The organism is Sphingomonas pseudosanguinis (assembly GCF_014196255.1).
Taxonomy (GTDB): Bacteria; Pseudomonadota; Alphaproteobacteria; order Sphingomonadales; family Sphingomonadaceae; genus Sphingomonas; species Sphingomonas pseudosanguinis.
In genome coordinates, this window is sequence record NZ_JACIDH010000021.1 from 1 (window position 1) to 51,364 (window position 51,364).

At 67.8% G+C, this 51,364-nt stretch carries 47 protein-coding genes and 1 tRNA gene; 19 read left to right on the top strand and 29 right to left on the bottom strand.

Annotation, left to right across the window (positions count from 1 at the left end; translation table 11 throughout):
- The first annotated feature begins 354 nt into the window (after positions 1-354).
- Positions 355-1,542: a BaiN/RdsA family NAD(P)/FAD-dependent oxidoreductase gene (locus GGR48_RS15810; protein WP_183952810.1), complete on the top strand. Its 1,188-nt coding sequence runs from the start codon at positions 355-357 to the stop codon at positions 1,540-1,542.
- A 43-nt stretch (positions 1,543-1,585) separates the two neighbouring features.
- On the opposite strand, the gene GGR48_RS15815 is transcribed toward GGR48_RS15810, so the two are convergent.
- Complete coding sequence (locus GGR48_RS15815; protein ID WP_183952811.1) at positions 1,586-2,899, bottom strand: SPOR domain-containing protein; 1,314 nt, start codon at positions 2,897-2,899, stop codon at positions 1,586-1,588.
- Between the two features lie 185 nt (positions 2,900-3,084).
- Here GGR48_RS15815 and GGR48_RS15820 point away from each other — a divergent pair, with 185 nt between their 5' ends.
- Complete coding sequence (locus tag GGR48_RS15820; protein ID WP_183952812.1) at positions 3,085-4,119, top strand: SPOR domain-containing protein; 1,035 nt, start codon at positions 3,085-3,087, stop codon at positions 4,117-4,119.
- Positions 4,120-4,153: 34 nt separating this feature from the next.
- Here the strand turns inward: GGR48_RS15820 and serB are convergent, their stop codons facing one another.
- On the bottom strand, positions 4,154-5,038 hold the full coding sequence (serB, locus tag GGR48_RS15825) for a phosphoserine phosphatase SerB (protein WP_183952813.1): 885 nt from the start codon (positions 5,036-5,038) through the stop codon (positions 4,154-4,156).
- Here serB and miaA point away from each other — a divergent pair.
- The 5 genes from miaA to GGR48_RS15850 all read left to right on the top strand — a co-directional run bounded on the left by miaA (position 5,037) and on the right by GGR48_RS15850 (position 10,461).
- A complete protein-coding gene (gene miaA, locus GGR48_RS15830; protein WP_183952814.1) occupies positions 5,037-5,969 on the top strand; it encodes a tRNA (adenosine(37)-N6)-dimethylallyltransferase MiaA in 933 nt (310 codons plus the stop codon). The genes serB and miaA overlap by 2 nt on opposite strands.
- Before the next feature lie 86 nt (positions 5,970-6,055).
- Complete coding sequence (locus GGR48_RS15835; protein WP_007405118.1) at positions 6,056-7,801, top strand: acetolactate synthase 3 large subunit; 1,746 nt, start codon at positions 6,056-6,058, stop codon at positions 7,799-7,801.
- 138 nt (positions 7,802-7,939) lie between these two features.
- Positions 7,940-8,455, top strand: coding sequence for an acetolactate synthase small subunit (gene ilvN, locus GGR48_RS15840; RefSeq protein WP_183952815.1), 516 nt, complete (start codon positions 7,940-7,942; stop codon positions 8,453-8,455).
- 67 nt (positions 8,456-8,522) lie between these two features.
- Complete coding sequence (ilvC, locus tag GGR48_RS15845; RefSeq protein WP_042489895.1) at positions 8,523-9,542, top strand: ketol-acid reductoisomerase; 1,020 nt, start codon at positions 8,523-8,525, stop codon at positions 9,540-9,542.
- Positions 9,543-9,855: 313 nt separating this feature from the next.
- Positions 9,856-10,461 carry a YceI family protein gene (locus GGR48_RS15850; protein WP_183952816.1) on the top strand — a complete coding sequence of 202 codons (606 nt, stop codon included), beginning with the start codon at positions 9,856-9,858 and terminating at the stop codon, positions 10,459-10,461.
- 45 nt (positions 10,462-10,506) lie between these two features.
- On the opposite strand, the gene GGR48_RS15855 is transcribed toward GGR48_RS15850, so the two are convergent.
- Positions 10,507-10,908, bottom strand: a complete 402-nt coding sequence (locus GGR48_RS15855; protein WP_221211555.1) for a BLUF domain-containing protein — start codon at positions 10,906-10,908, stop codon at positions 10,507-10,509.
- Positions 10,909-11,201: 293 nt separating this feature from the next.
- On the opposite strand from GGR48_RS15855, the gene leuA reads away from it, so the two are divergent.
- The gene (gene leuA / locus GGR48_RS15860; protein ID WP_183952817.1) at positions 11,202-12,860 is read left to right on the top strand and encodes a 2-isopropylmalate synthase; all 1,659 of its coding nucleotides are present in this window, start codon (positions 11,202-11,204) and stop codon (positions 12,858-12,860) included.
- A gap of 138 nt (positions 12,861-12,998) precedes the next feature.
- Positions 12,999-13,808 (top strand): hypothetical protein, encoded by an 810-nt coding sequence (locus tag GGR48_RS15865; RefSeq protein WP_183952818.1) that lies wholly within the window; start codon positions 12,999-13,001, stop codon positions 13,806-13,808.
- 3 nt (positions 13,809-13,811) lie between these two features.
- Here GGR48_RS15865 and GGR48_RS15870 read toward each other — a convergent pair whose 3' ends face one another.
- From GGR48_RS15870 to GGR48_RS15910, 9 genes are all read right to left on the bottom strand, one after another.
- On the bottom strand, positions 13,812-15,260 hold the full coding sequence (locus GGR48_RS15870; RefSeq protein WP_183952819.1) for a porin: 1,449 nt from the start codon (positions 15,258-15,260) through the stop codon (positions 13,812-13,814).
- Positions 15,261-15,525: 265 nt separating this feature from the next.
- A complete protein-coding gene (locus GGR48_RS15875; RefSeq protein ID WP_183952820.1) occupies positions 15,526-15,879 on the bottom strand; it encodes a dihydroneopterin aldolase in 354 nt (117 codons plus the stop codon).
- Positions 15,876-16,622 carry an SDR family NAD(P)-dependent oxidoreductase gene (locus GGR48_RS15880; protein WP_183952821.1) on the bottom strand — a complete coding sequence of 249 codons (747 nt, stop codon included), beginning with the start codon at positions 16,620-16,622 and terminating at the stop codon, positions 15,876-15,878. The genes GGR48_RS15875 and GGR48_RS15880 overlap by 4 nt, the downstream gene beginning before the upstream one ends.
- Positions 16,619-17,245, bottom strand: coding sequence for a GTP cyclohydrolase I FolE (gene folE / locus GGR48_RS15885; protein WP_183952822.1), 627 nt, complete (start codon positions 17,243-17,245; stop codon positions 16,619-16,621). The genes GGR48_RS15880 and folE overlap by 4 nt, the downstream gene beginning before the upstream one ends.
- Before the next feature lie 260 nt (positions 17,246-17,505).
- Positions 17,506-18,348 (bottom strand): S-formylglutathione hydrolase, encoded by an 843-nt coding sequence (fghA, locus tag GGR48_RS15890; protein ID WP_183952823.1) that lies wholly within the window; start codon positions 18,346-18,348, stop codon positions 17,506-17,508.
- Positions 18,345-19,205: a formyltetrahydrofolate deformylase gene (gene purU, locus GGR48_RS15895; RefSeq protein WP_338110482.1), complete on the bottom strand. Its 861-nt coding sequence runs from the start codon at positions 19,203-19,205 to the stop codon at positions 18,345-18,347. The genes fghA and purU overlap by 4 nt, the downstream gene beginning before the upstream one ends.
- The gene (locus GGR48_RS15900; RefSeq protein WP_183952824.1) at positions 19,202-19,585 is read right to left on the bottom strand and encodes a VOC family protein; all 384 of its coding nucleotides are present in this window, start codon (positions 19,583-19,585) and stop codon (positions 19,202-19,204) included. The genes purU and GGR48_RS15900 overlap by 4 nt, the downstream gene beginning before the upstream one ends.
- Entirely contained in the window at positions 19,585-19,971 is a 387-nt protein-coding gene (locus tag GGR48_RS15905) for a VOC family protein (protein WP_183952825.1), read from the bottom strand. The genes GGR48_RS15900 and GGR48_RS15905 overlap by 1 nt, the downstream gene beginning before the upstream one ends.
- Positions 19,971-21,083, bottom strand: a complete 1,113-nt coding sequence (locus tag GGR48_RS15910; RefSeq protein WP_183952826.1) for an S-(hydroxymethyl)glutathione dehydrogenase/class III alcohol dehydrogenase — start codon at positions 21,081-21,083, stop codon at positions 19,971-19,973. The genes GGR48_RS15905 and GGR48_RS15910 overlap by 1 nt, the downstream gene beginning before the upstream one ends.
- A gap of 107 nt (positions 21,084-21,190) precedes the next feature.
- Between GGR48_RS15910 and GGR48_RS15915 the strand changes: the two genes are divergently transcribed.
- Positions 21,191-21,394: a hypervirulence associated TUDOR domain-containing protein gene (locus GGR48_RS15915; RefSeq protein ID WP_183952827.1), complete on the top strand. Its 204-nt coding sequence runs from the start codon at positions 21,191-21,193 to the stop codon at positions 21,392-21,394.
- A 56-nt stretch (positions 21,395-21,450) separates the two neighbouring features.
- A complete protein-coding gene (locus GGR48_RS15920; protein ID WP_007405135.1) occupies positions 21,451-21,711 on the top strand; it encodes an SWIB/MDM2 domain-containing protein in 261 nt (86 codons plus the stop codon).
- A 56-nt stretch (positions 21,712-21,767) separates the two neighbouring features.
- On the opposite strand, the gene GGR48_RS15925 is transcribed toward GGR48_RS15920, so the two are convergent.
- The gene (locus tag GGR48_RS15925; RefSeq protein ID WP_183952828.1) at positions 21,768-22,193 is read right to left on the bottom strand and encodes a hypothetical protein; all 426 of its coding nucleotides are present in this window, start codon (positions 22,191-22,193) and stop codon (positions 21,768-21,770) included.
- Positions 22,194-22,367: 174 nt separating this feature from the next.
- On the opposite strand from GGR48_RS15925, the gene GGR48_RS15930 reads away from it, so the two are divergent.
- From GGR48_RS15930 to GGR48_RS15940, 3 genes are all read left to right on the top strand, one after another.
- Positions 22,368-23,717, top strand: a complete 1,350-nt coding sequence (locus GGR48_RS15930; RefSeq protein ID WP_183952829.1) for a methyl-accepting chemotaxis protein — start codon at positions 22,368-22,370, stop codon at positions 23,715-23,717.
- Between the two features lie 270 nt (positions 23,718-23,987).
- Positions 23,988-24,653: a class I SAM-dependent methyltransferase gene (locus GGR48_RS15935; RefSeq protein WP_183952830.1), complete on the top strand. Its 666-nt coding sequence runs from the start codon at positions 23,988-23,990 to the stop codon at positions 24,651-24,653.
- Positions 24,650-25,273, top strand: a complete 624-nt coding sequence (locus GGR48_RS15940; protein WP_183952831.1) for a hypothetical protein — start codon at positions 24,650-24,652, stop codon at positions 25,271-25,273. Before GGR48_RS15935 ends, GGR48_RS15940 begins: the two co-directional genes overlap by 4 nt.
- Positions 25,274-25,476: 203 nt before the next feature.
- Here the strand turns inward: GGR48_RS15940 and GGR48_RS15945 are convergent, their stop codons facing one another.
- Positions 25,477-27,153, bottom strand: a complete 1,677-nt coding sequence (locus GGR48_RS15945) for an aminotransferase class III-fold pyridoxal phosphate-dependent enzyme (protein ID WP_183952832.1) — start codon at positions 27,151-27,153, stop codon at positions 25,477-25,479.
- Positions 27,154-27,191: 38 nt separating this feature from the next.
- Here GGR48_RS15945 and asd point away from each other — a divergent pair, with 38 nt between their 5' ends.
- Positions 27,192-28,052, top strand: coding sequence for an archaetidylserine decarboxylase (asd, locus tag GGR48_RS15950; protein ID WP_240455908.1), 861 nt, complete (start codon positions 27,192-27,194; stop codon positions 28,050-28,052).
- A gap of 64 nt (positions 28,053-28,116) precedes the next feature.
- The gene (locus GGR48_RS15955) at positions 28,117-28,569 is read left to right on the top strand and encodes an SRPBCC domain-containing protein (RefSeq protein ID WP_183952833.1); all 453 of its coding nucleotides are present in this window, start codon (positions 28,117-28,119) and stop codon (positions 28,567-28,569) included.
- Positions 28,570-28,799: 230 nt separating this feature from the next.
- On the opposite strand, the gene GGR48_RS15960 is transcribed toward GGR48_RS15955, so the two are convergent.
- The 6 genes from GGR48_RS15960 to GGR48_RS15985 all read right to left on the bottom strand — a co-directional run bounded on the left by GGR48_RS15960 (position 28,800) and on the right by GGR48_RS15985 (position 33,321).
- Positions 28,800-30,671, bottom strand: coding sequence for a methyl-accepting chemotaxis protein (locus tag GGR48_RS15960; RefSeq protein ID WP_183952834.1), 1,872 nt, complete (start codon positions 30,669-30,671; stop codon positions 28,800-28,802).
- A gap of 228 nt (positions 30,672-30,899) precedes the next feature.
- Positions 30,900-30,976: transfer RNA gene (locus tag GGR48_RS15965), tRNA-Arg, on the bottom strand.
- A 57-nt stretch (positions 30,977-31,033) separates the two neighbouring features.
- The gene (locus GGR48_RS15970) at positions 31,034-31,465 is read right to left on the bottom strand and encodes a DUF1178 family protein (protein WP_183952835.1); all 432 of its coding nucleotides are present in this window, start codon (positions 31,463-31,465) and stop codon (positions 31,034-31,036) included.
- Positions 31,462-32,286 (bottom strand): carbon-nitrogen hydrolase family protein, encoded by an 825-nt coding sequence (locus GGR48_RS15975; protein ID WP_183952836.1) that lies wholly within the window; start codon positions 32,284-32,286, stop codon positions 31,462-31,464. Before GGR48_RS15975 ends, GGR48_RS15970 begins: the two co-directional genes overlap by 4 nt.
- Positions 32,283-32,540 carry a glutaredoxin 3 gene (gene grxC, locus GGR48_RS15980; RefSeq protein WP_183952837.1) on the bottom strand — a complete coding sequence of 86 codons (258 nt, stop codon included), beginning with the start codon at positions 32,538-32,540 and terminating at the stop codon, positions 32,283-32,285. Before grxC ends, GGR48_RS15975 begins: the two co-directional genes overlap by 4 nt.
- Before the next feature lie 31 nt (positions 32,541-32,571).
- Positions 32,572-33,321 (bottom strand): ComF family protein, encoded by a 750-nt coding sequence (locus tag GGR48_RS15985; RefSeq protein ID WP_183952838.1) that lies wholly within the window; start codon positions 33,319-33,321, stop codon positions 32,572-32,574.
- A gap of 57 nt (positions 33,322-33,378) precedes the next feature.
- Between GGR48_RS15985 and GGR48_RS15990 the strand changes: the two genes are divergently transcribed.
- Positions 33,379-34,224, top strand: coding sequence for a methyltransferase domain-containing protein (locus tag GGR48_RS15990; protein WP_183952839.1), 846 nt, complete (start codon positions 33,379-33,381; stop codon positions 34,222-34,224).
- Here the strand turns inward: GGR48_RS15990 and GGR48_RS15995 are convergent, their stop codons facing one another.
- The 8 genes from GGR48_RS15995 to GGR48_RS16030 all read right to left on the bottom strand — a co-directional run bounded on the left by GGR48_RS15995 (position 34,225) and on the right by GGR48_RS16030 (position 47,834).
- Positions 34,225-34,614 carry a response regulator gene (locus GGR48_RS15995; protein WP_183952840.1) on the bottom strand — a complete coding sequence of 130 codons (390 nt, stop codon included), beginning with the start codon at positions 34,612-34,614 and terminating at the stop codon, positions 34,225-34,227.
- A gap of 63 nt (positions 34,615-34,677) precedes the next feature.
- Complete coding sequence (locus GGR48_RS16000) at positions 34,678-37,089, bottom strand: tetratricopeptide repeat-containing sensor histidine kinase (protein WP_183952841.1); 2,412 nt, start codon at positions 37,087-37,089, stop codon at positions 34,678-34,680.
- Entirely contained in the window at positions 37,076-38,392 is a 1,317-nt protein-coding gene (locus GGR48_RS16005) for an EAL domain-containing protein (RefSeq protein ID WP_183952842.1), read from the bottom strand. The genes GGR48_RS16000 and GGR48_RS16005 overlap by 14 nt, the downstream gene beginning before the upstream one ends.
- A 304-nt stretch (positions 38,393-38,696) precedes the next feature.
- The gene (gene argE / locus GGR48_RS16010) at positions 38,697-39,866 is read right to left on the bottom strand and encodes an acetylornithine deacetylase (protein WP_183952843.1); all 1,170 of its coding nucleotides are present in this window, start codon (positions 39,864-39,866) and stop codon (positions 38,697-38,699) included.
- A 206-nt stretch (positions 39,867-40,072) separates the two neighbouring features.
- Entirely contained in the window at positions 40,073-44,308 is a 4,236-nt protein-coding gene (locus GGR48_RS16015) for a translocation/assembly module TamB domain-containing protein (RefSeq protein ID WP_183952844.1), read from the bottom strand.
- Positions 44,308-46,530, bottom strand: a complete 2,223-nt coding sequence (locus tag GGR48_RS16020; protein WP_338110481.1) for a BamA/TamA family outer membrane protein — start codon at positions 46,528-46,530, stop codon at positions 44,308-44,310. Before GGR48_RS16020 ends, GGR48_RS16015 begins: the two co-directional genes overlap by 1 nt.
- Positions 46,531-46,629: 99 nt before the next feature.
- Complete coding sequence (locus tag GGR48_RS16025) at positions 46,630-47,061, bottom strand: hypothetical protein (protein ID WP_183952845.1); 432 nt, start codon at positions 47,059-47,061, stop codon at positions 46,630-46,632.
- Positions 47,058-47,834, bottom strand: coding sequence for a prepilin peptidase (locus tag GGR48_RS16030; RefSeq protein ID WP_183952846.1), 777 nt, complete (start codon positions 47,832-47,834; stop codon positions 47,058-47,060). Before GGR48_RS16030 ends, GGR48_RS16025 begins: the two co-directional genes overlap by 4 nt.
- 93 nt (positions 47,835-47,927) lie before the next feature.
- Between GGR48_RS16030 and GGR48_RS16035 the strand changes: the two genes are divergently transcribed.
- A complete protein-coding gene (locus GGR48_RS16035) occupies positions 47,928-49,109 on the top strand; it encodes an acetyl-CoA C-acyltransferase (RefSeq protein ID WP_183952847.1) in 1,182 nt (393 codons plus the stop codon).
- A gap of 217 nt (positions 49,110-49,326) precedes the next feature.
- On the opposite strand, the gene GGR48_RS16040 is transcribed toward GGR48_RS16035, so the two are convergent.
- Positions 49,327-49,815 (bottom strand): SH3 domain-containing protein, encoded by a 489-nt coding sequence (locus GGR48_RS16040; protein ID WP_183952853.1) that lies wholly within the window; start codon positions 49,813-49,815, stop codon positions 49,327-49,329.
- A gap of 150 nt (positions 49,816-49,965) precedes the next feature.
- Between GGR48_RS16040 and GGR48_RS16045 the strand changes: the two genes are divergently transcribed.
- Complete coding sequence (locus tag GGR48_RS16045; RefSeq protein WP_183952848.1) at positions 49,966-50,964, top strand: 2-hydroxyacid dehydrogenase; 999 nt, start codon at positions 49,966-49,968, stop codon at positions 50,962-50,964.
- Positions 50,965-51,364: the final 400 nt, after the last annotated feature.

Here is a 51,364-nt window from a genome sequence, read left to right on the forward strand (position 1 = left end):
ACCAAAGCCAGCAGGACCCGCGAATGCCTAAAGCAGGTCTGCTTGGCCCCCATTGGCCTTCACGCAACGCCATCGCGATGTTTCGCAACGATCCCGTAAACGGGAGGGGCGTGCCAAGCGCCTACCGGAATGCACGATCGAGGCATTTGCCGGAAACACTTTGCCTGCCGCCCCTTCTTCCTCCCCTCCCGCAAGCGGGAGGGGACCGAGGGGAGGGCAAGGGGTCTCACCGAGACCATCGCTTGCGGCCCGCGCTCCCCCATCCCCTCCCGTAAACGGGAGGGGCGTGCCAAGCAGCGATGGCAAGCGCGGCTCCACCTATCGCCCCCCGCCAAATGCCCCTAAACCCCCACCATGCAACACTATGACGCGATCATCCTCGGCGCGGGCGCGGCGGGGCTTATGGCGGCGGCGACCGCCGGGCAGCGGGGGCGGCGGGTGCTGGTCGTCGATCATGCCGATGCGCCGGGCAAGAAGATCCTGATCTCGGGTGGCGGGCGGTGCAACTTCACCAATATCGGCACCGCGCCCGACCGCTTCCTGTCGGCCAACCCGCATTTCGCCAAGTCGGCGCTCGGCCGCTACACGGCGGCGGATTTCCTGGCGCTGGTCGAGGCGCATGGCATCGCCTGGCACGAAAAGACGCTGGGGCAGCTGTTCTGCGACGGATCGGCGCGGCAGATCGTCGAGATGCTGCTGGACGAATGCGACAAGGCGACACGGTCGGGCGGGCAGGTCGACATCGCACTCGGCGCGCCCTTGGACTCGGTAACGCATGACGGCACAGCCTTCCGCATCACCCGACACGGTAACCGAGCCACCGCCCCCCGCCTGATCGTCGCGACCGGCGGGCCGAGCATCCCCAAGATGGGGGCGACCGGCTATGCCTATGACCTCGCCCGCCAGTTCGGCCTGAAGGTCGTCGAGCCCCGCCCCGCGCTCGTGCCCCTGACGCTGGGCGGCGAGGAGACGCTGTTCCGCTCGCTGTCGGGCGTGGCATCGGAGGTCGTCGCACGCGCCGGCAAGACCCGGTTCCGCGAAGCCGCGCTGTTCACCCATCGCGGCCTGTCGGGCCCGGCAATCCTGCAAGTGTCGTCCTATTGGCGGCATGGCGAACCGATCGGCATCGACTTCACCCCCGACGCCGCGCCCGACTGGCTGATCGCCGCCAAGCGCGCGCAGCCCCGGCTGTCACCGCGCCGCGCGCTGGGCCAGCATCTGCCCGACCGGCTGGCCGAGACGCTGGCCGAGCGGCTGGCGCTGCCCGCCGAGCTAGGGGCGACGACCGACAAGCTGCTGGCGGCGGCGCAAGGGCGCCTCGCCGACTGGACCTTCCACCCCAATGGCAGCGAGGGCTATGCCAAGGCCGAAGTAACGGTCGGTGGCGTCTCGACCGCCGGGCTATCCTCGCGCACCATGGAGGCGAAGACGGTGCCCGGCCTGCATTTCGTCGGTGAGGCGGTGGACGTCACCGGCTGGCTGGGCGGCTATAACTTCCAATGGGCGTGGGCCAGCGGCCGCGCGGCGGGTGAGGCGGTGTAACGCCATCCGATCCTCCCCTGACCAGCGAGGCCCGCCTGACCCCTTATAGCGAGGCCAGCCCGATTCCGGGGCGCGCCCAGTGGACCACCTGATCGCCGGCGCGCTGGCGCACGAAACAGGCGCCACCCGCACCCCGGTAGCGGCGGCATAGCATATCCGCCTGCGGCCGGGTCAGCCCGCCGACCGACAGGCGGTAGAGATCACCCTCCGGCCGGCGCAGCGTCGCGCTCGACGGGGTATAGCCCGACAGGCCGGCAAATTGGCGGGTCAGCCGTCCCCACGCCTTTTGCGCCCCCTCCTCGTCCGCGAACGCCCCGATCTGCACGTTCCAGTCACCGCGTGGCAGCGCAGTGCGGCGCTCCTCGGCGCGGCGGAGCAGCGCGGGGGTGGTGACCAGGCCGGGGGGCATCCGGGCAAGGCGGGAGGCTTGCACGGCCATCATCGGCAAGGGCTGAACCACCGGCTGCCGCGCGGCGAAGACGATCGCGGGGGCCATCGGCATCGGCTTCTGGGGGACCGGCTCGGTCGCCGCGACCTCGGTCGGCGGGGGTACAGGCTCGGCCGGCAGCGCGCGGGCCATGTCGCTGACCATCGCGACCGACGGCGCGGCGTGGAGCGCGAGCGTCAGCGGCTGGCCGGTATCCGCCGCGCGCTGCACACCCAGCAGGCCGGCAATCTGATCGGCGGGGCTGGTGGCACCCGCAAAGGCCGCCCATTCCTGCATCCGCACCTCCACATCGGCCGGGGCCATATCGGCCGAGGCGGCCATGCGCGCCATCTCCCACTGGCCGGCGAGGGCGAGCACCAGCGCGAGGTTCTGCCGCGTCTTGGCGGTCGCCCCCGGCTCCCGCGCGGCGGCGTTGAGTATCTGCACCGCCTGCCCCGTATCCCCGGCCAACGCCATCGCCAGCCCCAGGTCGGCCGCCGGGATGCGATCCGCATGCCCGCCGAGTATCGCGCGCGCCGCCGCACCGTCGCCCCCCGCGATCAGCGCCAGCGACAGGTTGAGCGCCGAACGCCCGTCATCGGGATTGAGCTGCAGCGCATCGGCAAAGGCCTGTCGCGCCGAGGCGAAGCGCCCGGCCTGAAGATAACCCTGGCCCAGCAGCGCGCGATACTCCGCCCGCTGCGGATGGGCCACGACCAGCCGCTCGGCCAGCGTCACCGCGCCGGCGCCATCGCGCTGCGCCAGGATGCGCCGTGTCTGGTCGGCGAGCGCGGCGGTCGCGCGGTCCTCGCCCGCCTTGCCGGCGTCCGCGATCGAGCGCGCCGCACGGTGATCGCCGGCGGCACAGCCGGCCAGCATCGCGGTGCCGGCGCCACAGGCGATAAGGGTGCGGATCGTCGTCATGGTCATCACCGGGTTCGAGCATGGCGGGAAGGAACGCGGGCGCGCATGCCCCCTTCCCCGTTCGCCCGTCACGCTACCGAGTGCGCTCTAAGGAAGTGTTAAGCCGTCTGCGGCATAGCCGTCCGGCTTTACCGCAACGGGGCACCGGGGCATGGATGGGCCGACGACCGCCTGGAGGATGGACGAAGATGATGCGCAGCTTTCCCCGGATCGGCACGGGGCTGACCGCTCTGGCCACCTGTCTCGTCGCGGTGCCGGCGCTGGCCGATGTAAAGGCGGGGGTCGAGGCCTGGGCGCAGGGCGACTATCGCAAGGCGGTCGAGGAATGGCGGCCTGCCGCCATCGCCGGCGATGCCGATGCGCAGTTCAACCTGGGCCAGGCCTATAAGCTGGGGCGCGGCGTTCCGGTCGACCCGACGCTCGCCGAAAGCTGGTTCCGCAAGGCCGCCGCACAGGGCCATGTCCAGGCCGCCGACAATTACGGGCTCGCGCTGTTCCAGTCGGGCAAGCGCGCCGAGGCGCAGCCCTGGCTGGAAAAATCGGTCGCACGGGGCGAACCGCGCGCGCAGCTGGTGCTGGGTACGATGCTGTTCAACGGCGACGGCGTCACCCGCGACTATCCACGCGCCTATGCGCTGATGACGCTGGCCTCGCAGAACGGGCTGAAGGCCGCGTCCGAGACGCTGGCGCAGATGGACCAGTATATCACCCCCGCCGACCGGCAGAGGGGCACCCAACTCGTCCAGCAATATGCGGCACGCGCCGCCGCCATTCCCACCCCGGCCGCGCTGCCCCCCGAGGCACCGCGCCGCATCGTCGACAATCGCGGGTCCATGCCGGTGCAATCGGTGCCGATACCGCCTTCGGGGCCCGCCACGGCCGGTGCCAGCTATGCGGTGCCGGGCCAGGAACGCCCCGCCGCCGAGCCGCCCCGCCCTACCCAGCCCGCACGCGTGGCCGCCAAGCCGCAACCGCAGCCCAAAGCGCAACCCAAGCCTCCGGTCGCGACCAGCGGCCCCTGGCGGATACAGCTCGGCGCGTTTCGCGATCGCGGCAATGCCACCGCGCTATGGCAGAAGGTTCGCGGACGGCTGGGCGGCGCGCAGCCTTCCTATGTTACCGCCGGTGGCGTGACCCGGCTCCAGGCCGGCGGCTATGCCAATCGCGCACAGGCCCAGTCAGCCTGCACCCGATCGGGCCAGCCCTGCGTGGTGGTCGCACCCTAACCCCCCATATCGGGGCGGCGTTCAGATTGCCGGCTCAGGCCTGAACCCACTCGGCACGCGCGATGCCCTGCGCATAAAGGAGAGCGGTCAGGTCGTTGTGATCGACCCGCGCCGCCGCCGCGCCAGCGACGATCGGCTTGGCGCGATAGGCGATGCCCAGCCCCGCGCGGCGGATCATCGCCAGGTCATTGGCACCGTCGCCCACCGCCATGCTCTCGGCCGCATCGATGCCAAGATCGTCGAGCGCGGCGAGCAGCGTCTTTTCCTTGGTGTCCGAGCCGACGATGGGCTTGCGCACCGTGCCGGTCAGCTTGCCATGCGCGATCTCCAGATAATTGGCGATGGCGCGGTCGAAACCGATTTCCGCCGCGACCGGCTCGGCGAAGCGGGTGAAGCCGCCCGACACCAGAATGGCGTGGCCGCCCCGCGCCTTCATCGTGCGGACCAGCGTCCGCGCGCCCGCCATCAGCGTGACCCGCTCGGCCAGGCATTGTTCGATGACGGCCTCATCCAGCCCTTCGAGCAGCGCCACGCGCGCGTCGAGCGCGGCGGCGAAATCGAGTTCGCCGCGCATCGCGCGTTCGGTCACCTCGGCGACCTGTTCCTTGATCCCGGCATAGTCGGCCAGTTCGTCGATGCACTCGACGGTGATCATGGTCGAATCCATGTCGGCGACCAGCAGCCGCTTCCGACGGTGCGCCGCCGCCTGCACGATGACGTCGGTCGCGTCGAACCGCCCCTCCAGCGCCTCACGCGCCGCCAGCGGATCGCCGGTGAAGTCGAGGTCCGCCGCGACACCCGTATCGATCCAGCGCGTTGCCGAGACGGTGCAGCCCGCCGCCGCCAGTTTCGCCTGCGCGGTCGTCAAATCGGCATCGGCCAGTTGGCCCTTGGCTGCTATCAGCGTGGCGATGAACATGGCGAACTCCTCTGACCGACCCAGGGTCGCGCTCATCGCAGGGCCGACCGCCAGCGGCAAGTCCGCATTGGCGCTCGATCTGGCCAAGGCGACCGGCGGCACGATCATCAATGCCGATTCGGCGCAGGTGTACCGCGACCTGTCGATCCTCACCGCCCGGCCCGCGCCCGACGAAGAAGCGCAGGCCCCGCACCGGCTGTTCGGCCATGTCGACGGCGCGGACACCGGCTATTCGGCGGCGCGCTGGGCGGCAGAGGCACGCGCTGCGATCGAGGACAGCGTGGCGGCGGGATCGCTGCCGATCCTGGTCGGCGGCACCGGCCTTTATATGCGCACGCTGCTCGACGGCATCGCGCCAGTGCCCGACATCGATCCCGCCATCCGCGCCCAGGTCCGCGCGCTGGCCGTCACCGAGGCGCATGCCGCCCTTTCACGCGAGGACCCGGTATCGGCCGCCCGGCTGAATCCCGCCGACACCACCCGCGTCGCCCGCGCGCTGGAGGTGGTGCGCTCGACCGGCCGGCCGCTGCACGAATGGCAGGCCCGGAAGGAAGGTGGCATCGGTGACCGCATCACCCTGTCGGCCGTCATCCTGCTCCCCGACCGCGACTGGCTGAACGCGCGGATCGACCGGCGTTTCGGCGAGATGCTGGACGAGGGGCTGGACGAAGCCGCCGCCCTGCTCGCAAGGCCCGACCTGTCCGACAACGCCCCCATCCGCCGTGCGATCGGCGTGCCCGAGGCCGCTGCGCTGCTGGCGGGCACCATGACCCGCGCCGAGGCCGAGGCGGCCGGCGCACTCGCGACAAGGCGTTATGCCAAAAGGCAATATACCTGGTTCCGGCATCAGCCCGGCCCCGATTGGACGATGATTTCCGACACCCGACCGGATGTGCGCCGCAACATAATAGAAACTTTATTACGTCTTTGACGGTTGACGCGCACTTTTTAAACCTGTAGCCGCGCCATTCCCGACACGCCCCGTCAGCGGGCAACGGATGCAGAAGGACGAAGACGATGACCGAGAAAAGCGGAGCCGATATCCTGGTCGAGGCGCTGTGCGATCTCGGCGTGGAGGTCGTCTTCGGCTATCCGGGTGGTGCGGTGCTGCCGATCTATGACGCCATGTTCAGGTCGAAGCGCATCCGCCACATTCTCGTCCGCCACGAACAGGCGGCGACCCATGCGGCGGAGGGCTATGCCCGCTCGACCGGCAAGCCCGGCGTGGTGCTCGTCACCTCCGGCCCGGGCGCGACCAATGCGGTCACCGGTATCACCGACGCGCTGCTCGATTCGATCCCGATGGTGGTCATCACCGGCCAGGTGCCGACCGCGCTGATCGGCACCGACGCGTTCCAGGAAGCGGATACGGTCGGCATCACGCGCCATTGTTCCAAGCACAATTACCTCGTGAAGGACCCCGCGCGTCTGGGCGAGGTGGTGCATGAGGCGTTCCATATCGCGACCTCGGGCCGCCCCGGTCCGGTCGTGATCGACATCCCCAAGGACGTGCAGGTCGCCACCGCCCGCTATCAGAAGCCGGGTCCGATCCGTCACAAGACCTATCGCCCGCAGGTGAAGGCCGACCAAGCCCAAATCGAGCAGCTGGTCGACATGCTGGCGGCCGCCGAACGTCCGATCCTGTATACCGGCGGCGGCATCATCAATTCGGGTCCGGCCGCGTCGCAGCTGCTGCGCGAACTGGCCCGCATCACCGGCGCGCCCGTCACCTCGACCCTGATGGGTCTGGGGGCGTTCCCGGCCAGCGACCCGCAATGGCTGGGCATGCTGGGGATGCACGGCACCTACGAAGCCAATATGGCGATGAACCAGGCCGACCTGGTGGTGGCGCTGGGCAGCCGCTTCGACGACCGCGTGACCGGCCGCCTGGACGCGTTCAGCCCCAACAGCCGCAAGGTCCATGTCGATATCGACCGGTCGAGCGTGAACAAGAATGTTCGCGTCGACCTGGCCATCATCGCCGATGTCGGCCACGCGCTGGAGGATGCGGTGCGCATCTGGAAGTCGCGCCAGCATCCCAAGCCCGACACCACCGAGTGGCAGCGCCGCATCGCAGGCTGGCGCGCGGTCGGCTGCCTCTCCTTTCCGGAAGCGGGCGACGCGATCATGCCGCAGCGTGCGATCCGTGCGCTGTACGATGCGACCAAGGCGCGCCAGCCGATCATCACCACCGAGGTCGGTCAGCACCAGATGTGGGCCGCGCAGCATTTCGGCTTCGAAAAGCCCAACAAGTGGCTGACTTCGGGTGGTCTGGGCACCATGGGCTACGGCCTGCCCGCCGCGATCGGTGCGCAGCTCGGCAATCCGGGGGCGCTGGTGATCGACATCGCGGGTGAAGCCTCGATCCAGATGAACATCCAGGAGCTGGCGACGGCGACGCAATATCGACTGCCGGTCAAGATCTTCATCCTGAACAACGAATATATGGGCATGGTCCGCCAGTGGCAGGAACTGACCTATGAGAGCCGCTATGCCGAAAGCTATTCGGACTCGCTGCCCGACTTCGTGAAGCTGGGCGAGGCTTACGGGTGGAAGGGCATATTGATCGAGCATCGCGACCAACTGGAGGACGGCATCGCCGCGATGCTGGACCATGACGGGCCGGTGATCGTCGACTGCCGCGTGGCCAAGCTCGCCAACTGCTTCCCGATGATCCCGAGCGGTGCCGCGCATACCGACATGATCCTGCAGGCCAATGAGGTATCGGGCACCATGGACGACGAGGCCAAGGCGCTGGTTTGACGACCATTCCCCTCCCGCAGGCGGGAGGGGTTAGGGGAGGGCTTTTCCCTCCCTCGCCTTCCCTCCCCCGGCCCCTCCCGCCTGCGGGAGGGGAGAGGATATACGGCCCGCCATCACGGGTGCGCAGAAAGAAGACCGATGCACATCAAGACCGAACAGGTGGAACGCCACACGCTGGCGGTGATCGTCGACAACGAACCGGGCATCCTCGCCCGGATCGCGGGTCTGTTCACCGCGCGCGGCTATAATATCGAGAGCCTGACCGTGTCGGAGATCACCGCCGACAAGGCCGTCAGCCGCATCACTATCGTTACCAGCGCCTCGCCGCCGGTGATGGAGCAGATCATCGCCCAGCTCGACCGGCTGGTTCCCGTCCACAAGGTCACCGACCTGACCGTGCTGGGCGACCATGTCGAGCGCGAGCTGGCTCTGGTGAAGGTGGCGGGCACCGGCGACCGCCGGATCGAGGCGCTGCGCCTGGCCGAGGTCTACCGCGCGCGCGTGGTCGATGCGACGATCGGCAGCTTCGTGTTCGAGGTGACCGGCACCATCGCCAAGATCGACAAGTTCGTCGAGCTGATGGGCGAAGTCGGCCTGGTCGAGGTCGCCCGCACCGGCATCGCCGCCATCTCGCGCGGCGCCGAAGCGGCCTGAACCACCCGAAGTTTCCAGACTATCATGAGGCCCGACGCGGCCCGCCTATTTCGAAAGGGAAGTTGAAATGCGTGTCTATTACGATCGCGACGCCGATCTGAACCTGATCTCCGAGAAGAACATCGCCATCCTGGGTTACGGCTCGCAGGGCCATGCCCATGCGCAGAACCTGCGCGATTCGGGGGTCAAGAATGTCGCGATCGCGCTGCGCCCCGGTTCGGCCTCGGCCGCCAAGGCGGAAGCGGCGGGCTTCAAGGTCCTGTCGAACAAGGAAGCGGCCGCCTGGGCCGACATCCTGATGATCCTGGCCCCCGACGAGCATCAGGCCGCGATCTATGACGCCGATCTGAAGGGCAATATGAAGCCGGGCGCCGCGCTCGCCTTCGCGCACGGCCTGAACGTGCATTTCGGCCTGATCGAGCCGCCTGCGGACATCGACGTCATCATGATCGCGCCGAAGGGCCCCGGCCACACCGTGCGCAGCGAATATGTGCGCGGCGGCGGCGTGCCCTGCCTGATCGCGATCCATCAGGACGCCAGCGGCAATGCGCATGACGTGGCGCTCGCTTACGCCTCGGGCGTCGGCGGCGGTCGCTCGGGCATCATCGAGACCAATTTCCGTGAAGAGTGCGAAACCGACCTGTTCGGCGAGCAGGCCGTGCTGTGCGGCGGCGCGACCGCGCTGGTCCAGGCGGGCTTCGAAACGCTGGTCGAGGCGGGCTACGCCCCCGAAATGGCCTATTTCGAGTGCCTGCACGAGCTGAAGCTGATCGTCGACCTGATGTATGAGGGTGGCATCGCCAACATGCGCTACTCGATCTCGAACACCGCCGAATATGGCGACATCAAGACCGGCCCGCGCATCATCACCGAAGAGACCAAGAAGGAAATGAAGCGCGTCCTCGCCGACATTCAGTCGGGCCGCTTCGTGAAGGACTTCGTCCTCGACAACCGCGCCGGCCAGCCCGAACTGAAGGCCAGCCGCATTGCCGCCAAGCGCCACCCGATCGAACAGGTCGGCAGCGAACTGCGCGCGATGATGCCGTGGATCGGCGCGAACAAGCTGGTGGACAAGGCGAAGAACTGATTTTTCGTCTTGGGGGTTGGCTCGGTGAGACACCTTTCCCTCCCCCATCCCCTCCCGCCTGCGGGAGGGGAGCGCTGTTTGGCAGTCGTTATCCATAACCGCTACCTATCGGCGCGCTTCTAAGTCAGTCAGCGCGCTTGCCGCAGCCGCTGGCACGCCCCTCCCGCAGGCGGGAGGGGATGGGGGAGGGCAAGGGGCCTCGCAGAGACCACCCTCCCCACCCCAACGGAAACGCATCGTTGCGACCTTGGCCTTTGACGCGCGTTAACCCCGCGCCCCACAAAGGCCATCGTTCAACAGGGAGTACCCACCCATGCGTTTCGTCCTTCCCGCCGCACTGGCGCTCGCCACCATCGCCGCCCCCGCCATCGCCCAGACCCAGCCGGGCGCCGCCGTTGCCTCGCGCGTCACCGCCGGCACCTATGCTGTCGACCCCGCCCATACCCAGGTCACCTGGGCCCTCAACCATATGGGCTTCACCATCCTGGAAGGGCAGTTCGGCGCGTCGGAAGGCTCGCTGACCCTCGACCCCGCCAAGCCCCAGGCGGCCAAGGTCGACGTGACCTTCAAGATCGACGAACTGTCGGTCACCAGCGCCAAGTTCGCCGAGCATCTGAAGTCGAAGGATTTCTTCGATGCGGCCACTTATCCGACTGCGCGCTTGGTCTCGACCGGCGTCAAGGTCATGGGCAACAAGGCGGTCATCACCGGCAACCTGACCATCAAGGACCAGACCAAGCCGGTGACGCTGAACGCCACCTTCTTCGGGGCAGGCACCAACCCGATGTCGAAGAAGCTGAACATCGGCTTCCGCGCGACCGGCAAGATCAAGCGTTCGGACTTCGGCGTCGGCGCCTATGCCCCGGTCGTGGGGGACGAGGTCGACCTGACGATCAACGCCGCCTTCACCGCGCAGTAATCCGCCATTCGGTTCGCCCCTGGCCGCGATACGGCCGGGGGCGGATCAGAACAGGCGTTTCAGCCCCGCGAAACTCTCGAACGTCGCGCGCACCGCCGGCGACGCCTTCGCCGCCAGCCGCCCGATCCGGCCGATCAGGACCGCACGGTCCTCGCCATCGCGGGCATGGCCCATCGCCCAGTTGCCGAACTCGCGCGCCACGACCATCCGGTCGGACAGGATTACCAGCGCGTGATGCCGGGGATCGGTGGCGATATGGCGATAGAGCCTCTCCACCGCCTCCACCTCGCCCTCCAGCGCCTGGAGGAAGCGTCGCCCGTCATAATAAAGCAGCCCGGTCACGCCCGACCGGGCGTTGTTACGGCGGGAGACATGCAGGATCGCATCCGGGTTGATCGCCCCGGGATCGCCCTTCACGCTGCTGATATAGACGAGTTGGCGTATCATTCCGATGTTCGCGTGCCCGATGGTTGCCGGCGTCCAATCCCATCGATGCCGAGTGGCGACTTAACAAAGCGTGCACGCGCCCCCCGCCGGATATAGACAAGCCCGGCCCGACGCGGCATGAACCGCTGCATCATGATCGCCGCGCTGCTGCTCCGTTCGCTTCGACTTATCCGCCCTTAGGGGAGGATCGGCGTGGCCATGCGCGACTTCCCTAAGGGCGGAATGAACCATAAGCCTATCCCCGCCGCGCCCCTGGCCTGACGCGGCCGAGACTGCTGGAAGACCCGACGATCATGCTGCGCGATCCCTCGACCAAGTACCGCCCCTTCCCCACCATCGCCTTGCCCGACCGGCAGTGGCCGAACCGTACGATCACGAAAGCGCCGCGCTGGCTGTCGACCGATCTTCGCGACGGCAACCAGGCGCTGATCGATCCGATGGACGCCGAGAAGAAGACGCGGATGTTCGACCTGCTGGTCAAGGTCGGGCTGAAGGAGATCGAGGTCGGTTTCCCGAGCGCGGGCGCGACCGAGTTCGACTTCATCTCCGGCCTGATCCGCGAGGATCGCATCCCCGAGGACGTGACCATCCAGGTGCTGACCCAGTCGCGCCGCGACCTGATCGAGCGCAGCTTCGAAAGCCTGGAGGGCGCGCGCACCGCGATCGTCCATCTCTACAATGCGGTCAGCCCGGCGTGGCGCAAGATCGTGTTCGGCATGACCCGCGACGAGGTTCGCCAGATCGCCGTCGAAGGCGCCAAGATCCTGCGCGACGAAGCGGCCAAGCGGCCGAACACCGACTGGTTCTTCGAATATAGCCCCGAGACCTTCTCGACCGCCGAGCTGGATTTCTCGGTCGAGGTCTGCGCCGCCGTCATGGACGTGCTGAAGCCGACGCCCGACCATCCGCTGATCCTGAACCTGCCCGCCACGGTCGAATGCGCGACCCCCAATGTCTATGCCGACCAGATCGAATGGTTCGGGCGCAACATCCCGAACCGCGATTCGGTGGTCATCTCGCTCCACACGCATAACGACCGGGGCACCGGCGTCGCCGCCGCCGAACTGGGCGTGATGGCGGGCGCGGACCGGGTCGAGGGCTGTCTGCTCGGCAATGGCGAGCGCACGGGCAATTGCGACCTCGTGACCGTCGCGCTCAACATGTACACGCAAGGCGTCGACCCCAAGCTCGACCTGTCGGACATCGACGAGGTGGTGAACACGGTCAATTACTGCACCAACCTGCCCGTCCATCCGCGCACGCCCTATGCGGGTGACCTGGTCTTCACCGCCTTTTCGGGCAGCCATCAAGACGCGATCAAGAAGGGCTTTGCAGCCCAAGCGGCGCGCAACGACGATCTGTGGGAAGTGCCCTACCTCCCCATCGACCCCGCCGATCTCGGCCGTTCTTACGAAGCCGTCATCCGCGTCAATTCGCAGTCGGGCAAGGGCGGCGTCGCCTGGGTGATTGAGCAGGACAAGGGCTTGAAGCTGCCCAAGCGGCTCCAGGCCGATTTCAGCCGCCATGTCCAGGCGATGGCCGACGCGACCAGCCGCGAGCTCAACGCCGCCGATATCTGGGGCGGGTTCGAGGCGACCTATCTGCCGCGCGAGGGCGACCGGTTCGTGCTGCGCGATTATGAGGAAAGCGGCTCGACCGGCCAGCGGACCTTTATCGGCCGCGTGCAGGTGGACGGCGAGGAACGCTCGATCTCGGGTCGCGGCAACGGCCTGATCTCCAGCGTGATCGCGGCGCTGGCTGACACGACCGGCCCGAACCTGGAAGTCATCGACTATAACGAGCATGCCATCGGCCACGGCGCCGATGCGCAGGCCGCCGCCTATGTCGAGGCGCGCACCCCCGATGGCCGGGTGGTGTTCGGCGTCGGCCTCGACACCGACATCGCCACCGCCAGCGTTCGCGCGGTGCTGTCCGCCGCCAACCGGGCCTGATGCGCCCGACCTCTGCCCTTCTCGGCTAAGACGACGCGCCGTGCCGGCCATCGGAGCGTCATTTCTTCCTCCCCTGCAAGGGGCGGTGACGGACCGAGGGTCTGACGCAGGGGTGTCCCGGCTTATGGTGTTTCCATCATGAGCCTCGACACCCCTGCCTCCCCTCCGTCGTCGCTCTGGAGCCTCATACCCGAGCGATACCGCGACCGGTTGCGCGAGCGCGGTGCCTCGCTGACGCTGACGATCCTCGCGCATCTGCTGCTCGCCTGGCTGTTGCTGCACCTGGCGCCCAAGCTGATCACGCCAGACAAATCGCCTTCGCTCAGCACCTTTTCGGTCTCGCCCTCGAACGAGAATGCCGGCGCGCCGGTGCCCAAGACGCGCACCGTGACCCGCAAGCCCACCGCCGCCGGCGGGTCGAAGGCGCCCGCTACCGAGAAGCAGCCCGACACGCCGACGCCTCCGACCGAGAAGCCGGCGGAGACGACGCCGACCCCGGCCTGGCAATGGGGTGACAAGTCGCTGTTCGATGCGGGCAACATCGCCGCCCTGCCCAAGGGATCGGGCAAGGGCGTCGGGTCGAGCGAGGGCGACGATCGCGGCGAGGATACCGCCTCGGCCTATGGTCCCGGCGAAGGCCCCGGCGGCAAGCGCCTCTACAACGCGCAATGGTATCCGCGCCCGCCCAGCGATGCCGAACTGCGCGGCTATCTGCGCAACCCGCCGCCGCCGGGCAGCTGGGCGCTCATTGCATGCCGGACCATAGCCGATTACCGGGTCGAGAATTGCCAGATCCTGGGCGAGTCCCCCGCCGGTTCGGGCCTCGCCCGCTCGATGCGCGAGGCGGCGTGGCAATTCCGCGTCCGCGCGCCGCGCATCGGCGGCAAGGAAATGGTCGGCGAATGGGTACGCATCCGCATCGACTTCACCACCCGGGGCGGCGGCTGATCCTCAATAGGTGAATTGCAGCTGGGTGCGGATCAGGTCACCGGTCGCGCGGCCGGTCCGTCGCGAATCCGCCTCGCGCCGCTCCATCCGGGCATAGGCGAGCGTCAGTTCCAGCGCCTCGACCAGTTGCAGCTCGACGCCGGCCTCCCATTCGTCGGTTTCGAGCCGCGGCGCGTCGGCATTGGCCTTCCACCCGCCGCGATAGCGCTGCCAGCGGACATAGGGAATGGCGCGGCCGACCGGGGTCCGCCCCAGATTGCCCATCAGCTGGACATAGCCACCGCCCAGCGGCGACGATCGCACCATGCGCAGATCGCTGTCGAACTGCGGGCCATAGCCGCTGGTCCATTCGGTCTGGATGCCAAAGGGCTGCGGATAGAGGATGGCGTGGAAACCGACGCGTTCGTCGCGATAGCTTTGCGTGCTGACCCCGCCGCTGCGCAGTTCGGGGCGGAAACGGTTGAACAGCGCCGACCCGCCGACCTCCAGCACCTGCCCCCGGAACAAGGGACCCAGGCGATCGAGTTCGATCGGCCAGGTCGCCATCGCGACCTTCATCACCGTCGGGTTGCGCTCGGTGCGGTTGGTCCCCTGCCCGTTATAGACCGACAGTCCGAACGCGCCGTAATTGCCGAACAGCTTCTGCTTGGCCTTGGTCAGCCGGTCCCAGATCGCCTGGACGCGGTCGGGCGTGTAATAGAGGTTCATGCCGACATCGCGCTCGCCTGGCACGCCGCTGTTCATCGCATCGGACCGGTCGAACGGCACGCGGTTGGACGAGGATTGCAGATTCTCCCATCCGAACGGCACCTTGGACTGGCCGAAGCGCAGCCGCAGGCGGCGCTCGGGATCGAGGAACCAGTCGACATAGACGTCGCGCAGCTGGCCGAAATTCTCGCGCCGTTCCGCACTCGACTGGTTGTTCACCGCCGTGCCGAAGTCGTGCTGGAAATAGAGTTGCAGCCGGTCGGTGATGTCGCCCTGCAGCACCAGCCGGACGCGGCGCAGCAGGAAGCCGCCATCCTCGTTGATCGAACTGTCATGCACCGAGCGCAGACGCGATCCGGTGTCGGACGGCGGGCCGTCCTCGTCCAGCACGGCATTGTAGCGCAGCTGCGTATAGCCGCGCAGGCGGAACCGTTCATACCAGGGCGCGCGGGCGGATGGAGGCTTGGCGGCGGCGATGCGCGGTGCCGGGGCGCTGGCCGGGGGCGTGGTCGCCGCCAGTTGCGGCTGGGCTGCGGGAGCGGCCGGGGCGGCGGGCGGGATCGCCGGTGCCGCGACGGTGACGGCCCCCTTTTGCGCGTCGGTCAGCGCCTTGATCTGCGCCTTCAGCTCATCGATCTGGCGTTGTAGCTCCTGCACCGTCTGCGCGGCGGCCGGCGCCGGGCAGATCGCCAGCGCGATGGTGGCGGCCAGCCCGTAGCGGGCACGATGGGGTTTCGACTTCATCACCATGCTGGTTCCGCCCTGTTTGCGGCGGCTTAGGCCAGCCCCCGGCCGGTTCGCAACAGATTGATGACAGTCCGGTGATAATTCGATGACAGCGCTGGGCCACCGCCATGCGATGGACCCATTCCTCACCTCGGGGGACCAGCGAAGCTGGTGGAGGGGTGTCACCGGCTGCGATGACAGACTCATCTCTCAGGGGATGATACCCCTCCGTCAGGCCTTCGGCCTGCCACCTCCCCTTGCAGGGGAGGAATGCCGATTGCTGCTAGCGCGCGCGGCGTATCTCACACCCGACCCGCGCGTCGGGGTAGATGCCGGTCTTCATCGACCGGACCGTCACCATCTCCACGCGCGGATCGGTGAGGCACAGGGCCGCCACCGCTTCGCACAGGCTTTCCTGGAGCGCGAAGCCGGGTCCCTGCGCCATCGCCAATATGCCGTCGCGCAAGAAGTCGTAATCCAGCACCTCGTCGATCCGGTCGGCGCTGGGGGCAGCGGGATAGGTGACGGTCATCGCGACCGAAAGGCTGATCGGCTGTGGTTCGGCTTCGTGGGGGTGGATGCCGAGGCGCATCGCCAGACGCAGGTCCTCGAGCAATATCGTGTAGGTCGCGCTCATTCCCGCCCCTCGAACATCACATCGCCGTCACGGCGGCAGAAGCGCTGCCCGCAATCGACATAGAGCGTCTGCCCGGCAATACCCCGCGCGGTCAGCAGGAAAGACACCGCCTCCGCCACCGCGTCCGCCCCGATCGGGCGGCCGAGCAGGTTCTTGATCGAGGCGGCGGCGAACTCTTCGTCGGACTGGTCGCCGCTTTGCAAAGTGAGGCCCGGCGCGACCGCGTTCACCGCGATGCGTGGCGCCAGTCCTTGCGCCAGCATCGTGTTCGCCCCCGCCAGCGCGAACTTGGCGCAGCTATAGGCGAAGAAATCGGGGTTCGGATTGGCGAGCTTCTGGTCGAGGATGTCGACCACCGCGCCGTCCGCCACATCGTCCTGCCGCGCGAGCGCCGACGACAGCAAGGCAGGCGCGGCGGCGTTGATGGCGTAGAGCTTCGCCATCAGGCCCGCATTCGTTTGCGGCGGCCGGTCGAACGCGAACGCCGAGGCGGAGTTGACCAGCCCGTCGATAGGCCCGCCCGCCGCCACGCGGGCGCGCGTGAACAGCGCATCTATGTCGCGCAGCTCGGACAGGTCACCCTGCACCATCGGCGCATCCAGCTCCGCCGCCAGTGCCGCCGCCTCATCGACCGAGCCGTTATAATGGATCACCACCCGGTGCCCGTCCGCGACCAGCCGGCGCGCGATCGCCGCGCCGAGCCGCTTGGCCGCGCCCGTCACCAGGACGGTGCGGCGGATCATCCGGCCATGCCCATCAGCGACAGGACTTCCTTGCGGCTGCGATCATCGTCGCGGAACACGCCCATCATCCGGCTGGTCACCATGGACACGCCCGGCGTGCGCACCCCGCGCGAGGTCATGCAGCCATGCGTCGCCTCGATCACCACCGCGACGCCCAGCGGCTTCAGATTCTCCCAGATACAGTCGGCCACCTCGGCGGTCAGTCGCTCCTGCACCTGCAAGCGGCGCGCGAAACCATGCAGCACGCGCGCGAGCTTGGAGATGCCGACGACATGGTTGCGCGGCAGATAGGCGATATGCGCACGCCCGGTGATCGGGGCCATGTGATGTTCGCAATGCGATTGGAAGGGGATGTCCTTGAGCAGCACGATCTCGTCATAGCCGCCGACCTCCTCGAACACCCGCGACAGGTGCACGGCGGGATCGTCGCCATAGCCGGCGCAATATTCGCGCCAGGCCCGCGCGACGCGCTTGGGCGTGTCGATCAACCCTTCGCGCGTGGGATCGTCGCCGGCCCAGGCGATGAGCGTACGGATCGCGTCGGCGACATGATCGGGCACGGCGATCTTGCCGTCCTGACCGATCAGGTCGCCATCCTCCGGATCGCCATGCGCGCAGCTCATATCAAGTCCTTCACTACAAAGCCGGTGCGATAGCGTATCGATTGCCGGGGTGCAAAACGGGCAACACCTTAACCCACATCACGATTTCGGGTTCAGTGCGGCGTTGCATTCTGACCCACGCCCGGCCTTCGCCACCGCCCCGTTCAGCCTGAGCGCAGTCGAAGGCCATGCTATAAGGGCTGAGCCCAGGCGTATTCCCTTGGCCTTCGACTGCGCTCAGGCCGAACGGAGGGAGGGACGCTTGGCCCGGTGGGCAGAAATTACTGCCGCAACCGCTCCGCCGCCCACACCACATGGTCGGCCATGAAGGTGGAGATGAAGTTATAGCTGTGATCATACCCCGGCTGCATCCGCAGCGTCAGCGCGATCCCCGCCTTCTCGCACGCCTCGGCCAGCAATTCGGGGCGTAGCTGCTCGGTCAGGAACTGGTCGGCATCGCCCTGATCGACCAGCAGGTCGGGCACCCGCGCGCCGTCCTCGATCAGCGCGACGGCGTCCGCCTGTCGCCATGCCGCGCGGTCCGGCCCGAGATAACCGCCCAGCGCCTTTTCACCCCACGGCACTTGAGACGGCGCGACGATGGGAGCGAAGGCCGACACGCTGCGGAAGCGATCGGGGTTGCGCAGGCCGATAGTCAGCGCCCCGTGCCCGCCCATCGAATGACCGGTGATTCCTTGCGCGTCCATATCCGCCATGGGAAAATGCTCGGCGATCAGCGCGGGCAGTTCCTGCTCGATATAGCTGCGCATCTGGAAATGCTTCGCCCAGGGCTCCTCTGTCGCATCGACGTAGAAGCCCGCCCCCTGCCCCATGTCATAGGCGTCGTCATTGGCCACGCCCTCCCCGCGCGGCGAGGTGTCGGGCGCGATGAAGATCACCCGGTGCTCGGCGCAAGGCCTCCGAAACTCGCCCTTGTCGGTGACATTGGCATGGGTGCAGGTCAGGCCCGACAGATACCAGAGGACGGGCAGTTTCTCGCCCTCCTCATGCTCGGGCACGAAGACCGAGAAGGTCATACGTGTCCCCGTCGCCACGCTGTCATGCGCGTACACGCCCTGTACGCCGCCATGCGCCTTGGAAGTCGACATCGTCTCGATCGTCATCGGAACACCACCGTCCGGTTGTCATTGAGGAACACCCGCCGCTCGCCCACCCAGGCGACGGCGCGGGCCAGCACCTGCGCCTCGATGTCGCGGCCGATGCGGATCAGGTCGTCGACGCTGGCGCGGTGATCGACCCGCTCGACCGCCTGTTCGATGATCGGCCCTTCGTCGAGGTCCGCCGTCACGAAATGCGCGGTCGCGCCGATCAGCTTCACCCCGCGCGCATGGGCGCGGTGATAGGGCTGCGCGCCCTTGAAGCCGGGCAGGAAGCTGTGATGGATGTTGATGCACCGCCCCGGAAGGGCCGCCACCAGCCGCTCGCCCAGCACCTGCATGTAACGGGCGAGGACCAGATAATCGGCGCCGCTTTCGTCCATCAACGCCAGCATCGCCGCTTCCTGTTCGGCGCGGTTGCTGTTGTCGACCGGCAGGTGATGCCAGGGCAGGCCATGCCATTCGACTAACGGGCGCAAGCTGTCATGGTTGGAGACGATGCCGACGATCTCGACCGGCAGCGTGTTGGTCCGCCAGCGATGGAGCAGGTCGTTCAGGCAGTGCGAGCCCTTCGACACCGCGATCAGCATCCGGGGCCGCTCGGCAGCAGGCGCGACATGCCAGTCGAAACCGAACCGCGCCGCCGGTTCCGCCAAGGCCGCGCGCACCCCCTCGACCGAGGCGGGGAAACGATCCCCCTGCCCGGTGAAGACGATGCGCAGGAAGAAGCGCCCCGTCTCCAGATCGGCATATTGCTGGCTGTCGAGGATGAACCCGTCGATCCCCGCCAGCGCGCCGGACACGGCGGCGACGATGCCGACCCGGTCCTGGCACGCCAGCGTCAGGATATAGTCGCTGCTCACGCTTTCGGCAGGCGACAGCCGAGGCACAGCTTGTTGCCGTCCGGGTCGCGCAGATAGCCGAGATAGGCCGCGCCCATCGGCGTCTGCCGCTCGCCCACCGGCGCTTCGATCGCGGTGCCGCCATGCGCCACGCCCGCCGCATGCGCGGCGTCAAGCTGCGCCGGATCGGCCGCGCCCAGCCCGATCGTCCCGCCATTGGCGAAGGTCGCCGCCTCGCCATCGATCGGCCGGGTGACCATGAAGGCCGCGCCATTGTGCCGGTAGAGCAGGCGGTCGCCCATCTGCATCCCCGGCTCGCCGCCCAGCGCGCCGAACAGCGCGTCATAAAAGGCCTTGGACCGCGCGATGTCGTTCGATCCGACCATGACATGCGTATACATCAGTTCGCCTCCACCAGATGCCGCGCGCACAGCTTGTTGCCGGTCGGGTCGCGCAAATACGCCAGATAGACCTTGCCGACGGGCACGTTGCGGATGCCGGGCGGGTCCTCGATCGCCGTGCCGCCATGCGCCAGCCCGGCGGCGTACCAGGCATCGGCCTGCTCAGGCGAGTCCATCGCGAAACCCAGCGTGGCGCCATTGGCGTAGGTCGCGGGCTCGCCATCGATCGGCTTGGAAATCAGGAAGCGCGCGCCGTTATGGCTATAGACCAGCCGCCCGAGAGGATCGACCACGCCCTCGGGCGCGCCCAGCACGCCCAGAGTCGCATCGTAGAAGCGCTTGGCCGCATCGATGTCATCGGCCCCCAGCATGACGTGGCTGAACATCAGAAGATCACCACGCTGCGGATGCTCTCGCCCGCATGCATCAGGTCGAAGCCCTTGTTGATCTCCTCCAGCGTCAGGCGGTGGGTGATCATCGGGTCGATCTCGATCATGCCGTTCATATACCAGTCGACGATCTTGGGCGTATCGGTCCGCCCGCGCGCGCCGCCGAATGCGGTGCCGCGCCAGTTGCGGCCCGTGACCAGCTGGAACGGCCGTGTGCTGATCTCCTTGCCCGCCTCGGCCACGCCGATGATGATGCTCGTGCCCCAGCCGCGATGGCAGGATTCCAGCGCGGTGCGCATCACCTCGGTATTACCCGTCGCGTCGAAGCTGTAATCCGCGCCGCCATCGGTCAGTTCGAGGACCTTCGCGATCGTGTCCTCGCGGCTCAGCCCCTTGGAATTGAGGAAGTGGGTCATGCCGAAGCGGCGGCCCCATTCCTCGCGGTCGGGGTTGATGTCGACGCCGATGATCCGGCCCGCCCCCGCCAGCTTGGCGCCCTGGATGACGTTCAGGCCGATACCGCCCAGCCCGAAGACGACGATATTCTCACCCGGCTGGACCTTGGCGGTGTTGACCACCGCGCCCACGCCCGTCGTCACGCCGCAGCCGATATAGCAGCTGGTGTCGAACGGCGCGTCCTCGCGGATCTTGGCGACCGCGATCTCAGGGAGAACGGTGAAGTTCGAGAAGGTCGAGCACCCCATATAATGGAAGATCGGCTGCCCCTTGTAGCTGAAGCGGGTCGTGCCGTCGGGCATCAGCCCCTTGCCCTGCGTGGCGCGGATCGCGGTGCACAGGTTCGTCTTGCCCGACAGGCACGACTTACACTGGCGGCATTCCGGCGTGTAAAGCGGGATGACGTGGTCGCCCGGCACCACGGACGTCACGCCCGCGCCCACCTCGCGCACGATGCCGCAGCCTTCGTGACCCAGCACGCTGGGGAAGATCCCCTCGCTGTCCAGACCGTCGAGCGTATAGGCGTCGGTATGGCAGATGCCGGTCGCCATGATCTCGACCAGGACCTCGCCGGCCTTGGGCCCTTCCAGATCGAGTTCGACGATTTCGAGCGGCTTCTTGGCCTCGAAGGCGACGGCGGCGCGGGTCTTCATGGGTTCCTGTCTCCTTGGATGGCCGCCCTGATGCCCCGCCGGGCCGGGCGTTGCAACCAACGAACGCCCCGGCGGATTGATGGCGACCAAACCTCAGGAGAGTGACGATGACCGAGTTCAAGAAGGGCGATCACGTCGAGTGGAACAGCCATGGCGGCACGGCCGAGGGCAAGGTCGTGAAGAAGCAGACCAGCGATACCCAGATCAAGGGCCATACCGTCCGCGCGTCGAAGGACGAGCCGCAATACATTGTAGAGAGTGACAACGGCGGAAAGGCGGCGCACAAGGCGGACGCGCTGAAGAAAGCGTGATTCACGCGCGTCCCGCCGACAGGCCGGGACGCTGAAGGATTATAGGAAGGAATAACATGGCCACCGCAACCACGGGCACCGGCATCCACGCCCCGGTCCAGCCGTCCGAGGAACTGGGCGCGATCGTCGGCAACGAGAAGCTGCCGCGCAGCCAGGTCATCAGCAAGGTGTGGGACTATATCAAGGCCAACAACCTGCAGAACCCGGAAAACAAGCGGGAAATCCTGGCCGACGACAAGCTGAAGAAGGTGTTCGGCAAGGACAAGTGCACCATGTTCGAGATGAACAAGTTCATCTCGGCGCACCTGAAGAAGTAAGCCTTCCCGCCGCATCCCCGGCCCTTGGCCGGGATGCGGTCCCGCCCGCTCGCGCGCTATCGCAGGTCGAGGACCAGCGGTTTGCGCGCGGCGGGTGACGGCGACGGACGCGGCTTTGGCGAGACCGGGGCCTTGTTCGTCGATCCCGCCGGCGCGGCGGGCGATGTCGCCGGCGTCGGCACCGATGGCTCCACGCCCAGTTTCTGCGCCTCGATCTGGTTCAGCCGCTGCTCGACCAGTTTGGCATCCAGCAATTTGCGATCCCCCTGCATCATGGCGATCTGTGCCTCCAGGGCCGCCACGCGCTGCTCCAGCATCCTGACGCGGACCTGATCCTCGGTCTGCGCCACCATCTCGCGCGCCGCCTTTTCCTGGCGCGAGCGTTCCTGCTGCTCGGCCTTGGCCAACCGGTCATCGGGTGAGGAGGGCTGACATCCGGCGAGCACGCCCAGGATCAACAGCGGAACACAGAAACGACGCATCGACGATCGCCCGATCAGAGGGAAGCGGCCGGCTTATCGTCCGTCCTTGCCCGCGCAAAGCCCCGTTGGGCCGGGGTTTTCCAAAGGGCTCCCGCCTAAACCTAAATTAACCGCTCCACGCTATGGCCGGTTGTGATCGACACGCACCGCACCTCACGAGGAAGAGGCCCCGTTATGAAGTGGTTACACCGTCCGACGACCAGCCTGAACGATCAGGTGGCCTCCGCGCTTTTCGAGCGTTCGCCGGACGCCATCCTGCTTCTGTCCGAGGGGCGTTTCATCGCCTGCAACAAGGCGGCCGAAATCATCTATGCCCGCCCCCGGTCCGAAATCCTGGGCCATAATCCCCAGACCTTTTCGCCCCCGACCCAAGGAGACGGCCGGCCGACAGGTGTCCACGTCATGGAGCGGGTGCAGCAGGGCCTGCGCGACGGATCGGCGCGCTTCGAATGGATCAATCTCACCCCCAAGGGTGAGGAGCAGCGGCTGATGGTGACGCTGATCCCCGCACCCGTGACCAAGCCCGACGACCTGCTGGTCATCATCCAGAATCTCGACGAGACCGCGCAGGTGGTCGACGCGCTGCGCAGCGGCATGGCGGTCATCGCGTCGGGCGACCTGACCTATCGCATCGAGACGCCCTTCCGCAGCGATTACGAGCCGCTGCGCGCCAGCTTCAACGACACCGCCGCCATGCTGCAGAACTCGATGGGCGAGATCGACGCCGCCTCGCAGCGCGTGCGCAGCGGCGCAGACGAAATCCACCGGGCGGCCGACGACCTGTCGATGCGCACCGAGCAGCAGGCCGCCTCGATCGAGGAAACCGCCGCCGCCGTGCAGGAGATCAACGTGTCGGCGCAGCAATCGGCGGTCAGCGGCGCCAAGGCGGCGGGCGTCGCCTCCTCGGCGCAGGCCAATGCCGCCGAGAGCAGCGTGGTGGTGCAGCGCGCGATCGACGCCATGGCGGGGATCGAGCGCACCTCCGCCGAGATTTCCGAGATCATCGCGGTGATCGACGGCATCGCCTTCCAGACCAATTTGCTGGCGCTGAACGCGGGCGTCGAGGCGGCGCGTGCGGGCGATGCGGGCAAGGGCTTCGCCGTCGTCGCCTCCGAAGTCCGCGCGCTGGCGCAACGTTCGGCCGACGCGGCCAAGGACGTGAAGAGCCGCATCGGTGCCTCGGCGGATCAGGTGCGCGCGGGCGTCGAGCATGTCCATGCCGCCGGCTCGGCCCTCGACCGCATCGCCGCGCAGGTGCGCGAGATGAGCGGGCTGATCGCCGACATCGCCGGCGCTGCCCAGCAACAGGCGACCGGTTTCTCGCAGATCAACCTGGCGATCGGCGATATGGATTCGATGACGCAGCAGAACGCCGCGATGGTCGAGGAAACCACCGCCGCCGCGCGGCAGCTCGCGATGGAGGCCAGTGGCATGGCGGAGACGATCGGCCGATTCGATCATGGCGGCGGGCACCGGCCTGTCGCACCAATGCATCGGGGATCAGCGCCCCGGCTCGCCGCCTGATAGCGCTCGCTCTCATAAGACACAAAGACCGGAAAGACGAAAACCGACGTCGCCGGCCGGGCGAAACACAAGTTTCACCCGTGCCCGGCCATCGGGATAATATTCGTCACCATCTCCACTATAGGATCATTGCGACATATTCATGCCATGCGCATGACAGTTCGGTTTCTTAATTGCGAAAAATTCGCATGAGACTCGGCATTTGTCGTCAAATTGTCACCGCCCGCTGCGAACAGGGGCCGCATCGTCGTTCAACGGGATGCCCCTTCGATGGCCACGCAGATGAGTACCGCCAGCGTCACCAAGGCCTATGACCGCTGGTCGCCTGTCTATGATCTGGTCTTCGGACCCGTTTTCAAAAAAGGCCGATCCGCCGCCATCGTCGCCGCCGAGCGCATTGGCGGCCGGATCATCGAAGTGGGGGTCGGCACCGGCATCTCGCTTCCCCAATATTCTAACCGGAACCGCATCGTCGGCGTCGACCTGTCCGAGCCGATGCTCGACAAGGCGCGCGAGCGGGTGCGCAGCGGCAATCTGACCCATGTCGAGCAGATCGCGTACGGCGATGCCGAGGCGCTGCAATTCGCCGACGACAGCTTCGACGTGGTGGTCGCGCAATATGTCATCACCGCCGTGCCCAACCCCGAGCGGGCGCTCGACGAGTTCGCGCGCATCTGCCGCCCCGGTGGTGAGATCGTCATCACGACGCGCGTCGGCGCGGGCGAGGGCCTGCGCGGGCGGATCGAAAAGACGCTGATGCCGATCACCAGCCGCTTGGGGTTCCGCACCGACTTCCCGTTCGAGCGCTATACGGATTGGGCGGCGACGCGCGGTGACGTGGAACTGGTCGAAAGCCGCCCCCTGCCCCCGCTCGGTCATTTCTCGCTGGTCCGCTTCGCCAAGCGCCAGCCTTCCCTCCAAGGACAAATCCAATGACGGGTTTTCGCGCGCAACTCGCCGAACAGCGGTGGGACGATCATCGTTACTATCATCACAGCCTGGTCAACCAGAGCCTGCACTTCGTCAGCGCCTGCACCTTCCTGACCGCCTATGTGCTGCTGTTCATCGACCCGGCGGTCGCCAGCCTGCTCGCCTGGGGCGTGGCGATGACGAGCCGCCAGGCCGGGCATTTCTTCTTCGAGCCCAAGGGCTATGACCATGTGAACAAGGCGACGCATGAGCATAAGGAAGAGATCAAGGTCGGCTATAATCTGGCGCGCAAATATGTGCTGATGGGCATCTGGGTCGCGATCCCGGTCGTGCTGCTGTTCCAGCCGACGCTGTTCGGCAGCCTCGAATATCCCGATGGCTTCATGGGCTATCTGCGCCATGTCGGCATCGGCTGGCTGGGCCTGGGCGTCAGTGCGATCTTTGTGCGCGTCATGCAGCTCTGGGCGAAGCGCGATCTGGAAACGGGCCTGGTCTGGGCGACGAAGATCGTCACCGACCCGTTCAACGACTTCAAGATGTACAAGAGCGCGCCGCGCCGCCTGATGAAGGGCGAGCGGATGGATCATCACGATGTCGATGATTTCGAGGATTTGAAGGCGGCGTAACGCGTGGCCTGGGGTTGACGGACAGGGCGGCGGTTCGAAAGGACCGCCGCCCGTTTTTGTAACAAACCCTCGCCTCTTGCCGCTCCCCTCCCGCAGGCGGGAGGGGATGGAGGAGGGAAGGCCGCAAGCGACAGGCTCGGTGAGACACCCTGCCCTCCCCAAACCCCTCCCGCCTGCGGGAGGGGCTTAAGAAGAGGGAGAACCTACCCTCCCCGCCCCAACCTGACCGCCAGCGACTCCTTCAAGATCCGCCGCCGGATCGCCTTGTTCGCCAGCTTCAGCTCCTTTGGCGCCTCGGGCGAGGTCCACCACCAGCCATCGTCACGCATCTGTTGTCCCGCTGCAACGAAGCGGTCGCAAATATCGGCGAACAGGGTGTCGTCGATGTCGAGGCTGAAGATCAGCCGCCCGGTCCCGACCCAACTCAACGCCAGACCGTTCGCCCGGAGATAATATTGCAGCATCCAGTTATAGGGCGAGGCGACCGAGTAGAGGATGGTCCAGATCGTCTGGACATGCGCGACCGACAAAGGCAGCCCCGCCGCCGCCATGCGGGCGTTGAACATCGCGGCGCGCGCATCCCAGCGCGCATCCAGCCCTTCGTACAGCGCGGCCACCTCGGGCGTGTCCAGCCGTCGGAGGAAGGCGTTCATCGCCCCCATGACCATGGGATGCGAGTTGAACGTGCCGCGCGCGAAGCAGATGTCGACCGGCCGATCCTCACGCCAGCGCTTCATGAGATGCGCGGGGCCGCAGAGCACGCCGACCGGCAACCCGCCGCCCAGCGTCTTGCCATAGGTGATGAGGTCGGGCTTCACCCCGAAATATTCCGGCATGCCGCCTTTGGCCAGGCGGAAACCCATGAACACCTCGTCGAAGATCAGGGCGATGCCGTTCGCCCGGCACGTCTCGGCCAAGCGGTGCAGCCAGTCGCGATAGGCGGCCAGATCCGCCCCCGCCTTGCGCCCGCCATCGACCAGTTGCCCGTCCGAAGGCGCCGAGCCATTGGGGTGCATCGCCTGGAGCGGGTTGACCAGCACGCAGGCGATGTCCTTGCGGGTGGCGAGCACCTTCAGCGTCCGCTCGGACATGTCGGCCAATGTCAGCGTGCGGTCGGCGGGCACCGGGTTCCCGATGCCCGGCTGCACATCGCCCCACCAGCCATGATAGGCTCCCGCGAACCGCACCAGACGCGGGCGCTTGGTATGGTAACGCGCCAACCGTACGGCCTGCATCACCGCCTCGGTCCCCGACATGTGGAAGGACACCTCGTCCATCCCCGACAGCGCGTTCAGGCGACGGACATTGTCGGCGACGACCGGATGGAACGACCCCAGCACGCCGCCGAGTTCCCCGACCATCGCAGCCCCCTCGGCCATGGTCTGTTTGTAGAAGTCGTTGCCGAACAGATTGACGCCATAGGAGCCGGTCAGGTCGATCAGCCTATTGCCGTCCAGATCGATCAGGATCGGCCCCTCCGACCGCTGATAGAAAGCGCCCGTCGCCAGCGTCGTGCGCACCTTCTCGCGAAACTGGAACGGCACGCGATAGGCGCCGGTGAATTGCAGGTCGGACAGGCCGGTTCGCGTCTCGCGGGTCAGCGCCAGCGTCTGCGCGTAACGCTCGGCAAACAGCGCGCCCAGCCGCTTGAACCCGGCAAGGCGCTGGTCGGCCACGGTGTCGGGCGCATCGTCGACTCGGAAGAAGCGGTCCTCGCCGTAACTATAAAACGGGATCTGCCCGGCGATGCGCTTGGCCATGCGGACATGGCCGCCCAGCCCGGGATGCTTGGCGCGCGACAGGGTCAGTCGCCGATGCCCCTTCGTCAGGGCGACGGCACCGGCGGAAGCGGCCAGCAGGCCAGTGAGAATCGGGTTCATGCGGCCTTTGACCGCGTACCCATGACGGAGGCATGACAATGCGTGGACCCATCATGCGGTTCTTCCTGAACGAGGACATCAATTTCCTCGTCACCAACCGCCTGCCGCGCCGGTTCGCGACGAAGCTGGTCGGCCGGATCGCGCGGATCGAGCATCCGCTGATCGCCCGGCCCAGCCTGGGCTTGTGGAAATTCTTCGCCGGCGTCGATCTGTCGGATGCGCGCACGACGCGGTTCAAATCCTTGCGCGATGGGTTCGTCCGCCCGCTGCGCGACGGCGCGCGCGCGTTCGACGGCGATCCCGATACGCTGGCCAGCCCTTGCGACGCGCTGGTCGGCGCGCACGGCCGGATCGACGATGACCAGCTCTATCAGGTGAAGGGCTTTCCCTATCGGCTGCAGGACCTGATCCCCGACCCCGCGCTGGTCGAGCGGTTCCGCGACGGATCGTTCGTCACGCTGCGGCTGACGGCGGGCATGTATCACCGTTTTCATGCGCCGACCGACATCGCGGTCGAGGGTGTGACCTATATTTCGGGCGACTGCTGGAACGTGAACCCGATCGCGCTCAAGCGGGTCGAACGGCTCTTCTGCCGCAACGAACGCGCGGTGATCGAAGCGCGCACGCTGATCGGCGGCCAGCCGCTGCTGATCGTGCCGGTGGCGGCGATCCTGGTGGCGAGCATCCGGCTTCACTGTCTCGACACCGAACGCACCCTGCGCGAGCGCGGCCCAGGCCGCTCGCCCTGTGCGGCGCGGATCGGCAAGGGCGAGGAAATGGGCTGGTTCGAACATGGCTCGACCATCATCCTGTTCCTGCGCAAGGGGATGCGGCTGGCCGACACGCTGGCGGAGGGACAGGCGATCCGCGCCGGCGACGTGATCGGCCGCGTCGCCTGAAATCGCTATCACGCCGGGATCGGGGCCGTTACTCTGGCCCGCAAACCCATAGGAGAGCGACATCATGGCCGAGGCGCGCTTCGAACTCAGCGTAGAGCGACGGATCGCCGCCCCCGTCGAACGGGTCTGGCACGTCATGACCGCGCGCCTTGAGGAATGGTTCTACCCCGCCCCCTGGCGCGCCGAGGCGCGGACGCTGGAATGGCATGCGGGCGGGCGCAGCCTGATCGTGATGCACGGCCCCAATGGCGAGGAGATGCCGAACGAGGGCATCGTGCTCACCGTCGAGCCCAATCGGCGCTTCGTGGTGACCGACGCCTTTACCGGTGACTGGCAGCCCGCCGGCCCGTTCATGGTCGGACTGTTCGAGATCGAGCCGGACGGCGACGGCACGCTCTATCGCGGCACCGCCCGTCACTGGACCCGCGAGGCGATGGAACAGCATCGCGCCATGGGCTTCGAGCAAGGCTGGGGCGCGGCGGCGGATCAGTTGAAGGCGCTGGCGGAACACGCCTGATCTCGGCGGCGTCCGGCTGAGAAACGGTGCTCCGCCAGACAACCGGGATAGCGCCAGCGCCGGGATCGACGGTCACCATGTTGTGACCGTGGCGGAGAATTGTTCCGGCCCGAAAGATCAGACCGCGTCCCTTATTGGGGAAGCCGTCCACCATGTTTGGGATGGTCCCCCCTCCCCTTAGAGGCGAGGAGAGAACGGTGGCGGTCTGACCCTGAGGCCGGCTTGTACGGTCAGAACTCTGACCAGTCGCCGTCATCGACCGCGACGGCCGCGTTGGACGTGCGGGCGACGCGCGGGGTGGCGGCGATTCGCGGAGCCGCCTGCGCCACACGGGCCTGCACCTGATGCACCGGCAAGTGATGGACGGGTGCGGGTGCGCGCGCGGACACGGCGCCGTCGGTCAGGCGAAACCGCGCCACTTGCCGGGTCATATTGTCCGTTTCTTCCGACAGGCTGCGCGCGGCCGCCGTCGCCTGTTCGACCATGGCCGCATTTTGCTGGGTCACGCCGTCCATTTCCGACACGGCGGTATTCACCTGTCGAAGCCCGGTCGCCTGCTGGGCGGCGGCCGAGGCGATGTCGGAGACCAGCACATTGATCTCGCCGATGCGGCCCGTGATGCGGGTCAGCGCGGCCCCGGCCTGCCCGACCAGCTCGACCCCGGCCTCGACCTGATCGGTCGAGGCGTTGATCTTGGCCTTCACGTCCTTGGCCGCATCGGCCGAACGCTGCGCCAGCGCGCGAACTTCGGAAGCGACGACGGCGAAACCCTTGCCCGCATCGCCCGCACGCGCCGCCTCGACACCTGCGTTCAATGCCAGCAAATTGGTCTGGAAGGCGATGCCGTCGATCACCGCGATGATCTCAGAAATCTCGCTCGACGACCGTTCGATGCCGTTCATCGCCTCGACCGCGCGGCGCACCACGTCCGAGGATTGCTCGGCGTCGCCGCGCGTGGTGGTAACGACCTCATTGGCCCGGCGCGCGTTGCTGGCGGTCTCGTTCACCGTCTCGGTGATTTCGTGCATCGCGGCCGCGGTTTCCTCCAAGCTGGCGGCCTGTTGCTCGGTACGGCGGGACAGATCGTCGGACGCCTGGCGAATATCGCTGGCGCCATTGCCGATGCCATGGGCACTGGCGGTGACGGCGGACAGCGTGGCGGAGACGGCTTCCATCGCCTTGTTGAAGTCGTGTTTCAGCTTTTCGAACGGACCCGTCAGCTCGGCATCGATCCGTGCGGTCAGATCGCCCTGCGCCAGCGCGTCCAGCCCGTTGCCGACGCTGTCGACGATCAGGCGGGTCTGCTCCGCCTTGGCACGCTCGGCACCCGCCAGCTGATCGCGAAACGAGACCATCGCCTCAGCCAGCTGCCCCACTTCGTCCCGGCGGGGATCGACGGCGACCTGGGCCTCCAAGTCCCCGCCGGCCAGTCGGCGCATCGCCGCCGTCATCGCCGCAAGCGGGTGGGCGATGCCCCGGATCAGTGACATCAGCATGAAACCGGTCAGCGCCAGCACCGCAATCGCAATCCCGATGGAGATGTTGCGCGACCAGATATAATCCCGGGTCGCCTGCACCATTTCGCTTTCCATCAGCTCGATCTGCGCAGCCTGCATATCCTCGATCAGGACGTTGCTTTTGTCATACTGGGCCTGACCGGCGCGAAAATTGGCGGTGGCCGCCGGGATCGCGCCCTGGCCCGTCAGGACAAGCGTCTGGCGCGCCGTGTCGACGAACGCGCTCCAGTCCTGCCGGAATTGTTTGAACAGCGCGATCGCCTTGGGCGCGGTCAGTGTCTTTTCCAGATAATCGATATGACGGTTGATTTCCGCCAGACTGGTCCGGGCATCCTGCAACGCGCGGCTGCGCATGGCGGAATCGACCGCGAGAATGCTCACGCCTTGTGCGGCGCGGAAATCGGACGTCGCGGTATTGATCGATGCGATCGCGACCAGCTTTTCCCGACGCGCACGCCCCAGATTTTCCGCCACGCTGTGCAAATGCTGCTGCGCGGCCAGTGACAGTAACATGGTCGCGATCAGCGCCGCCGCGAGGATACCGAAGGCGACACATAATTTTTTGCTGATCTTCAGATTCTTCATCGACTCAACCCCACCCCTGGAATGGCATCAAACATAGATTAGGGGCGTTTAAATCACGTTAGCTGTGGTCGGGGCCGGACGACGGACGGAATCATGCCTTACGAAAAGAGCCGAAGTCCCTTCAAATCATGGCAATATTTATCGATGGCGAGCGCCGAACTCTTGCGGGCCTGCGGCGGGAGGGCCGCAACGACTCAGGTGTTCGACGGATTTTTCAGAGGCTTTGCGTGGTGACCCCGACTGGATTCGAACCAGTGGCCCTCAGATTAGGAATCTGATGCTCTATCCTGCTGAGCTACGGGGCCGCGCACGGGGGCGGTGATAACCGGGACGCGGCATGCGGTCCAGAGTGGTTCGGTGTTTCAGTTCGCCAGCTTGGGCGGCACCACGGGGAAGGGCAGCGGCGCGACGGGGACGCCGTCCTCGACCAGCGCCTTGGCCTCCGCCAGGCTGGCCTGGCCGTGGATCTGGGTCACGGGCGCGTCGCCCTCATGCATCGCGCGGGCGCGGTCGGCGAACGCGGTGCCGACCCAGGTCGATGTCTCCAGCGCCTTGGCCTGGGCCTGGGCCAGCTGCTCCAGCGCAGCCTTGATCGCCTGCGGCGAGGCCATGTCGGGCTTGCTGTTGCTCTTGGCGCCGATCTGCGGGGCCATCACCGCCTTTTCGATCCGGCGGTCGCCGCACATCGGACATTCGACATGCCCGCCCTCGCGCTGTTCGGCATAGGCGGCCGAGGAGGCGAACCACGCCTCGAACACATGGCCGCTGGTGCAGCGCAGGTCGAAGACGATCATGCCAGCGCCACCGGTCCGATCGTGCGGCGATGGCGGATGGCGGGCAGCCGCGCGCGCACCGCCTCGACCTGACCTGCGTCGATCGTCGCAAGGCCGAGGCCGGCCGCCTCGCCCATATCCAGCAGCACCTCGCCCCAGGGCCCCACGACGAGCGAATGGCCATAGGTGGCGCGGCCGTCCTGATGGTCGCCGGTCTGCGCAGGCGCGACCAGATGCACTCCCGCCTCGATCGCCCGTGCGCGCAGCAGCACATGCCAGTGCGCCGCGCCGGTCGGCCGGGTAAAGGCGGCGGGCACCGACAGGATCGTCGCCCCCGCCTCGGTCAGCGCGGCGAACAGCGCCGGGAAGCGCAGGTCGTAACAGATGGCCAGCCCCAGCCGCCCGATCGGCGTGTCGACCACCACGGCCTGTTCGCCGGGCGCATAGGATGCGGATTCGCGCCAGCTTTCGCCGCTGGGCAGATCGACGTCGAACAGATGCATTTTGTCGTAGCGCGCACGGATGTCGCCGCGATCGTCGATGACATAGGCGCGGTTGGCCAAGCGCCCATCCGCCCGCCGGATCGCCAGCGAGCCGATATGCACCCACAGGCCATGCTCGGCCGCCGCCGCCCGGACGCGCCGCAGGACGAGGTCCTCGTCCTCGGGCATCAGCTTGTCCGCCGCACGCGCGCGATCCCGGTCGATCAGCCCGGACATTTCGGGCGTGAACAGCATCGCCGCACCGCGCGCCCTGGCCTCGGCGACCGCCTGCTCCAGCGTATCGGCATTGGCGGCGGGATAAATGCCCGCCGTCATCTGCAGGACGGCGATGTCGGTCATGCCGACAGGAGCGGGTCGAGCCCTCCCCGCTTGTCGAGCGCGGCCAGATCGTCCGAGCCGCCGATATGCTGCCCGTCGATGAAGACCTGCGGTACGGTGGTGCGGCCGCCGGCGCGCTCGATCATCTCGCCGCGCTTCGGCCCGCCCATGGTGATGTCGTATTCCTCGGGCTCGACGCCCTTGGAGGCGAGCAGCGCCTTGGCCCGGGTGCAATAGGGACAGAACGCCTTGGTGTAGATTTCGACCTTTGCCATGGCTGTCAGGTGTGTCGCACGAGGCCGCTTGTCAATCACCGCCGCCCGCATCACGGTCGATCACCCGCGCCCAGCACAGGATCGCGACCGAGGTGGCGCCCGCGTGCAGCAGCGCCCGGACACAGGCGGTGGCGGTCGCGCCGGTGGTATAGACATCGTCGACCAGCACCACCCGCCGCCCCGCCACCGCCGCGCGGTCGCGCACCCGAAAGGCCGACGCCACCGCCGCCCGACGCTGACGCGGGGACAGGCCACGCAGCAGCGGCGTCGGCTTGACCCGGACGAGCGCATCGCGAGCGACCGGCACATCGCTCCGCCGCGAAACGGCGGCGGCGATCAGCACCGCCTGGTTGAAGCCGCGCCGCCACAACCGCCAGCGGTGGAGCGGCACCGGCACGAGCAGCTCGGCATCGGCGGGCATCCGCCGCGCCATCGGCCCCGCCATGGTGTCGGCCACGCCGATCCGCCCGCCATGCTTCAACCGGATCGGCAACTCGCGCGCGATCGGGCCATAGGCGACGGCGGCATGGATGCCGGCATGGACCGGCGGATCGGCCAGACAGCGCCCACAGCGCAAACGCTCGCCGGGCAGGCCGCAGCCGGGACAGCCCGATGCGTCCAGAAAGCGCAGCCCGCCCCAGCAGGCGGCACAGAAACGGTGATCCGCCTCGACCGGTTCGCCGCATCCGGGGCAACGTGGCGGCAGCGCCCAGTCGGTGACGACGCGCGGCACGGCCCGCAGCGCTCCGCCCCAGCCCGCCGCAAATCCCGGTCCGTTCATAAGCCCCGCCCCATGGAGCGACTTGTTCCCGATCCCACAAGCGCGCACAAGCGCCCCGTGACCGCACCCGCCATCTTCGACCGATCCGCGCGCCGCCTGCGTCGCGACCGCGCCCAGCCCGATTATGCCGAGCATGATTTCCTGCGCGCCGCGATGCTCGACGGCATCGCCGAGCGGCTGGACGCGGTGACCCGGCCGTTCCACGACGTGCTCGACCTGGGTTGTTTCGACGGCGCCTTCCTGCCCCCGCCGGGTGCGCGGGTCGCGCGGGTCGATCCGGGTTTCGCCTTCGCGCGTGCCGTGCACGGCGTCCAGGCGGACGAGGATCGCCTGCCCTTCGCCGATCGCAGCTTCGACCTGGTGGTCAGCATCGGCGTGCTCGACCAGATCGACGACCTGCCCGGCGCGCTGACGCTGATCCGGCGTGTGCTGCGTCCCGACGGGCTGTTCCTGGGCGCGTTCGTCGGCGGCGGTTCGCTGCCCCGCCTGCGCGCCGCGCTGCGCCAGGCGGAGGCCGAGCGGCCGGTGGCGCGGCTGCATCCGCAGGTCGATGTGCGCTCGGCGGGCGATCTGCTGATGCGCGCAGGCTTCACCCTGCCGGTCGCGGACATAGAGACGCTGGACGTGCGCTACCGCGATTTCGGGCGATTGCTGGGCGATCTGCGCGGCATGGGGGCGAGCAATCTGCTGGCCGAGCGGCGGCCGATCGCGCGCACCGCGCTCGCCATGGCGGCGTCGGCCTTTGCCGGCATGGCGGATGACGACGGCCGGACGGCGGAGCAGTTCAACCTGGTCTTCCTGACCGGCTGGGCTCCCGACCCGTCGCAGCCCGTGCCCGCCAAACGCGGCAGCGCGACCGCGTCGCTGGCCGAGGCGCTGCGCACTCCGCCCAAAGAGGGATGATCAGGCGATCATCGATCCGCCGCGATCGCCCGCCAGGATACGGCCCATCGCCTCGAACAGCTGGTCCATCGCGACCGGCTTGACGATGACGTCGTCGGCACCCGCCGCCAGACAGCGTTCGCGCAGGTCGACGCCGCTGTCGGCGGTGACCACGATGATCGGCAGTTCCGCCTTGGCGTCGCCGCGCGCGCGGATGTGGCGGATCGCGGTGATGCCATCCATGCCCGGCATGCGCAGGTCGATCAGGATCATGTGATAGGTGTCGCGATCGATCATCTCCAGACCGATCTCGGCGCTCTCCGCCTCGGCCATGGTGGCGCCCGCGACGTCGAGCATGTCGCGCACCACCCGCCGGTTCATGCGATCATCCTCGATGAAGAGGACGTTCATCGCCCTCCCCTCTGGATGGGGGGGCGTGGCGTTTCGAGCGCGATCATGAATTCGCCCTAACGGTCATGCCGCTTGCGTTACAAGTGGGCGTTGGTCGGATTGCGGCGAGGGGGCGAATATCATGCGCATCACCTCGCCTCCTGCGACAGGCTTCGTGATAACATTGATCAATTCCGCGCCGATAAAATCGTTCCCAGCGGGCGGCTCGTCCTTCGGCCAGAGCAGCGCGACCGGAAGCGGCCGGGGCATGGCCGCCCGAATCCGCGCGATCGGCGCGGTGCCCTCGTCCCGGACCGCGCTGTCGTCGATCAGCAATTGCGCGACGTCGCCCTCCCCCAGTCGCGCCGCCGCCTCGTCCGGCGAACCGGCAAAGACCACGCGCGCATAAGGCGAGGCCAGCTTGGTCCACATCGCCCGCCGGATGGGATTGCGGTCGACGACCAGCAGCAAGGGCCGTTCCGGCGCGTCGGCGGCGGCGGCCTCCTCGACCAGCGGCAGGGTTAGGGTGAAGCGCGCGCCCCGCCCCATTTCGCTGTCCACCGTCACGTCGCCGCCCATCGCCCGCGCGAGCCGCCGGCAAATGGCCAGGCCCAGTCCGGTGCCGCCGAACTGGCGCGTCGTGCTGGCATCCGCCTGACGAAACGCCTCGAAGATCTCCTCCAGCTTTTCCGCCGGGATGCCGATGCCGGTATCGCGGACCTCGATGGCGATGCCCCCGACCTGGCGGCGCACGGCCAGCGTCACCCTGCCCTCGCGTGTGAATTTCAGGGCGTTGGACAACAGGTTGAAGACGATCTGGCGGATACGCGCGGGGTCGCCTGTCACGATCGCCGGGCAATCGCCCAGGTCGACGGCAAAGCCGATCCCCCGCGCCGCCGCCTGATCCTCCCATAGCCGCGACGCCTCGCGAATGGTGGCAGCGAGGTCGAACGGGGTTTGCTCCAGGGTCAATTGGCCATGTTCGATCTTGGCCACGTCGAGCAGATCATCGACCAGCGCGCGCATGGTCAGGCCGGCGCCGTGCATCACTTCCACCCGCTCGCGCGTGGCAAGCGGCAGGCTCGTGTCGGCGAGCATCACCTGGGTCATGCCGAGAATACCGTTCAGCGGGGTGCGAATCTCGTGGCTGGTCGTCGCGAGGAACTCGGTCTTGACCGCCAGCGCCTTTTCCAGCCGGTCGTTGGTGATCGCCAGATCACCATGCGCGGCGCGTATCCGGTTCCGGCTGCGCCCCAGCGTCAGCAGCCAGATGCCGAGCAGCCCCAACACGATGATGATTGCCGCGACCGACCCGATCATGATCAGCTGCTGGGTGCGCAACTGCCGGCGCTCGAAGGCGATGTTGCGTTGCAGATCGGCCGCCTTCATCCGCGCGATGCGCAGTTCCTGATTGGCGAAGTCGAACCGCGCGCTCATCAGCGCCAAATTGGTCGAGGTCGCCAGCCGGGTCGACTCGTCATCGATCCGCTTCAGCGCCTGAAGATGCCGCAGCGCATCCGCCGTGCGGCCGCTGGCGACATAGATGTGATAGGCGCTTTCATGCGCATCGCGCAGCGACACCGGGGTGGCGGTCAGGTCCATGCCGGCGAAGCTGCGGTCGATCGCCTGCACCGCCCCCACCCTCTGCCCGCGCTGGAACGCCGCCTGCGCCGCGATGCTCAGCAACGCGCGGTGATCGGCGGGGTCGCCATCGGTATCGAGCCGGCGCGCCCTGTCGATCGCGACTTCGGCGGCGGCGACCCGCCCCTGTCGCAACTCGCCACGTGCGATATTGCGCCAGATCAACGCCTGAAGCGGCGCGCTGCCGATCCGCTGGGCGAGCCGAAGCGCGCTGCGGAACTGCGTCAGCGCATCCCCGGTCCGCCCCATACCGCTCAGCGTCAGGGCACGGTTGTTCAGAATGGCGAGGCGAAAGCTGTCGTCACCGCGATAGGTCGCATCGGCCAGTTCCAGATAGTGCAGCGCCGAGGTGAAATCCTTGGCGTCGTTGTACAGGTCGGCGATCTGCAGCAGCGCGCGCGCCTGCCCACGGGAGTCGTTCAGGCGCTGGAAAACGCGATATGCCGACTGATAGGCATCGAGCACGCCGGCAATATTGCCCCGGTCACGCTCCAGTCCGCCGCGCGACAGCAGCAGATTGCCGTACAGATCCGATCGCGGCGCCAGTCGCCGCGCGACCGGCAGGGCGCGGGCGATCGCCGCCTCGGCCAGATCCGGCTGATTGAGGCGGATATTGGCCTCGCCCTCCAACCAGTCGGCCGTGGCCAGCGCCAGTTGCCGCGCGGGGTCCGCCGGCATGGCGGAGGCAGCCCGCCTCGCCTGATTCGCATAGTCGATGGTGCGCGCCGGATCGCGCAGCATCTCCGCCTTGGCCGCGCCGATCGCGGTGTCGAAAGTCGGAGACTGGGATGCCCGCGCCTCGGCGCCCGCGATCAGCAGGGCCAGGGCAACGATCGCGATCCTAAGCGCGCGCATGAGCGACGAGGCGCCCCAGCGACAGCGGGGTGGTCCGCGCGATCACCGCCTGATGCGCCTGTTCGTCGAGGAACCGGCACAAGGCCTCGAAGCCGATCGGCCGGCTGATCAGATAGCCCTGAACCATGTCGCACCCCATCACCGTCAGCAGCGCGAGCACATCGGGGGTCTCGACCCCCTCGGCGACCACTTCCATCTCCAGCGCATGCGCCAGATCGATGGTCGACCGGACGATCAGGGGATCGCGATTGGAACTGGTCAGCTGGGTGATGAACAGCTTGTCGATCTTCAGCTCGCAGGCCGGCAGCTGCTTTAGATAGGACAGCGAGGACAGCCCCGCGCCATAATCGTCGATGGCCAGCGCGATGCCGATATCGACAAAGGTCTGGAGATTGGCGATCGCGCTTTCGGGGTCGCGGATGACGGAGGTTTCGGTGATCTCGAACCCGACGCTGGCGCCGCTCTCGGTCACCAGCGCGCAGGCCTGACGAACGAAATCCTCGTCGCCCAGCAGAATGCCCGAAATATTGATGAAGATGCGCTGGTCATGCCCCGACGCGCTCAGTCGACGCTGGTCGGCGATCACCCGGCGGATGGTCCACAGCGTCAGCGGCGCGATGATCCGCGACTCCTCGGCCACCGGAATGAACTCGGCCGGCGAGATCAGGCCGTGCACGGGGTGGCGCCAGCGCAGCAGCGCCTCGATGCTGCACACCCGCTGCTGGCGGACATGCACCTTGGGCTGATATTCGACGAACAGCGCGTCGCCCGCGACCGCCTGGGTCAACTCGCGCGCCAGGGTGATGCGGTCGAGCCGATCGACCCGGATCGTCAGGTCGCGCACCACCGAGCGACATTCGATATGCGCATCGGCCAGCGCCTGCTCGGCTTCCTCCAGCAGGCGAATATCGTCCTCGTGCGGGCGGGAGGCGGTCGCGGCGCCCAGCACCGGCTCGATCCGGCATTCCTGCCCCGCAATCGTGAAGGGCCGCGCCAGCGCCGTGGCGAGCAGCGCGAGATGGACATCCATGTCCGTCCGCTTGGGCGCCAGCATCATGATCTCGATCTGGGTGGTGCTGGTCGAGCGCACCAGCGCATCGGGGAACAGCCCGGCCACCCGCGCCGCGACCGCATCGGCCAGCAAGGCCCCGTGCGCACGACCGATCTGGCGACGCAGCACCGCGAAATTGCCGATCGCGACCAGGATCAGGAACTGCCACGCCACATCCTCCGCCACGGCTCGCGGATCGGTGCCGACAGGGGGCGCGATGCCGGGCGCAGATCGGGGAAGCTTGTCGTTCACACCTCCAGTCTAGGCGCGATCATTAAACAAGGTGTTAACCCCGTTTCTCGCCTTGCGACAAACCGTTGGCCCGATCGCGGGCACTCCATTGCGATATGGTTAATTTCCCATTAACTATCTTTTCGCGCTCAACGGGGCGCTAACAAGGGAGAAATTCCATGCTGAACTTCATTCTCGCGCTGATCTACGGCGAATCCATTCGCCCCTGGTAAACTTAGGTTATGGGCGCGAGGCGGCTGGGACAGACGATGTCCTAGCGCCTCGCGCTTCGCCGCCCCCTCGACCCGATTGATTTTTACGTCCGTTACCGGACCAGATCGTCCGCCAGCCGCAGCATGAAGGCTGCGCCCCGCTCCATCTGAGCGATTTCGATATATTCGTCCGGCTGATGCGCCTGGGCGATCGAGCCGGGGCCGCAGATGATCGTCGAGAATCCCGCACCCTGGAACTGCCCGGCCTCCGCCGCATAGGGCACCGCGCGCGCCGGTCCGTTATCCCCCGCCCAGCCGCGCGCCAGCCGCTCCGCCACGCCATCCGCCTCGGGCGCGAAGGACGGGGTGCGCGAGCGGCGCTCGACCCGCACGCCCGCCCCGGGGAAGCGCGCGGACATCATGGCGTCCGCCTCCGCGCAGGCCGCGAAGAAGGGGGTGAGCAGCGCCTCCGGCTCCTGCCCCGGCAGCGTGCGCAGGTCGAAGGCGAAGCGGCACTCGCGCGCCAGGATGTTGACGGCGGTGCCGCCATGGACCTGCCCGATCGTCAGCGTCGCGTGATGCGGGCAGAAGGGGCTGTGCGGATCGCCCTCCCCCGCCAGACGATCGGCGATGTCGGCCAGCTGCTGCATCAGCCGTACCGCGATCATGTTGGCCGATACGCCCAGATGGGTCAGGCTGGAATGCGCCTCATGCCCCATCACCGTCACGATCCAGGTGGCGATGCCCTTATGCCCGCTGACCACCACCATCTCGGTCGGCTCGCCCACGACGACGGCGGCGGGCGGCGGCACCTCGCGCGCGATCTCGGCGATCATCGACGGCGCGCCGAGACAGCCGACCTCCTCGTCATAGGAAAAGGCGAGATGGAGCGGCCGGGCCGCCCCCTGCCGCGCGACATAAGGCGCGACCGCCAGTGACAGCGCCAGGAACCCCTTCATGTCGCAAGTGCCCCGCCCGAACAGCCGATCGCCGCGCCGGGTCAGCCGCCAGGGATCGCTGGTCCAGGGCTGGCCATCGATCGGCACGACGTCGCTATGCCCCGACAACACGACGCCGCCGCGTTCCATCGGGCCGATGGTCGCGTAGAGATTGGCCTTGGTGCCGTCATCGTTGAACACACGCCGTCCGGTGACCCCGATCCCGGCCAGATGCCGCTCGACATAGGCGATCAGCGCCAGATTCGATTCGCGCGACGTGGTGTCGATCGCGATCAGGTCGGCGAGGATGGCGGTGGCTTGGGCGGTAAGCTGGTCGGGGGTCATGCCGCCATCCTGCCGGATGTTTCACTTTGGTGAAACCCCGGGCGGTGCGGTGGGCATTTTCCTCCCCTGCAAGGGGAGGGGGACCATGCGGAGCATGGTGGAGGGGTGTCCCCGCCCGTGATAGCATCGCCCACTCTCGGACTCTGACACCCCTCCGTCAGGCCTTCGGCCTGCCACCTCCCCTTACAGGGGAGGAATTTTCGGCCTCAGAAGTCTCGCGAGTAGCGCAGCGACCCGGCCGAGCCACCGAACGACCCGGTCTGGGTCAGCAGGCTGAGCGTCCGGGTCAGCGCGATCTGCAACTGCGTGGCGGTGAAGCCGCGCGCGTCGGTAACGATCTCCACATAGATATTGTCGGTCAGATACTTGCCCGCCGCCAGGCTGGTGCCGCGTCCGGTCGCCTCGTCGGCACCCAGCACGCGCAGACGGTCGAACCCGGTCGCCGAGCGCAGCTTGCCCAGCGGGTTCAGCCCGCCACCCGAACCCCGCAGCGAATTGAGCGCGGCGGCCAGCTGGATCGCCTCGGTCGCCGACAGATTCTCCGGGTTGGTACCGAACAGCAACCGGCTGAGCACCTCGTCCTGCGGCAGGTTCGGGGTCGAGGTGAAGCTGATCTGCGGCCGCTGGCCCGTCCCGGTCACGTTGATGACCGCGGTGATGCCATCGGTGGTGGTCGTCGCCTGGATATTGATGTCCGGATCGGTCAGCGCGCCGCCACGGAAGCGCACCGTGCCCCGGTTCACCTCGAACCGCTTGCCGGCAAAGCTGTAGGTGCCGCGCACCAGATCGAGCCCGCCATTGATCGTCGGCGCGGCGCTGGTGCCGCCGACTCGCAGGTCCATCTCCCATTCCGACTCCAGCCCCATGCCCGACACGAACAGCTGGTTGTCGGCGCGGACACGCAGGTCGAGGCGGAAGAGGCCCGCCGGCTGGGGCGGGGCCGGGCGATCGGTCGGACGGGGCGTGCGGATTTCGCTGCGCCGCCGCACGCCGGTCAGCTCGGGCACTTCGGCCTGGCCCTGGCGGATGATCTGATAACGCGCATTGGGAACGGTCAGGTCGCCCTTGATCAGCCCGCCGTCGCGACCATAGGTCACGCGGATCGTCCCGCTGGTCGTCGCGGCCAGCGCGTCGCTGTCGGCCAGCCGCGCATTGTTCAGCTGCGCGCGCAGATCGACGGGATAGCCGCTGTCCGCCGCCAGCCCGATCGAGCCCTGCGCCTGGATGCTGCCCTCGCCCGCCTTGGCTTGGAGCCGCGTGATCTCCAGCCGGTCGTTGTTGAAGCGCCCTGCCAGCTGCATGTTGGTCAGGCGGGTGCCATAGGCCTCGTTGTCATAGGTCAGATTGTCGGCGCGGATCAGGCCGTTCAGCTGCGGCGACGACACGCGCCCGCCGAAATCGGCGGCGACCGCGATCGGTCCGCTGAGCTGCTGATTGGGCAATGCCGCGAAGGAGAACAGCACCGAGGACGGGCCGTTATAGCGGATGCCGCCCGACAGAGGCGCCTGCATCAGCCGGTTGACCCAGCCGCCATTGCCGGGCGGCAGCGGCCGCAGGCTGGCGACCATGCGGCCTACCACCGTCTGCCCACGCCGGATCAGCGCGCGCGCCTCGCCGCCATCGGGGACGAGCCGGCCGGCGAACACCACATCCACCGCCTCGGACACCGCCGACAGGCCGGTGCGCCGGAAATTGGCGATGGTCAGCCGCGCCTCGGCGGTCGGGAAGCTGGCGTCACGCGCCTGCGCGAAGTCCAGCGCGCCGCTCGCCTGCCCCGAAATGCCGAGATTGGGCACGAAGGCGTCGAGGATCGACATCTGCAGCTTGTCGAGCCGCGCCTGCACGTTCAGGCCATTGCCATAGGAGCCGGCCATCAGCACCGAACCGCGACCGAAATCGATCCGGGTCGGCGACAGACGCCATGCGCCCTGATCCTGCCGGATGCGCGCCGGGTTGGCGGTGCGGAAGCGGATGCCGTTGGCCTGCCCCTGCGCCGCGACCAGATAGTCGTTGGGCGACAGGCGCGCGTTCAGCGCGACGTTGAACGGAATGCTCGACGATCCGGTCAGCACCGCCTGCGCCGTGCCGCGCCCGCCGGTATAGTTTACCTTGGCGCGCGCCGACTGGATGACGATCTCGCCATAGCGCGTATCGGCCAGCTGCGCATCGGCGACGATCTGCGGCGCGTTGGGCAGCATCACGACGCTGGCGTTCACGATCGCGCGGCCGATGGTGAAGTCGACCATGCCGGGGATGCGCGCATTATAGGCGCGCGCGGCGATGTCGGCGCGCTGGTTGCCACCCTGATCGGCGAGCTGGACGCGGCCGTTGATCCCCTGCCCGGCGAATTGCAGCGCGCCCGCGAACGGCCCCGCCGCCGTCTGCACCACGCGGCCGGTCGCGTTGATCCCGGCAAAGACCAGGCTGCGGATGTCGACCGCGAGCTGCCGGCCGGTGCTGACCAGCACATTAGCGGTGAACGGGCCGTAGTTCGTATCGCCGCGCGCATTGACGGCATAGGCGCCGTTCTGGCCGACGATCCGCGCCTGCAGATTGGTCAGCCCGACGCCGACGCCCGGCTTGGGCGCGCTGAGCACCACCACGGGATTGGTCTGCGACCCCGTCACCCGCGCGGTCAGCGGGCCATATTGGTTGGAATAGGCATCGGCCGACACCGCCACCGCCCCGGTCGCGGGATCATAGCGGCCGGACCCCCGCGTCACGCGGAATTGCGGCGCGGTCAGGCGCAGCCCACTGAACGTCACGATGCCTTGCGGGCTATATTCGACATCGGCACGCACGATGGCGTTGCCGCCCAGGAAATTGCGCGCGCCCTCGTTGAAGATCTGCTGCGTCTGCGCGACCACGCGGCCCTTCATCCCGAACCCGCCCGGCGTCGCCACCAGATCGGCGTCGGTCGTCAGGTTGATGATGCCGATGCTCTCGACCCGGTAATTGTTGACCCGGCCCTTCAGCGCGCCGGTATAGCGGCCAGTCGACAGGTTCGCGACCACCACCGCCGTCGCGTCGATATTGTCCGATCGGATGCGCAGATTGTCCGACAGGATATTGGGCATGGCGATCGCGAAATCGCCCTCGATCGCGACATTGTTGGTCAGGCCGCCGACCGCCGCGTTCAGTCCCGCGATACGCTTGGCGCGCGCCTTGACCGGAACCAGGATGCGGTCGGCATTCACCTTGGCCAGACCCTCGGCATAGAGATTCTGGACCGAGGTCTCGCCGAAGCCGAGTGCGGCCGCGCGGACCTTGTAATCCACGGTCGGCGTCGCGAACGCACCGTTCAGCACCACCCGCGCCAGCACGTCGCGACCCGTGAGGTTCGGGGCGATGGCACCGGGCGTCAGCAGTTGCGCATCGACCGCGAAATTGCCGAACTGGCTGTTAGCCAGGTCGATCAGACCGCCCGCATCGACCAGCAGCGCAGAAGAGCGCAGCTTCACCCGCGTATCGGCACGCCGCTTATTGAGCGTGGTGTCGATCGCCACCTGCAATGCCGGCGCCGTCAGCCGTTCGACAGGGCCTTCCAGATACAGGCCGGGCCGGGTGACGCCGCGAACCTCGATATGCCCGTCCCGCGCGGTGGCGTTCAGATTGGCGAGCTGACCGCCGCCCAGGGTCGCGATCGCACGCCCCTGCCACGCCTTCCAGCCGCCGCGTCCATCGACCGACAGGGTCAGCGGCGCTTTCAGCCCCGCCATCGACGCGACGACGCCCCCGGTCGGCGCGGTCAGCTTGACGTCCACCGCCAGCCGGTCGGCATCGGGTACCGCGTCGAGGACGAGGCGCAGTCGGTCGCCGCCCGCCACGCCGGGTCCGCGCAGCGCGTCGGCGCTGGCTGTTACCTGCGCGCGGCGGTCGGCGATATGCACCTTGCCGTCGATCGCCAGCACATGGCGCTGCCCCGTCACCGGCGCACCGATCACGAAGCGCTTGAGCGTCAGCCGGTTCACATCGATGTCGAGATCGGGGAGTAGCGGCGCGTTGGGGTCGCTCGGCGTCGGTTTCAGCTCGGGCCGCCGCGCCAGCGTGACGAGGTCGGCGCTCAGCGAGCGGACATCGATATGGTTGTTCGTATAGGCGAAGGGCCGCCAGTCGACGTTCAGCCGCGGGCTGGACAGGAACACGCCCTTGGGATCGCTGACCCGCAGATCGACCAGGCTCATCCGGCCGTAGAGCGATCCCTCGATCCGTCCGACCTTGATGTTCAGGCCCGAGGCGGTGGTATAGCCGCCCAGCTGGTCCGCGACGAAGCGGCGGCCCGGATCGGTGTTGATCCCCAGGATGATCGCCCCGACCAGCAGGATCAGGCCCAGGATCGCGATGCCGATCCATTTGAGCACCCGCTGCCACAGCGGGCGACGCACCACCACGGTCTCGGTCGTGGTCGCAGGCTCCGGCGACATGCCCTGTTCGTCCGCCATCAGAATGCCTGCCCGATCGAGATATACAGGGCCACCTTCCCGTCGCCCGGACGCGGGTTCAGCGGGGTCGCGACATCGACGCGCAACGGCCCGAAATTGGTATAGAAGCGCCCGCCGATGCCGGCGCCGAAGCGCAGGTCCTTGCCCGTGGGGAAGGTGCTGTCATAGCTGTTGCCCGCATCGACGAACGGCACGATGCCGAAATTGCCGAAGCGATAGCGTGCCTCCAGCGCGAACTCGTTCAGGCTGCGCCCGCCGACCGGATTGCCCTCCGGATCGAACGGCCCCAGCCGCTGGAAGCCATAGCCGCGCACCGATCCGCCGCCGCCGCCATAATAGCGCCGCGACGGGGCCAGATCGTCGCGCTCGATCCCGAAGATCGACCCCGCCCGCGCGCGGCCCGCGATCACCAGGCTGGTGTTCAGCGGATAATAGAAGGTCCCCTCGATCATCGTGCGCGCATAGGGGCGGACCGCACCGCGCACCGATGTTTCGGGGCTCAGATTCAGTTTCAGGCGATAGCCGCGCGTCGGGTTGAGCAGATCGTCCGACTGGTCGAACACCACCTGCCCCGGAATCGCGGCGATGCCATAGGTGCCGCGCCGCCGCTCGCCGACCGTGAAGTCATAGACGCTCTCGTTCGTGCCGGTCAGCTCGCCACCGAAGGCATAGGTGAATTTCTTCTGCCAGATCGGCGTCGAGTCATAGCTCCAGCGGAAGGCGACGGTGCCGATGAACGCATCGAACGCGTCGTAATTCTGGTGGCTGGCCGAGGCGATCACCTGGAACGTCCGGTCGCGCCGTCCGGCATTGGAGCGACGGAAGGTGCCGCTCAGCCCCTGTTCCTGCGTACCCGCGATCACCGAGGCGATCAGCGCGCCTTCGGGCGGGAAGAGGTTGCGGTGGGTGAAGCTGGCCTGCGCGCGCACGCCTTGGCCGGTCGAATAGCCCGCCTCGCCCGACAGGGTGCGCGCCGGCCCCTTGGTCTGCGTCACCTGCAGGTCGATCGCCTCGGTGCCGTCGGGGTTCATGCGGCCCGTCCGCTTCGGCTCGACCCCGACGCCGTTGAACAGCCCGGTCGCAACCAGCGCGTTGCGCAGATCGTCGGTCAGCCGCGAATCATAGAGCTGGCCTTCCTCAAAACGCGGGAAGATGTTCAAATGGCCGAGGTCGAACACGGCGTCGCCGGTCGTCGTGAGCTGTCCGAAGGACGAACGCGGCCCGGTATCGACCGGCAGCGTATAGGCGCCGACCGGCTCCGGCCCCTGATCCTCCAGCAGGATGTCACGCTCGCCGACCTTGACGAAGGGGTAGCCGCGTTGCGGCAGGACCAGGCTGACATTGGCCTCCGCGCCCTGGATACGCGCCGCCTCGATCGGATCGCCGACTTTCAGTGGTAGGTTCGAGCGGATCAGGTCGGGCGGCGTGGTGGGTTGCGCATTCACCGTGATCGACGACAGGCGATAGAGCCGCCCCGGCGTCGCGGTCAGCACGACCTTCAACCGGCCCGCCTCATCCCCGCCCTGATCCTCACCCTGGCCGGGGCGTTGCAGCGTCGAGATCGCGGTCGCGTCATAATAGCCGAGCGACTTCATCAGCCGGACGGCCAGCGCCTCGTCCTCGCGCGCGCGGGCCGACACCTGGGTCGCGTTGCTCGCCTTGCCCTTGCCGTCGCGCAGCGCCGACAGCGAGCGGAACTCGTCATCGAGGTTCAGCTCGGCCAGCCCCTTGACCTCCATGTCGTAGCGGATGTCGGGCGCGCGGTCGCCCTTCACATCGGCCGCCGTCTGGAGCGGGGTGGAATCAAAGCTGCCGAGCGGGGTCAGCGGCTGGGCGAGTTGCGGGTCCTCGGGCGCGACGGGGGCGATCGTATCGCCGGTGGCGAGCGGCTGGCTGGTCGCCGGCTGGGTCAGCGGCGGCGCGGTCTGGGGTGTCGGGATGGTCGCCGGAGCCGGTTGCCCGTCGCGCATCGTCGACATCGATTCGAGCGGGGCGTTGATGTCGCCGCTCAGGGGCGGCAGCGCGGCGTTGAACTCGGCATCGGGCACGATCGGCGCATTGCCCTGCGGATCATTCCCCTCGCGCACGTCGCGCGGAAGATCGGGTCCGCGTGCCGGTGCGGTGCCGGGTTGCGTCAGTTGCGAATGAGCGGGGGAGGCAAAAGAGAGAGGAGCGACCAGCGAGACTGCGAGCCAATAATGTCTACCGATCCGTCGCGTCACGCCGTTCAAAGCCCCTTTCCCGCAGGGCCTTCCGTTATTCGGATCGATCCCCCAACATGCCCCTGAACGCAAAAAGGCCCGCGCGGGTTCCGTTGTCGATCAGCGGGATACCGGCGCGCAGCCCACCAGTCCGCCGACCGGCACGACCATTTCGTCCTGTCCGGGGCGCGCGATCCGCAGGCTGGCGTCGCTGACGATCGCGCCGTCCTGCAACGTCTCGCGCTGGGCGATCGTCATCTCCAGAGTCGCGTCGACACCGTTGGCGGCATAGCGCGTGGTGCTCGCCAGGCCGAGCGCACCCGCCCCACCCGCCTGCACCGCCGCCAGATCGGTCGCTTTGCCGTCGAGTATGATGCGCAGCCGCGTCGGCTCGACCATCGCGACGAAGCGCTGATCTTGGACCGACCACAGATAGGCGGCGCATCCCCGCGCCGGCAGTTCCTGACGCGGCAGGGTGCCGAGCGCCGGCACGGCGGGAGCGGTCGGCGCGGCCTGAATGCCGGCCAGCGCAAGCAGGATGGGAAGCATCATGACGCCGATCCTATCATCAACAGCCAGGCGGGATAAGCCGCCAGTGCGAGCAGCGTACCCAGCGGCACCATATCGTCCCCCGCCATCCGCCGCCCCAGCACATGGCAAACCGCGACCCAGCCCAACCCGATCAGACAGGCCGCCAGCAACACGCCCGGCAGCATCCGCCATCCCAGCCACAGCCCGATCGCGCCCAGCAGCTTGGCATCGCCGCCGCCCAGCCCCTCGCGCCCGCGCCACCGGCGATACCCCGCCGCGATGGCCCAGAGCAGCCCGAAACCGACCAAACCGCCCAGCATCCGCTCGCCGAAGGACGGCCCGAACCCCAATGCGCCGGTCATCATCCCCGTCCCCGCCAGCCACAGCGTCAGCCGATCGGGCAACCACAGCGCCAGCGCATCGAGCGCCCCGAGCGCGAGCAGCGACCAGCCGAACAGCGCGCCGGTCCAGCCATCCGGCCCCGCCACCCAGCCCGCAGCGACACCGATCAGCGCCGCCAGCCCTTCGATCCGGCCATGCACCGGATCGATCCGCGCCCCGCACCGCGCGCAGCGACCGCGCAGCCACAGGGCACTGAGCACCGGCATCAACTCCCAGACGCGCAATGTCTGTCCACACGCGTCACACGCCGAGCGCCCGGTCAGCACCGATCGATCGTCCAGCCAGCGTAGCACCAGCGCCGCCACGAACGACCCGACGATCGCCCCCGCCACGCCGTACGATGCGGCCCAGATCGTCGATCCCGCCCCGAAATCCGCCGCTCCGAAATCCATGGGCCCGCCTTACCGCCCCGCCCCTTTGCGCGCCACGGGCAAACAGCGTAAGGCGCGGCGCAAAGACCAGAAAATCGGAGAGAGATCGCCGCCATGACGGACCCCATCGTCATCCTGTCCTATGCCCGCACCCCCATGGGATCGTTCCAGGGCAGCCTGGCCGACGTGACCGCGCCGCAACTGGGCGCGACCGCCGTCAAGGCCGCGGTCGAGCGCGCCGGTGTCGCGCCCTCCGCCATCGAGCGCATCCATATGGGCTGCGTCCTGCCCGCCGGCCTGGGCCAGGCGCCCGCGCGCCAGGCGGCGATCTTCGCCGGCCTGGGCGAGCATGTCGAGGCGACGACCGTCAACAAGATGTGCGGATCGGGCATGCAGGCCGCGATCATGGCAGCCGAGGCGCTGGCCGCCGGATCGGCCGACATGATCGTCGCGGGCGGCATGGAGAGCATGACCGGCGCACCCTATCTCAGCCACAAGCATCGCGGCGGCGCGCGGATCGGCCACGATACGCTATACGACCACATGTTCCTCGACGGGCTGGAGGACGCCTATGAGCGCGGCCGGCTGATGGGCCATTTCGCCGAGGAAGCCGCGCAGGAATATCAGTTCACGCGGAGCGCGCAGGACGATTTCGCCATCGCCTCGTTGGAGCGTGCCAAGGCGGCGCAGGCCTCGGGCGCGTTCGATCGCGAGATCACGCCCGTGACGGTGAAGACCCGCAAGGGCGAAACCCTGATCACCCAGGACGAACAACCGGCGAAGGGCGACCCCGCCAAGATCCCGACGCTCAAGCCCGCCTTTGCCAAGGACGGCACGATCACGGCGGCCAATGCCTCGTCCATCTCGGACGGCGCGGCGGCGCTGGTGATGACCCGCGCCAGCGTCGCCGAGCGCCTCGGCCTGACGCCGATCGCGCGCGTCGTCGCGCATGCCGGCCATGCCCATGCCCCCGCGCGCTTCACCACCGCGCCGGTCTTCGCGATGCGCAAGGCGCTGGAGCGCGCCGGCTGGTCGACGGGCGATGCCGATCTCTACGAGGTCAACGAGGCCTTTGCGGCGGTGGCGATGATCGCGATGCGCGACATGGAGCTGTCGCACGACCGGCTGAACATCCATGGCGGCGCCTGCGCACTGGGCCACCCGATCGGCGCCAGCGGCGCGCGCGTGCTGGCAACATTGTTGTCGGCGCTGGAGACGCAAGGGGCCAGGCGCGGGGTGGCGTCACTGTGCATCGGCGGCGGCGAAGCCACCGCGATGGCCGTGGAGCTGATGTAAGGCCCCTTCTCCACCTTTCCCGCCTGCGGGTGGGGCACTTCTCTTCTCCCCTCCCGCAGGCGGGAGGGGCCGGGGGAGGGCAAGGAGTCTCACCGAGACCATCGCTCGCGGCGCTACCCTCCCCCATCCCCTCCCGTAAACGGGAGAGGCGTGCCAAGATCATCACGCTCGCTGAAAACGGGACCCGGCCCTCAAGCCTCAGGCCTCGCCAGAAACCCTAAGGCAACGTCTCCCCTGGCTCCACGCCCCAGATCGCACCGACCGGCACGAAGCCCGCCTGCCCCTTCACATCCAGCCGGCACCAGCCGCCATTGCACTCGCTGATCCGCCCGACCACGCCGGGCGCGGCGCGCCACAGCGTCTTGGCATCGTCGCTGGGGGCCGAGCGCATCGGCAGCGGCTCGGCGCTCCGCACGATCGCGGTGCGGGTGTTGCGCAGCAGGACCGCGAGCATCCAGCCCTCGGTGCCGTCCGGGTCCTGCACCTTGCGCCACTCCTTGAACGCGGCGACGACCTTCACGGGCAGGTCGGGACGGCGATAGGTCCAGCTGGCGGGATAGGCGCGCGCCGGGCCGGTCCGCATCCGCGCCAGCGACGCGCCGATCGAGCCGTAATAGGGCATGGCCCGCTTTTCGGGCGCGGCGGCGGCGGGTGGAGCGATCGGGCCCGCCATCGTCACCATCGCCATGACGGCCAGTCCGGTCATGGACCTGCGCATTCTCAATTCCTCTGCTTACCCGCCCGCACCGGCTCTACGCCGAGCCGGGGTCCCGCTTCAACCATGTTCCATCCCCGGATCGTCGCCACCCGCATCACCGGTTGACGGGCCGGCGGGCATGGCCCAATCCCTTCGGCCATGGTCGATCCACGCCGCTGCCTGAACCCCAGGGTGGTCGTCACCCGCGAACTCCCCGATCCCATCATGGAGCGGATGGCCGCGCTGTTCGACACCCATCTGAACCGCAGCGACGAGAAATGGAGCCAGGCGGAACTGGCCGATGCGATGGCGACCTGCGACGTGCTGGTGCCGACCGTGACCGACAGCATCGATGCGACGCTGATCGCCGGGGCCGGCCCCCGGCTGAAGCTGATCGCCAATTTCGGCGCGGGCGTGAACCATATCGACCTGAAGGCGGCGCGCGCACGCGGCATCATCGTGACCAACACGCCGGGCGTCCTGACCGAGGACACCGCCGACATGACCATGGCGCTGATCCTGTCGGTGCCGCGCCGGCTGGCCGAGGGCGAGAAGCTCGTCCGGTCGGGCGCGTGGAAGGGATGGAGCCCCGGCGCGATGCTGGGCCACCGTATCGGCGGCAAGGCGCTGGGGATCGTCGGCATGGGCCGCATCGGCCAGGCGGTCGCGCGGCGCGCGCGCGCCTTCGGCCTGTCGATCCATTATCACAACCGCCGTCGCCTGCCGCCCAGCATCGAGCAGGAGCTGGATGCGCATTGGTATCCCGATCTCGACGCGATGCTGGGCGCGGTCGACATCGTGTCGATCCATACCCCGCTCAACGCCGACAGTCACGACCTGATCGACCGCCGCCGCATCGCCCTGATGCGGCCCCATGTCTATCTGATCAACGCCAGCCGGGGCGGCATCGTCGACGAGGATGCGATGGTCGACGCGCTGGAGGCGGGGCGGCTGGCGGGTGCCGGCCTGGACGTGTGGCGCCACGAACCCCGGATCGACCCGCGCCTGCTGGCGCTGCCCAATGTCGTGATGACCCCGCATATGGGATCGGCCACACTCGAAGGCCGCGTCGCCTCGGGTGAAAAGGTCATCGCCAATATCCGCAGCTGGGCCGACGGCCACCGCCCGCCGGATCAGGTGCTGGAGGGGTGGCTTTAAAATCTCGCTTACCGGACGCGGGCATGGGTTGGCCGGGTCCGGATGGAAGGCACTGCCCTTCTGCGCGGTTTCCCGGCTGGGCAATGTTATTTGAGCAAGCCTGACCGCACACATCGTCACGGCCCGTGAGGCGGGGGGTGCGGCATTTTTCAGACCGATATGACATCGCCTTGGATCAAAGCGAGCCCCTCCCCTTCAGGGGAGGGGTTGGGGGTGGGGCGTCGCCGCGAACCGCTCGCCCGTGGAAGCGGGGCCCCCCCCCCCCCCCCCCCCCCCGCGGGGGGGGGGGGGGGGGGGGGGGGGGGGGGGGGGGAAACCCCCCCCCCCCCCGGGTGGTGGTGGTTGTTGGGTTGGGGTTGGGTGGCGTGGGTGGGGCCCGCCGTGGCGAAAGCGGCGTTGA

Bases quoted from the DNA above. Each gene is read 5' to 3' on its own strand.
- GGR48_RS15850 (WP_183952816.1), top strand. From the start codon at position 9,856: ATGCGTTTCGTCCTTCCCGCCGCACTGGCGCTCGCCACCATCGCCGCC.
- GGR48_RS16025 (WP_183952845.1), bottom strand. From the start codon at position 47,061: ATGATGCTTCCCATCCTGCTTGCGCTGGCCGGCATTCAGGCCGCGCCG.
- folE (WP_183952822.1), bottom strand. From the start codon at position 17,245: ATGAGCTGCGCGCATGGCGATCCGGAGGATGGCGACCTGATCGGTCAG.
- GGR48_RS15930 (WP_183952829.1), top strand. From the start codon at position 22,368: ATGAAGTGGTTACACCGTCCGACGACCAGCCTGAACGATCAGGTGGCC.
- GGR48_RS15975 (WP_183952836.1), bottom strand. From the start codon at position 32,286: ATGACCGACATCGCCGTCCTGCAGATGACGGCGGGCATTTATCCCGCC.
- ilvC (WP_042489895.1), top strand. From the start codon at position 8,523: ATGCGTGTCTATTACGATCGCGACGCCGATCTGAACCTGATCTCCGAG.
- GGR48_RS15920 (WP_007405135.1), top strand. From the start codon at position 21,451: ATGGCCACCGCAACCACGGGCACCGGCATCCACGCCCCGGTCCAGCCG.
- GGR48_RS15985 (WP_183952838.1), bottom strand. From the start codon at position 33,321: ATGAACGGACCGGGATTTGCGGCGGGCTGGGGCGGAGCGCTGCGGGCC.
- GGR48_RS15955 (WP_183952833.1), top strand. From the start codon at position 28,117: ATGGCCGAGGCGCGCTTCGAACTCAGCGTAGAGCGACGGATCGCCGCC.
- GGR48_RS16030 (WP_183952846.1), bottom strand. From the start codon at position 47,834: ATGGATTTCGGAGCGGCGGATTTCGGGGCGGGATCGACGATCTGGGCC.
- GGR48_RS15810 (WP_183952810.1), top strand. From the start codon at position 355: ATGCAACACTATGACGCGATCATCCTCGGCGCGGGCGCGGCGGGGCTT.
- GGR48_RS15820 (WP_183952812.1), top strand. From the start codon at position 3,085: ATGCGCAGCTTTCCCCGGATCGGCACGGGGCTGACCGCTCTGGCCACC.
- leuA (WP_183952817.1), top strand. From the start codon at position 11,202: ATGCTGCGCGATCCCTCGACCAAGTACCGCCCCTTCCCCACCATCGCC.
- GGR48_RS15815 (WP_183952811.1), bottom strand. From the start codon at position 2,899: ATGACCATGACGACGATCCGCACCCTTATCGCCTGTGGCGCCGGCACC.
- GGR48_RS15970 (WP_183952835.1), bottom strand. From the start codon at position 31,465: ATGATCGTCTTCGACCTGCGCTGCACCAGCGGCCATGTGTTCGAGGCG.
- GGR48_RS15870 (WP_183952819.1), bottom strand. From the start codon at position 15,260: ATGAAGTCGAAACCCCATCGTGCCCGCTACGGGCTGGCCGCCACCATC.
- GGR48_RS15875 (WP_183952820.1), bottom strand. From the start codon at position 15,879: ATGAGCGCGACCTACACGATATTGCTCGAGGACCTGCGTCTGGCGATG.
- serB (WP_183952813.1), bottom strand. From the start codon at position 5,038: ATGTTCATCGCCACGCTGATAGCAGCCAAGGGCCAACTGGCCGATGCC.
- GGR48_RS15910 (WP_183952826.1), bottom strand. From the start codon at position 21,083: ATGAAGACCCGCGCCGCCGTCGCCTTCGAGGCCAAGAAGCCGCTCGAA.
- asd (WP_240455908.1), top strand. From the start codon at position 27,192: ATGCGTGGACCCATCATGCGGTTCTTCCTGAACGAGGACATCAATTTC.
- miaA (WP_183952814.1), top strand. From the start codon at position 5,037: ATGGCGAACTCCTCTGACCGACCCAGGGTCGCGCTCATCGCAGGGCCG.
- grxC (WP_183952837.1), bottom strand. From the start codon at position 32,540: ATGGCAAAGGTCGAAATCTACACCAAGGCGTTCTGTCCCTATTGCACC.
- GGR48_RS15945 (WP_183952832.1), bottom strand. From the start codon at position 27,153: ATGAACCCGATTCTCACTGGCCTGCTGGCCGCTTCCGCCGGTGCCGTC.
- GGR48_RS15960 (WP_183952834.1), bottom strand. From the start codon at position 30,671: ATGAAGAATCTGAAGATCAGCAAAAAATTATGTGTCGCCTTCGGTATC.
- GGR48_RS16015 (WP_183952844.1), bottom strand. From the start codon at position 44,308: ATGGCGGACGAACAGGGCATGTCGCCGGAGCCTGCGACCACGACCGAG.
- GGR48_RS16040 (WP_183952853.1), bottom strand. From the start codon at position 49,815: ATGACCGGACTGGCCGTCATGGCGATGGTGACGATGGCGGGCCCGATC.
- fghA (WP_183952823.1), bottom strand. From the start codon at position 18,348: ATGACGATCGAGACGATGTCGACTTCCAAGGCGCATGGCGGCGTACAG.
- GGR48_RS15935 (WP_183952830.1), top strand. From the start codon at position 23,988: ATGGCCACGCAGATGAGTACCGCCAGCGTCACCAAGGCCTATGACCGC.
- GGR48_RS16045 (WP_183952848.1), top strand. From the start codon at position 49,966: ATGGTCGATCCACGCCGCTGCCTGAACCCCAGGGTGGTCGTCACCCGC.
- GGR48_RS15915 (WP_183952827.1), top strand. From the start codon at position 21,191: ATGACCGAGTTCAAGAAGGGCGATCACGTCGAGTGGAACAGCCATGGC.
- GGR48_RS15835 (WP_007405118.1), top strand. From the start codon at position 6,056: ATGACCGAGAAAAGCGGAGCCGATATCCTGGTCGAGGCGCTGTGCGAT.
- GGR48_RS15905 (WP_183952825.1), bottom strand. From the start codon at position 19,971: ATGTTCAGCCACGTCATGCTGGGGGCCGATGACATCGATGCGGCCAAG.
- GGR48_RS16000 (WP_183952841.1), bottom strand. From the start codon at position 37,089: ATGCGCGCGCTTAGGATCGCGATCGTTGCCCTGGCCCTGCTGATCGCG.
- GGR48_RS15880 (WP_183952821.1), bottom strand. From the start codon at position 16,622: ATGATCCGCCGCACCGTCCTGGTGACGGGCGCGGCCAAGCGGCTCGGC.
- GGR48_RS16035 (WP_183952847.1), top strand. From the start codon at position 47,928: ATGACGGACCCCATCGTCATCCTGTCCTATGCCCGCACCCCCATGGGA.
- ilvN (WP_183952815.1), top strand. From the start codon at position 7,940: ATGCACATCAAGACCGAACAGGTGGAACGCCACACGCTGGCGGTGATC.
- GGR48_RS15855 (WP_221211555.1), bottom strand. From the start codon at position 10,908: ATGATACGCCAACTCGTCTATATCAGCAGCGTGAAGGGCGATCCCGGG.
- GGR48_RS15940 (WP_183952831.1), top strand. From the start codon at position 24,650: ATGACGGGTTTTCGCGCGCAACTCGCCGAACAGCGGTGGGACGATCAT.
- argE (WP_183952843.1), bottom strand. From the start codon at position 39,866: ATGACCCCCGACCAGCTTACCGCCCAAGCCACCGCCATCCTCGCCGAC.
- GGR48_RS15865 (WP_183952818.1), top strand. From the start codon at position 12,999: ATGAGCCTCGACACCCCTGCCTCCCCTCCGTCGTCGCTCTGGAGCCTC.
- GGR48_RS15995 (WP_183952840.1), bottom strand. From the start codon at position 34,614: ATGAACGTCCTCTTCATCGAGGATGATCGCATGAACCGGCGGGTGGTG.
- GGR48_RS15900 (WP_183952824.1), bottom strand. From the start codon at position 19,585: ATGTATACGCATGTCATGGTCGGATCGAACGACATCGCGCGGTCCAAG.
- GGR48_RS15925 (WP_183952828.1), bottom strand. From the start codon at position 22,193: ATGCGTCGTTTCTGTGTTCCGCTGTTGATCCTGGGCGTGCTCGCCGGA.